Genomic DNA, 56,294 nt, shown 5'->3' with positions numbered 1-56,294 from the left:
GTGTTCGGCGCGCTGGCCCTGGTCGCCTGGTGCCTGGCCACGGGGCAGGGGCGCGAGCTGCTGCTGCGCGACCAGGCCAGGAGCCGCTGGGTGGCCTGCGCCACGGGCGTGTTCATGGTGCTCAACTGGGCGCTGTTCTTCGCGGCCATCCCGCGCACCTCCATTGCGGTGGCCACGGTGATCTTCCACGTGCAGCCCATCTGGGTCATCGTCTTCGGCGCCTTGTTCCTGCGCGAGACGATCTCGGGCACCCAATGGGCGGCCACGCTGGCGGCCCTGGCAGGGCTAGTGCTCACCACCGGCCTGCTCGATGGCATCCCGGCCGGCACGGCCGATGGCGGAGCCTATGTGGCCGGGGTGCTGATGTGTCTGGGCGGCTCGTTCTGCTATGCCGCCGTCACGCTGCTCGCCAGCCGCGCGCCCGCGCCCATCAGCCCGTTCGCCCTGTCGCTGTGGCAGTGCCTGGTGGGGGCCGTGCTGCTGGCCTGGGCGCCACTGGTTTTCGGCGGGCCGCACACCGCTGCCGCCTGGGCCTGGCTCACGGGCCTGGGCGTGCTGCACACGGGCCTGGCCTATGTGATCCTGTTCGCCGGCATGGCCCGGCTGGCGCTGGGCAAGGTCGCGGTGCTGCAGTTCGTCTATCCGCTTACCGCGGTGCTGGTGGACTGGGCGGTGTACGGGCGCACGCTGAGCCCGGTGCAATTGGGTGGCGTGGTGTTGATGGCGGCGGCGCTGTGGACCATACGGCGGCCGAAACGGGCCGGCCAGGCGATCCACAGCCGTGCCACCACCAGCCGGTGACTGCCGTTCGGCAGATGCACAATGGAGTCTGCCGTTTTGACGAGGCTGGACCCTGATGAGCAAGGAACCTTCCCTGGGCGTTTCTGAAGAAATGATCGCGACTGCGGAGTCCGAGCTGGGCTTGCGCTTCCCGGAGGAACTACGCAACGCCTGGAAGCAGTACAACTGCAATGAACTGCGGGGCGGCTGGCGCGTATTTCCGGTCTTTGACCCGGCCAACCCACGCAAGACCTGTGGCAGCGTGACCTACGAAAACCTCAAAGGCGCGTGGGGCCAGGAGGTGATGGCCCAGGACCTGGTGTCGATTGCCGACAACGGTACCGGCAACCAACTGGTGCTGAAAGTGACATCGGGCTTGGCCGAGGCCCAGGTCTACCACTGGAGTCACGAGACCCGCAAATTGACGCCCTGGAAGCCGGGCATTGCTTCCATCCACGCGGCCGCAGGCAGGTCGCGCGCTAATGTGCTTCGGCTGCAAAAGCGTTTCGCCAACGCCCCCTCCACCGGGGGCAACTGACTGCGCGACAGGTCGGGCCTCTGCGCCGTGTCGGATATGCCACGGGCGACAGTCGGCTGCGTTCCGAGGCGATGCCCTCACCCGTCCCCCGGGGTGTGAGTGTGGGATCTGCCTTGCCGAACGGCCGCATGCCCGCAGCCGATAAACTGGCACAGGGGCAGCAACTGCCCGCATCCAGGAGACGCCCGAAATGACAGGACCCACCAAGGCCGGTACCCGCAAGAGCAGCCAGACGCCGAAGTCAGCCCCACCCGAAGGGCAGGGCGAGCCCGCGGCGCCCCTAATCGACGCCAAGATCCGCGACCTGGCCGACTGGCGCGGTGAAACCCTGGCCCATCTGCGCAAGCTCATGCACGAGGCCGTGCCCGATGTGATCGAGGAAGTCAAATGGATGGGCGTGCCCGTCTGGTCCCACGCCGGCATCCTGTGCACGGGCGAGACCTACAAGCAGGCCGTGAAGATGACGTTTGCCAAGGGCGCCTCGCTGCCCGATCCCAAGGGCCTGTTCAACTCCAGCCTGGAGGGCAACACCCGGCGCGCCATCGACGTGCGCGAGGGCGAGGTGGTCAACGAGGCAGCCTTGAAGGCACTGTTCCGTGCGGCGGCAGACTTCAATGACCTGCAGGCCGCGCAGAAGAAGGCCAGTCCCAAGGCGCCGCCCGCCAAGAAAGTGCCCGCAGCCCGGAAAGCTGGCTAGGGCGCTGGGACCAGGCGCACCACCACTGGCCGGTGGTCCGACCCCAAATCGGGCCCGGTGCGCGAGTCCAGCACCTGCCAGCCGCTCGATGCCAGCACATGGTCGAGTGGCAGCACCGACAGCCAGCCAAAGGCATTGGGCCAGCTGGGTGCAGCCCCATTGGCGCGGCGCAGGGTGGCTTCCACCGTGAACAGGCTGCGTGCCCAGGGGGTGGTGTTCAGGTCGCCGGCCAGCAGGGCCAGCCCTCCGGTTTGCGCAAGGCGCCCGGCCTCTTGAACCAGGGCACGGTCGCGGGCCTGGGCGAAGCCTTCATCCAGCGGCGGCATGGGGTGCAACGCGCTCAGGTGCACCGCCTTGCCATTCCAGGCCACGGTAGCGCGCAGCTGCAGGGTGTCGCGCAGGTCCTGCGGCTGCAGCGTCTGCAGGTCCGACAGGGGATGGCGCGACAGCACGGCCAGGCCGAATGGATCGGGCTGGGGGACTGCCAGCCGGTGGGGGTAGCGCGCGGCCACCGCGGGGTTGCGCATGAGCGCCTGGTGGGCCAGTTCGGTGAACTCCTGCAGGAACACCACATCCGGTGCACCGGCCGATGCCAGCCAGGCAGTGAGCGGGTCGAAGTCGGTGGTCGACGCGTTGAGGTTGGCGCTGCCCACGGTCAGCACGGCGTCGGGGCTCGATGGCTCGGCGCCACGCGGCAGCATGGCCGGCTGCCACAGGAAGCTACTGCCCAGTGCCAGCACCGCCAGGGCCAACCACCCGCGGCCCATGCTGCCGGGGGGGCGCGCCAGTGCCAGCACACCCAGCGAGATCGCCCCCACCACCGCGCAGAGCCATTGCCAATGGGCTGCCAGTTCCACCAGCCATTGCAATGTGGGCACCTGGTCCGCCGGCAGCATGCGCGAAACCGGCGCCGTGAGGGCGCCCAGGACGCACAGCCAGGCCAGCCACCGGGCCCTGGCGGTGATGAAATTCGGAATCTGCGGACGGCGTTGTGGCATGCGGTCAAGGGGCAGAGCGACGGGGGAAGGTGCAGGACAATTTGCGGAATGTACTGATCGTGGAATAGTGCCTGGGTTGGACGGCCGGTGGGTACTGTCCAGCCTGCAGCACCACCATACCCGGATACTATCGCCCGAAATCCCATGCATCTCCATCGCCACCATCAGGACACCACAGACGCCAGGTTTGCAGACTTGCTGCGCATTGCCATGGACGGGTACCGGGTCAGGCAGGAGGCCTTCAGCCAGGCCATTGCCGGCTTTTCTGCATGGAACATCGACGAGGAAACGGCGACGCTGACACTCACCGGCGATGGTGGCCAGGCGACCTGCGTGTACCAGGCGACCCCCATCGTCACCTACCTCCCCGCGTCGGAAAGTCTCGCCTGGGTGTGGGCCAACTACGCCTTCCCCGCACTGTCCAGGAGCAGGGCCGGCCGGGTCAGGGAACTGGCGCTGGAGACCGGCTACCAGGTGTTCGAAACCCCGCAGCTGCGCGCCAGCCCTGGCGACATGGACGAGTTGTGCGCCCTGGCCCTGCACCATCTGCAAGGCGTTGCCGTGTTCAAGGCCAAGGGCCAGGAACCTTGGGTCTGCTATGTCCTGCATGCAGTCGCCTGAGCTGCGCGCCCAGCCGCTGCCCCGCGTTGTCGTTGTTCCCCGCCCCCCATGGGCGGGACCGGTGGACATGGAGCGGTGCGACCGCTTCGAGGATGTGGATCACGATGCCCTCCAGGATTTGCGCGCCGTGATCGAGGCCGAGGTGTGGCGCCGGGTGGTGCAGTACGCCAGCGGGTTTCCGGCTGGCAATGCATTCCCCGATCTGGAAAGGCTGACCGGAGAGTGCTACCTGTCTGCCGAGCGCTATTGGATTCAGGACGAGCCCTGGTTTGCGAAGGTCGGCAGACAAAGGGAGGTGTGCTTCAGCTATTTCGTGCGCTGCCTTGAGCGTCAGAACGCGCTCAATGCAGATGATCGCGACTATCTGGGCCTGGAGGTCCACTTCCGGTGGCGGCGCGAGTCGGGCAGTTTTCACTGGGTCGCCACGGACTCCAGCAGCATCTAGATTGCTTCAGGCCGTTGCCCAGCGCTCCTGGTTGCGGTCGTCGGCAATCCCCCTCAGTTCATCGCCCCGCCACACGCAGATCCAGTCCACGGGCAGCGCCATCGCTGCCAGCAGGTGGGGGCGCAACACCAGCAGTTGATGAAGCCGGATCGCTTCCAGGTCCTCGGCGCCCGCCGCCGCGGGCCCATCGGCCAGCCCGACATACCACCCGGAATCTCCCGGTGTGGGTTCGGACCGCTGGGCGTAGATGCCGGGTTCGGCCAGGCAGCCCTTTTGTACGACCACCTTGTCGTCGAAGCGCGCCGCCAGGCCTTCGCTCCCCACGCGGCGCAGCAGGTCGGTCTGGGCCGCCAGGATGCGCAAGGTGGTGGAGACCTCTGCCCGGGTGAGTGTCAGCGGGTCGGTGTCGAAGGCTGGCTCGCGGACTTCCAATACCCCGTTGGCCGTGGCCGCCAGGGTCAGGACCGACCAGCCCACCTGCACCGTCGTGCCGCTTGCCAGACCTGGCCCTGCGTGGTCCCGGCTGGCAATCAGGTCCAGAAGCCATTGGCCCTGGTGGTCCAGATCGCCGTGGCAGGCGAGGGTCAAGAGGCCGTGGGCAATGGATTTCTGAAGGGTGATCATGGGGCAGTGTGGCGTCGCTCGGGTGTGCTGCGAGATGGTAGCGGCTGCGCCGACCCGGGTTCCACCACGCAGCCAGCAGACGGGCCTGCAAAAGCGCAGGCCTTGCAGCTTGCCCGCCTCAGCGGGCGGCGATCACCTGCAGGGTGCTGCGCAGCGCTGCTTCGTACACCGCGTCGGGCCCCAGGCGGCCGCCGTCCCTGGACACAGGCAGCGCCACGCGCCCTGCGAATGCTTCGCGCAAACGGGTCGCGGCCACCAGCCTGACGCCGCCACCATCGGACAGCGCGACGCCTGCGAAGCGGCCAGCCTGGTCGAAGACGGGCCCGCCGGGCGCCATGCCCTGGTGCATGGACGGATCGAGGTCGCGGTCCCCCTGCGTATCCCTGGCGGCGCCGACGAAGCCCGTGCGCAGCAGGGGCCATGCAGCCCCCGCGCCACCGGCCTGCGCATACCCCACGGCGAACGCCACGGCACCGGGGAAGACATCGGCGGGAACCATGCCCAGGGACGGCGCGGGCAGCGGGCTGCCCAGGCGCAACAGGGCGATGCCGCCCGCGCCGCGCCCCTGTATGGGGGAGGCCGGGGCCAGATGTCCCAGCCCGTTGCGCACCCACAGCCGCCGGCCACCGGCGACGGCCCGCGCAGGCACCAGTGCCGTGCGGCCTTCATCCACCAGCGTGCCGGCTGCGACCAGGTGCGCGCCGCGTGGCAACCCGGTCGAATCGCCATAAGGCGCCAGCCGCGCGGGCGGCAGCAGCATGTCACCACTCGCGTGCGGCGCACCCGACGCCAGTTCACGGCCCACGCTGGCCACCAGCGGCTGCGACGGCGCGCGCGCCTGGGCATCGGCAAGCAGCTTGCGGGCGATCACATCCTGCCCGCCTGCGTGCAGCAGCCATGCGTACAGCGCCGCACCGCCCACCGCGTCGAGGTGCGCACCCGCCGTGTGCGCGCCAAACGCCAGCGCGCGCCGGTACTGGCCCGACTGCATGTAGCTGCGCACCAGGCCCATCTCGGTGTCGGCAGAGTGCAGGATCAGCGCGGCACGGTCGAAGCCCTGCTCGGCTTTCTCTGCATCGCCTTCCGCCAGCGCGGCCTCGGCTTCGCGCAGCAGGGCTTCGCGTTCGCGCAGGCGCTCGGCGTCGGGCGGGCGGGCGGCTGCCGCCTGCATGATCGCCTTGAGCTTTTCCTCGGACGCTGGGGAGGCCGCCAACGGGCCCGCTGCCAGCCCCAGCAGGCCGATCAGGACGTCACGGCGCCGGTCGGACATGCGGCGTTGCTGCCAGTGCCGGTGCGGTTGATGCGCACGCTGCCGGCATCGTTGGGGTTGTTGCCCAGCGTGTACGGTGCCTTGGGCGCCTTGAAGCCGGACAGGTAGGCCACCAGCGCATCGATGTCCTGCGCGCCGCCCAGGCGGTTGGTGCCCTTGAGGAAGGTGGAGTAACCGTCGCCGCCGTCGGCCATGAAGTTGTTCATCGTGACGCGGTAGGTCTTGGCCGGGCTGGCGACCGTGCCCGAGGCGTCGACGATGGTCTCCGTCGAAGCCCCGTTGCGCAGCGTGACATTGCTCACGCGCGCGCCGCAGGCCTTGGCGCCGTCCCAGGTGTACTTGAAGCCGTTGGACGGCAGCATCACGCGCGTGGCCGTGGTCGACTGGCCCTTGCACCCCGCGAACTGCTCTTCCAGCACGTCCTTCAGGTCCTGCGCCGTGAGCGACATGGTTACCAGGCTGTTGCCGAACGGCTGCGTGGTGAAGGCTTCGCCGTAGGTGACGTTGCCGGCCCCTTCGCCCACCGCGCTGCTTGCAAAGGTGAAGCCGGGGTTGCGCACGCCGCCGCCGTTCATCAGGGCGATGACCGCTGAGCCGAACGTGGGGCCCTGCGTGGCCGCCAGCATGGCGTCGGCGACCAGGTCGCCGGCCGGCATGTTGCAGGCGCCATCGGTGCGGCTGTTGGGCAGCTCGGCGGCGATGGCACCGATCACCGTGTTGGCAATCGGCGAGACCAGGCTGTTGTAGCCCGCGATGATCCTGGCGACGGCTGCGTCGGCCGACACGGTGGGGTCGTTGCGCACCACCAGGCGGTTGGTGGTGGCGATGGCCGTGATGTCGCGCGTGGACGGGTCGATGGTCAGGTCCATATCGGTCAGCACGCGGCCGAACGAGCTGGAGCTGGTCACCGGGATGGTGCGGCCCGTGGCGTTGGGCAGCTTGCAGTTGTAGGCGGCGTGGGTGTGGCCGCTGATCACGGCGTCCACCGCGTTGTCCAGGCCCTTGACCAGGGTGGCGATGCCCGAGCCGGCGAGCGCGCCCTCGCAGCCGTTGATGTCCGACACCGTGCCAGACTGAAAGCCGCCCTCGTGCACCAGCACGACGATGGCTTCGATGCCCTGGCCCTTGAGCTCGGGGATCAGGTTGTTCACCGTCTGGATTTCGTCGCGGAACTCCAGGCCGGCCACGCCCGTGGGCGTGACGACGGTGGGCGTGGCCTTGAAGGTCATGCCGATGAAGGCCACCTTGACGCCCTTGAACTCCTTGACGCCATAGGCCGGCAGCAGGGGCTTGCCGGTGGCGGTGGCGATGACGTTGGCCGACAGCCACTTGAATTTGGCGCCCTCAAAGGGCACCGGCGTGCCTGCCACCGCGCCCTTGCAGCTGTTGGGCTCGCCGGCCTTGCAGCCGCCGTTCTGCAGGCGCAGCAGCTCGGCCGAGCCCTTGTCGAACTCGTGGTTGCCCACCGAGTTGAACTCCAGCCCGATGCGGTTGAGCGTTTCCACGGAAGGCTCGTCCTGGAACAGCGCGGAGATCAGCGGCGAGGCGCCGATCGAGTCGCCCGCACCCACTACCACGTTGTTCGGGTTCTGGGCCTTGAGCTTGGCGACATGGGCCGCCATGAACTCGGCGCCGCCCACCGGTGGGCGCTCGGCCGCCGGAACGGCGGCACTGGCGCCGAAGGTGCCCGGGGATTCCAGGTTGCCGTGGTAGTCGTTGAAGCCGATCAGCTTGACGGTGAACGGTGGCTCGCTGCCGCCGCTGCTGCAGGCAACCGCGGTAACAGCCAGCGCGGCGCAGGCCGCGGCAATCATTCGCAAGGTCATGGATCCCTCTGTTGGTGGTGGTTTTTGGGCAGCTGGCAAGCAGCGTGAAGTGGGCGCACTCCAGCCTGCTGCCCAGTGGAGCCCGGCACCGTGACAAAGCCATGAAGAACTTTGGTCTAAATTAGGTCTAAGTTAAGTCTTGTGTGGCCTAAGTGGGCCGCATAGTATTTGCCCAACGCGTCCATTTGAGGCGCTGGTGACCCAGGCAAGGCCCACTACGGCCCCTGGGATCCCATGACAAGAACAGGAGACAAGCCTTGGCACGCTGGCACAACTGCGGCACTGAAGACCTGGACGTTCTGCAGACCATTTTCTGGTCGGCGGGTGCGTCGCGGCATGCGCTGGCGCAGCGGCTGGCCTATTCCAAGAGCAAGGCCAACGCCATGGTCGCGGCCTTGCTGGACGAAGGCCTGCTCGACGAGGTGGGCCTGCAGGAGTCCTCCGGCGGCCGCCGCGCCGAAACCCTGCGCCTGAGCGAGACCCTGGGCGTGGTGATCGGCGCCGACCTGGGCGCCACCAGCATGCAGGTGGCCATCATGCGGCCCGACATGACGGTGCTGGCGCGGCACCGCGAACCCATCGACGTGCGCCAGGGCCCGGGCGTGATCCTGGCGCGGCTGCGCGGCCTGATGCGCGAGCTGATGGCGCGCTGCGGGCTGCCGGCCTCGCAGGTCATCGCCATCGGCATGGGTGTGCCCGGACCGGTGGATTTTGAAAGCGGCCAGCTGGTCAACCCCCCGCTGATGCCCGACTGGGACGGCTTTTCCATCCGCGACTATCTGCGCGAGGCTTTTGCCGCGCCTGTCTTCGTGGACAACGATGTGAACCTGATGGCGCTGGGCGAGTTGTGGCGGCTGCAGCGCAACCTGCCCAACTTTTTGGTCATCAAGGTGGGCACGGGCATCGGCTGCGGCATCGTCTGCCACGGCCAGGTGTACCGGGGCGCCAACGGCTCGGCCGGCGACGTGGGCCACATCTGCGTGGACCAGGCCGGCCCGCGCTGCCACTGCGGCAACCAGGGCTGCGTGGAGGCCATGGCCGCCGCGCCCGCCATGGCGCGCATGGCGCTGGCGGCGGCCCAGGCAGGCGAAAGTGCCTTGCTGGCCGAGCGCCTGCAGGCCACCGGCACGCTGACCACCGAAGACGTGGCCCAGGCCAGCCGCGCGGGCGACGTGGCGGCCAACGCCATCATCCAGCGCGCGGGCAGCCTGGTGGGGCAGATGCTGGCCTCCATCGTCAACTTCTTCAACCCGTCGCACGTGTTCATCGCCGGGCGGGTGGCGGACATGGGGCCGCTGTTCCTGGCCTCGGTGCGCCAGAGCGTGTACCACCGCTCGCTGGCCCTGTCCACGCGCCACCTGGAGATCCAGTACGCCCCCCTGGCCGACGATGCCGGCGTGGTGGGCGCGGGGGTGCTGGCCATGCAGGAGAGCATGGCGCAGTCATCGCGTTCGGGAGGGACTGCACGATGAGCGTCGCTGTCGAGTTCCGCAACGTCACCAAGGAGTTCGGCCCCGTGCGCGTGCTGCACGGCGTGGGCTTCGCGCTGCAGCCGGGCCGCGTGTACGGCCTGCTGGGCGAAAACGGCGCGGGCAAGTCCACGCTGATGAAGATCCTGGCCGGCTACGAAAGCCCCACCACCGGCGAGGTGGTGGTGGACGGCGCCGTGCGCGCCCCCGGTGGCGGCTCGCGCGCGGCCGAGGCCCAGGGCATCGTGCTGATCCACCAGGAGTTCAACCTGGCGGACGACCTGACGATTGCGCAGAACGTCTTCCTGGGGCATGAAATCAAGAAGGGCTTGTTCCTGAATGACAAGGCCATGCGCGAGAAGACGCGTGCGGCGCTGGCCCAGGTCGGCCTGCCGCTGGACCCCGACACGCGCGTGAAGAAGCTCATCGTGGCCGAAAAGCAGCTGGTGGAGATCGCCCGCGCGCTGGCCCGCAATGCACGCCTGCTCATCATGGACGAGCCCACCGCCACGCTGACCCCCGGCGAGACGGAGCGCCTGTTCGCGCTGATGGCCGGGCTCAAGGCTGCGGGCGTGACCATCATCTACATCTCGCACAAGCTCGACGAGGTGGAGCGCACCACCGACGAGGTGGTGGTGATGCGCGACGGGCTGCTCGTGGCGCGCGAGCCCACGGCCAGCGTCACGCGCCGGCAGATGGCCAACCTGATGGTGGGCCGCGAACTGGCCGACCTGTTCCCCGCCAAGCTGCCTGCCCCGGCTGGCGCACCCGCGATCAAGGTGCGCGGCCTCACCGTGCCCGGCTGGGCGCAGGACATCGATTTCGAGGTGCGCCGCGGCGAGATCCTGGGTTTTGCCGGCCTGGTGGGCGCCGGGCGCACCGAACTGTTCGAAGGCCTGCTGGGCCTGCGCCCGCGCTCGGCCGGCACGGTGGAGCTGGCGGGCAAGACCGTGCAGCTCAAGAGCCCGCGCGATGCCGCGCGCCATGGCCTGACCTACCTGAGCGAAGACCGCAAGGGCAAGGGCCTGCACGTGCACTTCAGCCTGCGGCCCAACCTCACGCTGATGGCGCTGGAGCGCTATGCCAGCCCCTGGCTCGACCCGGCGGCCGAACAGACCGCGCTGCGCGATGCGGTGCAGGAGTTCGGCATCCGCACCGGCTCGCTCGACGTGCGCGCCTCGTCGCTGTCGGGCGGCAACCAGCAAAAACTCGCGCTGGCCAAGGTGCTGCACCCCGGCCCCAGCGTGGTCGTGCTCGACGAGCCCACGCGCGGCGTGGACGTGGGCGCCAAGCGCGAGATCTACCACCTGGTGCAGCGCCTGGCGGCGCAGGGCCTGGCGGTGATCGTGATTTCGTCCGAACTGATGGAGCTGATCGGCCTGTGCCACCGCGTGGCGGTGATGCGCGCCGGCCGCTTGCAGACCACGCTCCAGGAACCCCATTTGACCGAAGAGGAGTTGATCGTCCATGCCACAGGTACCCGCTGAAAACGCCCCCACCCCCCAGGTGGCCGGCAGCCGCCACGGTGCCGCAACCGCCTGGTGGGGCAAGCTGCACGGACTGGGCCCGGTCATCGGCCTGGTGCTGCTGTGCATTGCCGGCACGCTGCTCAACAGCAACTTCGCCACCTACGACAACGTGATGAACGTGCTCACGCGCACGGCCTTCATCGGCATCATCGCGGTGGGCATGTGCTTCGTCATCATCTCGGGCGGCATCGACCTGTCGGTGGGCTCTATGGCTGCGCTGATCGCAGGCTCGGTCATCCTGTTCATGAACGCCATGGCGCCCGTGCTGGGCTCGCCCATGGCCGCCGTGGTGGTGGGCATGGCGCTGGCCGTGGTGCTGGGTGCGGTGTTCGGGCTGGTGCATGGCCTCTTGATCACCAAGGGGCGCATCGAGCCCTTCATCGTGACGCTGGGCACGCTGGGCATCTTCCGCGCCTACCTCACGTACTTCTCCAACGGCGGTGCCATCACGCTGGAGAACGATCTGTCGGACCTCTACAGCCCCGTGTACTACGCCAACCTGCTGGGCGTGCCCATCCCCGTGTGGATCTTCCTGCTGGTGGCGCTGGTGGGCGGTGTCATTCTCAACCGCACGGCCTACGGTCGCTATGTGCAGGCCATCGGCTCCAACGAGCAGGTGGCGCAGTACGCCGCGGTGGACGTGCACAAGATCAAGATCCTGACCTACATGCTCCTCGGGGTGTGCGTGGGCATCGCCACGCTGCTCTACGTGCCGCGCCTGGGCTCGGCATCGCCCACCACGGGCCTGCTGTGGGAGCTGGAAGCCATTGCCGCGGTGATCGTGGGCGGCACGGTCCTCAAGGGCGGGTCGGGCAGCATCACCGGCACGGTGGTAGGCGCCATTCTGCTGTCGGTCATCAGCAACATTTTGAACCTCACCAGCATCATCAGCGTGTACCTGAACGCGGCGGTGCAGGGCTTCGTGATCATTGCAGTGGCCTTCATGCAAAGAGGCAAACGGTGATGGATTTTATGGATTGGTTTTCTCGGTAGGTCGTTTGACTTTCGTGTTCCCCAGCCGGCCAGCTTCCATGGCCTTTTTCATCAAAGCAACAGCAACAGGAGACAACGCATCATGAACAGCCAACTTTCTTTCACCCGCCGCCTGGCCCTCTCGGCCGTGGGCGCCGCAGCCGCGCTGGCCCTGGCCGGCTCTGCCATGGCGCAGGCCAACAAGGTCGTGGTGGGCGTGGCCATTCCGTCGGCCACACACGGCTTCACGGGCGGCATCGTGTACTGGGCCAACCAGGCCAAGAAGGACCTGGAAAAAGCCCACCCCGGCCTGCAGGTCATCGTCAAGACGGCCGGCGGCGCGCCCGAGCAGGCCAACCAGCTGCAGGACCTGGTCACGGTCAACAAGATCAACGCCCTGGTGATCTTCCCCTTCGAATCGGCCGCGCTGACCAAGCCCGTGGCCCAGGTCAAGGCCAAGGGCGTGTATGTGACGGTGGTAGACCGCGGCCTGACCGACACCAGCGCGCAGGACGCCTATGTGGCCGGTGACAACACCGCCTTCGGCAAGATCCCGGCCGAGTACATCGCCAAGGCGCTGAACGGCAAGGGCAATGTGGTGGCCATGCGCGGCATTGCCACCACGCTGGACAACGAGCGCATGGACGCGTTCAACGCGGTGCTCAAGAACCACCCCGACATCAAGCTGCTGGACGCCAAGTACGCCAACTGGAACCGCGACGACGCCTTCAAGGTCATGCAGGACTACCTGACCCGCTTCCCGCAGATCGACGCCGTGTGGGCGGCCGACGACGACATGGCCGTGGGCGTGCTCAAGGCCATCGAGCAGGCCAAGCGCAAGGACATCAAGCTGGTGTTTGGCGGCGCCGGTGCCAAGGGCATGATCAAGACGCTGGCCGACGGCAGCAACCCGCTGATCCAGGCCAACGTGTCGTACAGCCCCAAGTTCATCTACGACTCGATCAAGCTCACGGCCGAGGCGCGCATCAAGGGCGACAAGCTGCCGCCCACGACCATCATTCCTTCGGTGCTGATCACCAAAGAGAATGCCAAGAGCTTCTACTTCCCCGACTCTCCCTTCTGATCGGGACGCCTGATGGGGGCCTTGGGCCTCCATCGCAGCGGCCGTGCCATGGCCGGCCGCTGCGCCAAGGTCGATTGTTGCGATGGGCCGCCTGACCCAGCACGCGCTGCCCCCATTTCCTGGAGCCCTACCCATGCCAAGACCCGTCACCCTCTTCACCGGCCAGTGGGCCGACCTGCCGCTGGCCGAGCTGGCGCCGCTGGCACGCAGCATGGGCTACGACGGCCTGGAGCTGGCCTGCTGGGGCGACCACTTCAATGTGCAGCAGGCCCTGGCCTCCCCACAGTACGTGAAGGAGAAGCATGCCTTGCTGGCCCAGCATGGCCTCTCGTGCTTTGCCATCGGCAACCACCTGGTGGGCCAGGCCGTGTGCGACCGCATCGACGAGCGCCACCAGTCCATCCTGCCGCCCCATGTGTGGGGCGATGGCGACCCCGAGGGCGTGCGCCAGCGCGCGGCCAGCGAGCTGGCCGACACGGCGCGTGCGGCGGCGAAGTTCGGCGTGAAGACCGTCACGGGCTTCACCGGCTCGTCGGTATGGCATGCCATCTATGCCTTCCCGCCCACCAGCCAGGCCTACTGGGACAAGGGCTTTGCCGATTTTTCCCAGCGCTTCGGCCCGATCCTCGACGTGTTCGAGGAGCATGACATCAACTTCGCGCTCGAGGTGCATCCCACCGAGATCGCCTTCGACATCGCCTCGGCCGAGCGTGCCATTGCTGCCGTGAAGGGCCACCGGCGCTTCGGCTTCAACTACGACCCGAGCCACCTGGCCTACCAGGGCGTGGACTACGTGAAGTTCATCCGCCAGTTTGCCGACCGCATCTACAACGCCCACATGAAGGACGTGTGGTGGGGCAAGGGCGATGGCACGGTGGGCGTGTTCGGCGGGCACACCAGCTTTGGCGACGCACGCCGCCACTGGGACTTCCGCAGCGTGGGCCGCGGCATGATCGATTTTGAATCCATCATCGTCGCCCTCAACGACATCGGCTACCAGGGCCCCCTGTCGGTGGAGTGGGAGGACAGCCGCATGGACCGCGTGCATGGTGCCACCGAGAGCGCCGCCTTCTGCAAGCGGCTCGACTTCAAGCCCGCCGCAGGCGCCTTCGACGCAGTGTTCGCCCGCGACGAGCAACCAAAATAACCAACAAGGCATTCCATGTCCTCTGAACGCAAGCTGCGCTACGCCATGGTGGGCGGCGGCAACGGCGCCTTCATCGGTGCGGTGCACCGCAAGGCCATGGCGCTGGACGGGCAGTTCGAGCTGGTGGCCGGCGCTCTCTCGTCCTCGCCCGAGCGGGCCCGCGCCTCGGGCGCCGCCCTGGGCCTAGCCGACGACCGCAACCACGGCAGCTGGCAGGACCTGCTGGCCGACGAACTGCGCCGCCCGCTGGGCGAGCGCATCGACCTGGTGAGCATCGTCACCCCCAACCATGTGCACCACCCGGTGGCCCTGGCCTTCGTGCAGGCGGGCTTCCACGTGGTGTGCGACAAGCCGCTGGTGCACACCAGCGCCCAGGCCGATGAGCTGGTGGCCGCCGTGCGCAAGGCCGGCACCGTCTTCGGCGTGACCTACAACTACACCGGCTATCCCCTGGTGCGCGAGGCGCGCCACCTGGTGCAAAGTGGCGCCCTGGGCACGCTGCGCAAGGTCACGGTCGAGTACAACCAGGGCTGGCTGGCCACGGCGGTGGAAGAGGGCGGTGCCAACAAGCAGGCCGACTGGCGCCTGGACCCCGCGCGCAGCGGTGCCGCAGGCACCATGGGCGACATTGGCTCGCATGCCGAGAACCTGGCTGCCACCGTGACCGGCATGGAGCCCGAATGGCTGTGCGCCGACCTCACCGCCTTCGGCGCCGGCCGCCGGCTCGATGACGACACGCAGATGCTGCTGCGCTATGCCAATGGCGCGCGCGGCGTGATCGTGGCATCGCAGGTGGCTGCAGGGCTGGAGAACGACCTGCGCCTGCAGGTCTCGGGCACCCTGGGCACCATCACCTGGCGCCAGGAGGACCCCAACCATCTGGTGCACTCGCCGGTGGACGGGCCGCGCCGCATCCTCACGCGCGGCGCGCCCTGGCTCAGCCCGTCGGCGCTGCGCGCGGGCCGCATCCCCTCGGGCCACCCCGAGGCCTTCATCGAGGCCTTTGCCAATGTCTACCTGGGCGTGGCCGCCGACATCCGCGCCCATGCGGCCGGGCAGCCGGCCGACCCGCTGGCGGCCGACTACCCGCGGGTGGAAGACGGTGCCCGCGGTGTGCGCTTCATCGAGCGGGTGATCGAGTCTGCGCGCAGCGAACGCAAGTGGACAGCCCTGGCCGGCGCGAGGGCTTGAGCGCCGGGGCCAGAATGGCCCCATGACTTCTTCTGAAAAAAGCAAGATGATTGCCGGCGCCCTGTACCAGGCCGCCGACCCCGAACTGGTGGCCGATCGCCTGCGTGCCCGCCAGCTGTGCCATGCCATCAACCACGCCAGGCCCGAGGCGGCTGGCGAACTGCAGTCCCTGCAGGCGCAACTGCTGCCTGGCCAGCCTGCCAGTGTGCAGATCACGCCGCCTTTCCACTGCGACTACGGCTACAACATCACGCTGGGCGAGGGCGCGTACTTCAACTTCAACTGTGTGGTGCTCGACGGCGCGCCGGTGCGCATCGGCGCGCGCACGCTGTGCGCGCCCGGCGTGCAGATCTACACCGCATCGCACCCCCTGTCGCCCGCCGAGCGCGCCACCGGCATCGAACTGTGCCTGCCCGTGACCATTGGCGAGGACGTCTGGATCGGCGGCGGCGCCATCATCTGCCCCGGGGTGACCATCGGCGACGGTGCGGTGATCGGTGCGGGCAGCGTGGTCACGCGCGACGTGCCGCCCCGCGTGCTGGCGGCGGGCAACCCGTGCCGGGTGATTCGGGAGCTGCCGCAATAGGTCATTACAAAATGGCACATTTACCGCTTATGAACTATATTGATTTAAGCGCTGTTCCCTGAGCCCCTGTGCGCAGCGGGCTCTTCACGTCCACCTTTTCAGGAGACGAGCATGCCCCTGTCGAATCTGCGTGTCGGTTTGCGTCTGGGCCTGGGTTTTGGCCTGTTGCTGCTGCTGGTGCTGGCCATGGGCCTGTTCGCGGTGAACCGGGTCAACCGGGTGCAGGGCAGCGTGGTTGACCTGGCCACCAATTGGCTGCCGAGCACGCAGCAGCTCGCGGGCGAGCCGAGCTGCAGATGATGCTGGGCGGCGATGCCAAGACCATCCAGGACGAAAGCGCGCGCATCGACAAGCAGTGGACCCTGGTGCCCAAACTGCTCGAGGCCTATGCGGGCACGCTCTCGGATGGAGAGGAAAAGCAGCTCTTCGAGGCTTTCAAGACCACTGTGGGCCGCTACAAGGACACCCAGGGCAAGCTGCTGGCCCTGCTGCGGGAGGGAAAGACCGACGACGCCATGGCCTTCCTGCGGGGCGACTCGCGGGTTGCCTTCCGCTCCACCACCGATGCCATCGGCAAGCTGGGCACGGTGAACGACGCGGGCGTGGAGCAGGCCAATGTGGCCGGTGCGCAAAGCTACCGCACCGTGCTGTGGGGCATCTGGCTCATGATGGCGGCCGCGCTGGCCATGGGGGCGGCGGTGGGCTGGCTGCTGACGCGTTCGCTCACCGTGCCGCTGAGCTTTGCGGCCAGCACTGCCGACCGCATTGCCGATGGCGACCTGACCGGCGAGTTGCGCTCCACGCGTGGCGACGAGCTGGGCGACCTGCTGCGGGCGCTGGCGCGCATGCAGGGGGCGCTCAATGCGTCGGTGAGTGATGTGCGGCGCAGTGCCGACAGCATTGCCGTGGCCAGCCAGGAAGTGAGCAGCGGTGGCCACGACCTGTCGGTGCGCACCGAGGCTGCGGCGGCCAGCATCGAGCAGACCTCGGCCGCGCTGCAGCAGGTAACCGATACCGTGCGCCAGAGCTCGGCGTCGGCCCAGCAGGCGCACCAACTGGCCTCAGCTGCGTCGGAGGTGGCGGTGGCGGGCGGCGAGGTGGTGGCCCGCGTGGTGAGCACCATGGACGGCATCCAGACCTCCTCGCGCAAGATCGGCGACATCATCGGTGTCATCGATGGCATTGCGTTCCAGACCAACATCCTGGCGCTCAATGCGGCCGTGGAGGCTGCCCGCGCGGGCGAGCAGGGGCGCGGTTTCGCCGTGGTGGCCACGGAGGTGCGCACCTTGGCACAGCGCAGCGCACACGCTGCCCGTGAGATCAAGCAATTGATCGTGAGCTCGGTGGACCAGGTCGAGGGCGGTGCCAGGCTGGTGGGCGAGGCGGGCCAGACCATGGACAAGGTGGTGGGCTCGGTGCAGCGCGTGAGCAGCCTCATCGGTGAGATCGCCAGCGCCATCGAGGAGCAGAGCCAGAGCGTGGTCGAGGTGAACACCGCCATCTCGCAACTCGACAGCATGACGCAGCAAAACGCCGCACTGGTGGAGCAGTCGGCCGCGGCATCGGAGTCGCTGCGCGACCAGGCCGGGCGCCTGACCGAGGTGGTGGCGCGCTTTCGCCTCAAGGGCGCCTGACCGCGCAGGCGCGGGGACAGGTTCTTAGGGCCTTGCCACCAGAGCGCTGCGAACCTCTTCTGGCCAGGGAGTTCCTCCTTCGCCTGTTGTTCGGCGCCTTTGCACAGGCCTGTATCCCGGGCCGCTGACAAGAGGCTCTTTCCCTTTCGCATGGCCTGTGCAACAGGCTGCATGCGGTGTCGCGCATCCCCATTTTTGAATCGCGCAGGTGCTTACCAGATTTTTTGGCGGGACCAGGTCGATTCACTGTGCAAATGCGATAGATGAAATCTATCAAAAACAGTACTTATTTGTTTCTTTTGTGTTTCGTTGTCTCTCTAATACATAAGCACTATGGCCAATTGCCAGGCGATGGGGGATGCTTCGCTACCGCTTCGAGAGATCTGAAAAAAGCCTGTTCTTCCTTGGATTTGCCTATGAAAACAGCCTTTTTCAACAGTGCAGGCCAGTGCGATCGGGATTGAAAAAAACGGCCAGAAACCACCCAAACGATGGATTGTTTTTTTCTTGACTTCAGTTAGGCATTGTTTACAGTCGTTACATTCAGCAATCTTTTTTTTGTATGCCTTTTTTCAACGCCTGAGGACACCATGCGACCATTTTTTTCCGTCCTGCCTTCGCGGCGCAAACATGGCTCGGCCGGCCAAAAGGCTGCACAGGGGGGCTTCACCCTGGTGGAACTGGCGGTCGTTCTGGCCGTCATCGGCCTGATCATCGGTGCCGTCGCCATCGGCAAGGACGTGCAGCGCAACGCCGAGTACACCAAGATCAAGAACAAGTTCATCGATCAGTGGGAGCAGGCCTACAACCAGTACTACCAGCGCACGGGCGTGGTGGTGGGTGATAGCCAGGTGGCGCCACGGATCATGGTCAACGGCACTGCCTTTGGCACGGTGGCGGTGCCTGCCGTTGCACCTTTGTCTGGCGGCGACATGAGTCTTGCTGCTGTCAATGCACCGGCGCCTGTCTGCGAGCGTGCTCCCGTGGCGGACGTGCGTGCCGGTGCCGTTGCAGGCCAGCTTCGTACCCTGATGACCCAGGCCGGGGTGCGTTTGCCCCCAGGCCGTGCTGAGGGCCAGGAAGACCTGTACGTCTACACCGATACCAATGGCAACCCCCAGGAAATCCAGATCTGCTTCCAGTGGAACAAGCCATCGACGGCTGCCGGTTCGGGCAACGTGATGGTGATCTCTGGCCTGACGCCTGACCTGGCCCGCATGCTGGACCAGATGATCGACGGCAAGCCCGATGAGCAGGAAGGGCGCTTCCGCAGGCAGGGTATCGCCAACGGCACACCCAACCAGCCGGGCCTGCAATGGATTGTCAACAACACCTCCGGGCAGGGCGCCGTACCCGCCGCACCGGCGGACGGCAATTCGCGCGATGAAGAGCAGGTCATCACGCTGACCGCCATCTACAAGATGAACCAGTAAGCCGCGCCAGGGAACACCATCATGAAAAACTTCTTCAAGAAACCCCAACGTGGCCTGCGCTCGGCGCGCCAGCAAGGCTTCACCCTCGTCGAACTGGCGGTCGTTCTGGCCGTCATCGGCCTGATCATCGGTGCTGTCGCCATCGGCAAGGATGTGCAGCGCAATGCCGAGTACACCAAGATCAAGAACAAGTTCATCGACCAGTGGGAGCAGGCGTACAACCAGTACTACCAGCGCAACGGCGTGGTGCTGGGCGATAGCCAGACGGCTCCGCAAAACATGGTCAACGGCGCTGCATTCATCGCTGCCGCCGCCAAGCCTGGCGATGTCCGGTCCGGCCGCGATATGACTGGAGCGACGGCTCCATCGGCCATTTGCCGAGGTGCAAAGGGCCAGAACATGACCCGCGCTTTCGATACGGATGTGAACCGTGATCTGCGCACGCTGATGACACGTGCCGGTGTCCGGATGCCCCCAGGCCGTGCCGAAGGCCTCGAAGACCGTTATGTATACCTCGACAGCAACGGCAATCCCCAGGAAATCCAGGTGTGCTTCCAGTGGAACAAGCCGATGGCTACTGGTGCGGGCGTCGGTGATGTGGGGGATGGGGCGGGTAACGTCATGGTGATCACCGGCCTGACACCTGACCTGGCCCGTTCGCTGGACCAGATGATCGACGGCAAGCCCGATGAGCGCGAAGGCCGCTTCCGCCGGGAGGGTGTTCTGAACGGTACCCCCAATGTGCCTGGCCAGGAATGGAACCGCACCAACCGCGACAAGATCGGCACCAACAACAACGAGAGCCTGGACGAAGACCAGGTGGAAATCGTCACCGCCATCTACCGCATGAACCAGTAACTGGTAGCAGCCTTGCTACCGCTTTTCTCACAACCCATCACTCACACCTCGTCGGAGATTTCGATGAAACAGATGCAATCGTTTCGCAAGCTCGGCCGCAAGGTCCAGCAAGGTTTCACCCTGGTCGAGTTGGCCATCGTGCTGGCCGTCATCGGCCTGATCATCGGTGCCGTGGCCATCGCCAAGGATGTGCAGCGCAATGCCGAGTACCAGAAGGCGATCAACAAGTTCGCCTACCAGTGGAAGATGTCCTACGACCAGTACTACCAGCGCACCGGTGTGGTGGTGGGCGATTGCCAGCAGGCCCCCACGTACATGATCGATGGTTCCGAAACCTCGATCAACAACAGCAATGCCTGCGCCCGCGCGGGGTCCATGGCCGTGCCCGGCATTCCCGCCAGCTTCACCAACCGCGGTGCCAAGATCTGCGCTGGCCAGGGCTATGCGGCAGACACCGTCGGCCAAGGCGACAAGGCGCTGGCAGGCCTGAACCTGCGCGAGCTGATGACACGCGCCGGTGTGCGCATGCCCCCCGGCCGCGGTGAAGGGCACGAAGACCGATTCCTGTACATCGACTCCAACGGCAACCCTGCCGAGCTGCAGGTCTGCTTCCAGTTCAACGACGCTGGTGTTGCCAGTGGCGCCGGCAACGTGATGGTGATCCGCGGCCTCACGCCCGATCTGGCTCGCTACATGGACCAGGTGATCGACGGCAAGCCCGACTCCCGCGAAGGCCGCTTCCGTATCCAGGGCCGTCCGGCCCACCAGACAGCTGCGACCGAAGCCAATGCGCCCGGTACCCAGTGGGAGGCCAACAACACCCAGGGCGTGGCCATCAACGTGGCGGGCAACAGCACCCAGATGAACACCAGCGACACGCGCCAGGCGGTGATCAATACGTCCGGCAGCGCTGGCGGTACGACGGATGGCCGCAAGCTGGACGAGGACCAGGTCATCCTGCTGACCGCCCACTGGATCATGGAGCAGTAATTGAACGGCACCCGTACCGTCAAGCTCGGGGCCCTGGCCCTGGCCACCGCCTTGCTGGCGGGTGGCGCCTGGCTGGCGCAAAGTGGGCTCAAGCGTCTGGCGTTCGAGCGCCAGCAGGCGGCCCAACTGCGCCAGAGCCTGGACAGCGCCCGCAGCCTCATGCCCGAGGTGGAGCAGCGCGAGCGCCTCATGCAGTCGCTCAAGCAGGTGGCGCAGCAGGTAGACCGCCTGGGGTTCGACCCCGCGCAGTGGGGCGAGCGCAAGCTGCGTCGCACGACCGGGCCCGCCACCCGCGTGGAGGCTGCGCAGTTCCTGGGCGAGCTCGGCCGCGGCGGCGCGGGATCCATCTTCGTTGCCGATCTCTTCGAGGTCGCCACCCTGTCACCCGAAACGGGTCTTTTCCAGATGCCGCAACCGGGTGACAAGGGGCTGACGCTGGGTGCCAGCGGCACGCTGTACTTCCAGACGGTTTCCGTCGCCCCACCGCCCAGGACGATGCCATGAGCGCTGCCGCCGAACATGTTTACCGCGTCGCCAATGCCGGGTGGGTGCATTGCCATGGCCACCAGGCGCAGGATGTGCCTGCCTGGCCCCGGCTCACGCACACCGCGCTGGTGGTGCTGGACCTCGACGACGTCTTCACCGATGTCTGGCGTTTCGAGGGCAAGTCCGAATACGCCACGGCGCTGATCGAAAAGCGCGTGCGCACGCAGGGCCTGGTGGAGGGCTCGGCCCACATCATCATGCACCGCCTGCTCAAGGTGCCTGGCGGCTTCCAGGCCTTCTTCTCGGCGGTATCGCTGGACCTGTGGCAGCGCAGCTCGCAGTGGGCGCAGGAGCAGAACGACCACTGCCTGGTGATGACCACCGGTGGCCTGCTGTGCAATGGCGTGGACGTGGGCCAGGCGCGCCTGCTGCTCTCGCAGCGCCGCCTGATGTGCTTTGCCCAGAGCGAAGAGGGCATGGTGTTCGCGTCTACCCAGGCGCTGGGTTCGGGCGCGTCGGCCATGACCAGCTCTGCCCAGGTGCTGGTGGCCAACCAGAGCGCCTTGCTCAGCCGCCTGGGTCCCGATGCAGTCGAGTGGGGTGCCTTGTGGAGCACCCAGCCTGCCGATGGCGAGATCTGCGTTGCAGCCTTGCAAGGGGTGCTGGGTAGCGCACCGGTGGTGATGCAGGCGGCGGAGCTGTCGCTTGCCGGCGAACGGGTGCAGACGGTGATGCCCGTGCTGGCACGTGACGCGGCAGGCCGGCATGCCCTCAATCCCCTTTCGGAGCGGGTGGCCTGGCGTGCGGAACGCTGGGTGGCATCGATCACGGCGCTCACGGCGGTGGTGGGCGGGGCCCTGGTCGCCCTGGGGGCGTTCACCAGCCAGCAGGCCGACGCCCAGCGCGACGAAGGTCAGAGCCAGCGCGCGCAGCTCGCGGCAATGCAGCAACGCATCCAGGCGGTGAGCACCATTCAGGCCCCGCAGCAATTGCTGCCGGTGGCGGACTTTTCACGCACGCTGGACGAGGGCGCCCGCTACGACCCCATGGCCTTCCTGGCCGTGCTCAAGGCCTCCACGGGCAGTGACATCCGCATCGTGCGTGTGAAGCTGGAGGCGACCCAGCAGAACCAGAACCCGAACCGCGCGCGGGCCTTCCGCGTGGATGGCGTGGTCGCACCCGGCGCCTCGGCATCGGTGACCCGCTGGGTGAGCCTGATGTCCGCCGCCGGCTGGACGCTCAAGGCCATGGATCCCGCCGAGCCGTCCCAAGGCGCTTTCTCCTATGAACTGGTTGCCAAGGCTGCCGCACCCGGGAACATGAAACCATGAAATACGCAGCACTGCTCTTGAATGTGGTTGCCGTCGCGTTGCTCGGATGGGCGATGTACGGCGTGGTGCAATTGGTCCAGGCCCGCACGCCCAATGTGCGTCCGCCCGAGATGTCGCTGGCCGCCCTGCCCGAAGCGCTGCGCACCGACCAAACGCGCGTGGCCGAGGCTTTCGACGCCATGGCCCGCATCCAGAAACAGACCGCTAGCCGGGGTGTGGATCCGCAAACCCTGATCGCGCTGCCCGCGCCGGGACGCGAAATCGTCGGCAGCGTGCAGATGCCCGCGCGCTCGATGTCGCTGCACCTGGACAACCTGGCCGCGGAAACCCAGTCCGTCGTGATCGACGACCGCCTGGCCCGCCAGGGTGCGCGCTTGCCCGAAGGCGGCCGTATCACCAAGGTGGAGCCCAACCGGGTCGTGATCTCCGAACGCCTGGGCCGCCAGACGCTGACCTTGCCCGAGGTCGGGCTGCGGGTGGGAACGCTGCGCTGGCCCGATGGTTCGCTGGCGAGCATCAGCAGCCAGCAGTTCAAGGCCGGTGTGCCCGGGACAGCCCCGGACAACGTCCAGGGCCCCATCAGGAGCTTGCCGTGATGAACGCAGGCAAGGCCGTGTCCCTGTTCTGCTGTGGCTTGTGGATTTACCCGGCCGCCTGAATTTCGCGCGCAGAAGAACGAACCCATTTTCAAGAAATCCATGACTCACCCAAGCGGTGCCAAGGACAGCGATATGACCCATCCTCCGATCTTCAAGCCCCTGGCCCTGGTGTGTGCCGCGCTCATTCTCAGTGGGTGCGCCAACAATCCGCCGCGCAGTGCCTCCAGCCTGCCCGCGCCGGACACCGAAGCCGCTGACCGGATGCGTGAAAACGCCGTGCAGGAGGCCAAGCGTCTGCTGGAACACCAGCAACTGCTGCTGGCGGAGCTGAACAGGCCCGCCCCAGCACCGGTGATCGCACCGATGGCACCCGTGTTCGATCCCCTCGAAGGCAAGTTGATCAACGTGGCCATGTCCAAGGCCAGCATCAGTCAGATCCTGGGGGCGTTTGCCGATGCCGGCAACCTCAACCTGATCGTGGACCCCAACGTGCTGCGCGGCGGTCAACTGGCCGACATGTACCTGCGCCAGGTGACCCTGCGCGAAGGCTTCAACGAAGTCATGCGCACCTACGATGTGGCGGGCGAGTTCCGCGGTAACACGCTGCGGGTGAGCCTGACCGAGGAAAAGTTCTTCTCGCTCAACTTCCTGAACACCAAGTCCAGCATCCAGATGGGGTCGGGCGGCAATGTGTTCGGCAGCAGCAATGGCGGCGGCGGTGGGAGCAGCGGCGGAGGCGGTGGTGGCTCCAGCGGCGGCTCGGGCGCCCAGCAGGGCAGCCTCACCATGTCGGGTTCCGGCGGCAGCTCTGCCGATCCCTACGCCGACGTGGCCAGCGCGCTCAAGGCCCTTCTGGAAGACGATGTCAAGGACCGGCTGGAACAGCAGCAGCAAGGCGCAAACGTCCAGGCGCCGGGCTATACCCCTACCACGCCCTCTGCCTGGACAGGGACGCCACCCCCCAACGGAACCGGCGCGTCGAACGTGGCCCGGGGTCCCGGGGCACAAGGCCCGTCGGTGACCACAATCAAGGAAGAGGGCGGTTTCACACTGAACCCGCAGACCGGCACGCTCTACGTCAAGGCGCGCCCGTCCAAGATGCGTACGGTGGAAAAGATGCTGGCCCAGATCCACAAGGTGCTGGGCAAGCAGGTCTATGTCGAGGCACAGCTGATCGACGTGCAACTGGGTGACAACTTCGAGTTCGGCGTGGACTGGACTTCGCTGCGCAGCCGCCTGGCCACGGGCTTCGGCTCCTCGCCTATGCAACTGGGCGGCAGCAACGGCACGCTGCCCAACGCGGGCAACGGCTACCCTGCACGCGCCATCTCCATCCCTGCCGCGCTTATCGGCAGCCTGACCGGTCCTGCCTTCGGCGCGTCCTACCAGGGCAGCAACTACGGCATCGTGATCAACGCGCTGCGCGCCTTCGGCAACCTCAAGGTGCTGTCCAATCCCAACGTGCAGGTGCGCAATGGCACGCCGGCACTGCTGTCGGTGGGCACCAGTTCGCGCTACGTATCGCAATCGGCCTCCACCCAGACGGTACCCGGTGGCGGCGCATCCACCACATCGTCGAGCGTGCAGACCGATACGGTGTTTTCGGGCGTGATGGTCGGCGTGCTGCCCATGGTGCGCGAAGACGGCCGCATCGAGCTGCTGCTCAACCCGATGCAGAGCGATGTGGATCCGGCCAGTCTGCAGCTGGTGGCGGTGGGGGGCGAGAACCTCATTTCGCTGCCCAAGGTCAGCTACAAGGGCCTGACAACCACGCTCAATGTCGGTGATGGCGACGTGGTCGTGGTGGGCGGGCTGATCGACCAGCGCAACTCCAACAACGACCGTGGTGCCCCAGGTGTTTCCGACGTGCCGCTGCTGGGCAAGTTGTTCGGCAACGAGAACAAGGTACACAACAGCCGTGAGCTGGTGATCGTTCTGCGGGTGCGTGTGCTATGAGCCTCATCCACGACGCACTGAAATCCATGGACGCGCCTGCCGCGCCGGCCCCTGCTGCGCCCGCAGTGGCGGTGGCACGGCCATGCGCAGCCACCGCTCCGCGCGGCGGTCGCCCTGCATGGCTCGACGGTGCACTGGCCTTCGCCATCGTGGTGGCGGCCGGTGGGCTGGGCTGGGTGTACTGGCAAAGCCAGAGGCAACCCGCGCCCCTGCCACCACCCGTGGCAGCGGCTGCCGCACCGACCCCGCAGATGGCACCGCTGCCCCAGGCCGAAGTGCCTGCCGCAGCTGCGGCCACCGCGGTGGTGGATGCGCCTGTGGCGACCGCACAATCCTTGGCAGCCACGGCGGTCGCCACGCCGGCCCCGGCGCCCCAGGCCATTGCAACGGCACCTTCCGTGCCCGCACCCGCGGTGCAAGCGGCGGCAGTCGTTGCTGCCCCTGCGCCTGCCGTCGTGGCACAGGCCGCCGCCGGCCAGGCCGATGTCCGTCCGGCAACGCCTCGTCCCGCTGCAGCGCCGCGCCCCGCCCGCACACCCCGTGCCGAGGTCCAGCCGGCGCAGGTGCAAGCGCCCGCGCCCGTGGTGGACGATACGCCTGTGGAGTTGCGCTTTGCGCGCTTCGTGGCTGCCATGAGGAACAATCAGCCTGCCGACGCCGAGCGAGAGCTGTCGGCCCTCAAGGCGCGCCTGCCCGCAGGCTCCCTGGGATTGATCCGTGCGCAGGCCTGGTTCGATCTGCGCGCCGGCAACGATGCGGCCGCAGCCGAGCAGTACCGCGCCATCCTGGACCGCATGCCCGGCGATGAAGAAGCCGCCATCAACCTGGCCAGCATCCACAGCCGTAGGGGCAAGCCCGAGGAGGCGCGTGCGACGCTGGACGCGGCACTGCGCCTGTCCCCCGACTCTGCTGCACTGCGCTCGGCCCTGGCCCAGTTCACACCCAATGCCCGCCAATGAGCACCAGCCCTGTCTACGCGACGCTGGGTTTGTCGCGCAATCCCTTCCCTCCCACGCCGGACGCGGGGTCGTACTTCTTTACGCCCCGATTGGAAGAGGATTTCGCGGAGGTCGCGCACTGTATTGAGGCACGCAAGGGTTTCGTGCTGCTGACCGGCGAGGTGGGGCTGGGCAAGAGCACCATGGTGCGGCGCCTGCTCGATACCCTCAAGGACAAGAACTGCCGTTCGGCCCTGATCCTGAACACCTTCCTGCAGGACAGCGCACTGCTCTCGGCCATCCAGAGTGACTTCGGCCTGCCTCCCAGTGACTCGGTGGAGCAGGGCCTTGCCCGGCTGACGGAGTTCCTGATCGAGCGCCACCAGGCCGATGAAACCAGCCTGCTGGTGATCGACGATGCGCAGAACCTGAGTGTGCAGTCGCTTGAACTCGTGCGTCTGCTGTGCAACCTCGAGACAGGGCAGGAAAAGCTGCTGCAGATCCTGCTGGTGGGCCAGCCCGAGCTCGAAGAGACCCTGGCCACGCCCGAGCTGCGCCAGCTCAAGAGCCGCATCGTCAAGCACGCCCGCCTGTCGGGTCTGCAAAAGGACGAGATGCCCCGGTATTTTGATTTCCGCGTCAATGCGGCGGGGGCCGAAGGGCGCCTGTCCATCGAGCCCACTGCCGTGGACCTCGTGCACCGCGTGACGCAGGGCAACCTGCGCCAGATCCATCTGGTGCTGGACCGCTGCCTGTACGGTCTGGCCAGCACGCGCGGCTCGGTGATCACCGAGGCGCTGGTGCAGCGGGCCGTATCGGACATGCCCGCCCTGGGCGATGACGCCGCCACGATCGCTGCCGCCGTCGCCGTGGTGCGCCCGCGCCGCCGCTGGGCCTGGATCGCTGCCGGCCTGGCGGCTGGAACCACGGCCACCGTGGCCCTGGCCAGCTGGGGGCTGTCGTCGTCCGGCGGCGGTGCTTCACCGGCGGCCGATAGCGCGGCAAGGGCACCCCAGGCTGTTGCACCCAAGGCCGAGTCCGATGCACCTGCTCCCATGGCAGCGCCCGCGGCGCAGGCCCCTGCAGTCGCGCAGCCTGTGACAGCCGTGGCCGCATCTGCTGCCGCCGAGCCTCCTTTCGCGGCTGCGGCCTCCGCACCCGTGCCTGTGGCCGAGGTCACTCCCCGCATGGCCTGCGAAGCCCAGCTCAAGGCCGCCGCCACCGCCGACGATGTGCTGCAGGTGCAGCGCCTGCTGCAGCCCCATGCCGCCAACGCGCTCAAGGCCAGCCCCCGTGTCTGCCGGTTCACCGAAGGCAAGGATGCCTGGGTGGCCTGGCTCGGTCGCAGCGAGGCGCGCCACATCCTGGCCGCCCAGCAGGCCACGCGCAACGTGCAGGTCAAGCTTAAAGGCCTGGGCCTGCTGGATGCGCGCGAGCTGGACGATGGCTTCTTCGGCTCCAAGACTGGGGAGGCGCTCGCCCGCTTTCAGCAGCAAAACGGTCTGGCCCCTACAGGCAAGCCAGACGACCTGACCTTCTTTATTTTGGAGCAGCATCCGCATGTATCCGCCCGCTGAAACCGTGATGGACAACGCCAGTCTTGATTTGCCGCCCGGCGCTTCCGCGGTGGAGCGTCTGGCTGCCCTGCAGGAGAAAAGCCCCTCCCTGGGCTCCGCCCTGGTGAGCGCCGGTGTCGTCTCGCCCGTGGCGATCGACTACGTGCTGCAAAAACAGAAGATCGAGAAGGTGCCCATGGGCAACCTGCTCGTGGAACTGGGCTTTGCCAGCGCCAACGAAGTGGCACGCCAGCTGGCCGGCCAGCGCGGGCTGATGTTCATCAACGCGGCCGAGATGCCCGAGCCCGACCCGGCCGTGGCCGCGGTCTTCAACCGCTCGCTGTGCCTGACCTACGGCTTCTTGCCCGTGCGTGAGCACGAAGGCCAGATCGAGGTGGTGCTGGGCGATGCCCAGCCCGACGCCGTGCGCGAACTGGTGCTGCGCAAGCTGGGCAAGTCCTGCCATTTCTTCCAAGGCGAGTTCGACAGCGTGGCCCAGGCCATCCAGCAGCACTACTACTTTGCCGACAACCCGCCGACCCGTCTGGTCGAGAGCGAGGTGCGCAAGCTCGAAGCCGACATCGACCGCGCCTACAGCCCCGCCCGCCTGCTCGAGCACATGCTGCACCTGGCCGTGCGCGAGCGCGCCACCGACATCCACCTGGCGCCCACCGCGCGCAGCCGCTCGGTGCTGCTGCGCGTGGACGGCGTGCTGCGCCCCGTGTTCGCGCTGTCGCCCGCACTCGACCGCCTGGTGGTCTACGTCAAGCTGCAGGCCGACATGGACGCCAGCGAGCAGCGCCTGCCGCAGGACGGCAGCTTCACCGCGCAGGTGATGGAGCACAACTACACCATCCGCGTCTCCACGCTGATCTCCGAGTTCGGCGAACGCATGGTGCTGCGCCTGCTGCCCGAACGCAGCAGCCTGGACAAGCTGGCCGACCTGGGCTTTCTGCAGGAGGACGTAGCCGTGATGGCCAAGGCGTTTTCCAAGCCGCACGGGCTGATCCTGATCACCGGCCCCACCGGCTCGGGCAAGAGCACCACGCTGCACGCCGCGCTGCGCATGCAGCCGCTGATCGAGCGCAACGTGCTCACCGTGGAAGATCCGGTCGAGTACCGCGTGCCCGTGGCCTGCCAGACTGAGGTGAACCGCCGCGCAGGCTATGAGTTCGCCAACGCCATGCGCCACTTCCTGCGGCACGACCCCGACATCATCCTGGTGGGCGAAATCCGCGATTCCGAGACCGCGCGTGCGGCCCTGGATGCATCGTCCACCGGCCACCTGGTGCTCTCCACCCTGCACGTGGGCAGCATCTTCGGTGTGATGCCGCGCCTGAAGCTGCTGGGCGTGGACACCGAGACCATCGCCGAAAACCTGGTCGCCGTGATCAACCAGCGCCTGGTGCGCCGCATCTGCCCGCACTGCGCCAAGCCCCGCCTGGCGACGGAGGACGAGCGCCGCTGGCTGGGCCTGACCAACCCCGACTCGGCGCCGCAGGTGTTCCACGGCGTGGGCTGCCACCACTGCCGTGACTCGGGCTACCTGGGCCGGCTGCCGGTGTACGAAATGCTGGTCGTCAACCGCGACCTGGCCGACGCCATTGCATCGGACGCCACGCGTGCCGAGATTCGGCAGCGTGCCATGGGGGCGGGCATGCGCCCCATCCTGACCCTGGCGCGCAACCGCGTGCTGGCAGGGGAGACCACCATGGACGAGATCCTGCGCACGGTAGGCGAGGACTGAACCGTTTCGGCGGACACGACCCATGGCCTCATCCCTCAATACCTACTACTACCGCGTGCTGCTGCCGCATGGCGGCGTGCGCTCGGGCCTGCTGCGCCTGGCGGTCAAGCGCGAGGTGTCGGTGCGCATGCGCATCGAGTCGGACACCGACGGTACGGTGCTCAGCCTGTTCCGCTTCCCGGGCTGGATGGCATTCTTCTCCGAGATGCTCATGCACCTGTTTCGCCGCCAGGTGCGCGGCGAAGACCTGGCGGGCTTCCTGCGCGACATGGGTCTCATGATGCGTGCCGGGGTGCCTGCTTTGGATGCGCTGCAGACCCTGGTGGACGAAAGCGACACCAGCGAGAACCGCGCCATGGCCTACGTGGCGCGCAACATGCTCGACGACCTGAACGCCGGCGTGGGCATGACCGAGGCCTTCAACCGCCACCCCGACGTGTTCCCCGAGACCGTGCGCAACCTGGTCTCCATCGGCGACCAGACGGGTACGCTCGACCGCATGCTGGGCGAGGCCGCCGAGCATGTGGAGCGCATGATCAACATCAAGCGCGACATCAAGACCGCGCTGATCTACCCGGCCTTCGTGTTCAGCACCATCATCGGCGTGGCGATCTTCTGGATCTACTACGTGGTGCCCAACATGGCCCGGCTGTTCAAGCAGATGCAGGCCAAGCTGCCGCCCATCACCGAAGGCCTCGTCTCGTTCGCGAACATGCTCTCGACCCACCTGCCCTGGGTGTTGCTCGTCGTCGCCGTGGTCGCCATCACGGGCACCGTGCTGTTCAAGCGCTCGGAAAGCTTCCAGCTGGCCACCTACAACCTGCTGCACCGCCTGCCGATCTCGCGCACGCTGCTGGTGTCTTCGGGCATGGCGCACATGACGGAGCACCTCTCCATCCTGGTGCGGGCCGGGGTGGACCTGGTGTCCAGCCTGCGCATCCTGGGGCGTGCCACCAAGAACCGCTACTACCGCACCCGCCTGATCCAGGTGGCCGAATCGGTGTCGCGCGGCGAATCGGTGTCGTCGTCGATGCGGCGCGTGGGCGGCTTCCCGGCCATGGCGGTGCGCATGATCTCCGTGGGCGAGGAGTCGGGAAGCCTGGACCAGCAACTGGCCCATCTGGCCGAGGATTACCGCAAGCGCCTGGAAGTGGTGGTCAAGTCGCTGGCCGAAATCCTGAAACCCGTGATCATCCTGATTGCCGGTGCGTTGTTCCTGTTCCTGATCGTCGCGCTGCTGCTGCCGGTGTATGACCTGGTGCGGCAGTCGGTGGGGCACACCCTCGGGGGTGGGCAATGATGCGGTCGGCCGATTTTTCGATCCTGGCGCGAGAAACTGCGCCTGGATGCTCTGGAAACTGTTCTTTTGACGAGGTCTGCCCGTTATGCCGGGCAGGGCACTGAATGCGCAAGGAAGTACTGATCGGCACGGGCCTGGGCCTGTTGTTGCTGGCCGTTTTGGCTGGTGGCATGTGGATCTCTGGACGCTTGCCCGAAAACACGGAGCCCCCGGTGGTGGTGGCCCCGCGTGCGGTAATCACCCCAGTCGCCTCGGCACCTGCCGTCCTCAAGGCGGCTGACGCCGCTTCGCAGGCGCAGGTCCAGGAGCGTCGCCGGCGTCTGGCCGAAGTCCGCGCGGAATTCAATGCACTGCGCGCGCAGGGGATGCAGGCATCACCCGAAAAGATGAGGGCCTTGGTGGACGAGCTGGAGGCGGCGTCTCCTCCGGGATTCGATCCGCGTTATTTCCAGGCGCTGCGCAGCATGCTGGACAGCAGCGCCAAGGTGCAGGCCCTGAACGCCGAGCTGCAACGCATGGGCCAAGGTACCTCCCCCAAGGACATGGCGCGAAAGGAAGCCATCCTGGCCGAACTGCGGGTCATCGGAGAGCGCGTCAGCACCGATGCGCGCAACCTGCAGAGTTACGTCCCAGCGGGCGTAGCCGCGCCGGCTGCGGCCTCGTCGTCCTTGCCAGGAGGGAAGGCGCAATGACCTCCCGGGCATCCTGTCGGCACACCGGTCGGTGGCACCAAGCAGCGCAGGGCGGCTTTTCCATGGTGGAAATGGCCATTGCGCTGGTGGTGGCCGGACTGATGTCGTGGGCTGCCTTCAGCGGTTATGAAACCGTCACTGCCCAGCAGGAGATCGAGCGCGGCCGGGCCGAGGCTGAGCAACTTCAGTCCATCGTGCGGGCCTTTGCGCTGCGCCATGGCCGGCTGCCATGTCCTGACTCGGATGCGGTGGCCGATGGCTATGAGAACCCGCCGAACGGCAACTGTGCCGCCGGCAACCAGGTGGGTTGGTTCCCCTACGTGAGTATGGGCCTGCCGATGCCTACGGACAAGTTTCTCGCTCGCTATTCAGTGTTCCGGGCTGCTAACCTCGCCGACCCTGGGAGGGATGCCGATCTTGCCGTGGTCACGGAGCGTACGAGGGATCCAGATCCTGCAGTGCCCGGTAACAGTTCGGTCCCGACTTACCGTGACGTCACTGACCTCATTGCGGGCCTGAACAATGCGTCCAACACGGCCATAGTGCCGTTCTCAGCGGCCAGAACATACCTCACGGGCGATGCCGGCGTGGCCGGCGCCATCGACTGCGCCGCCAACCAGGTCATGGCCGCCGCCTACTGGCTCATCGTGCCGCTGCAGGACAGGAGCGGCGACGGCGATCGCTTCGACGCCCCTCACACACCCGGCAGTGCCTGCGCCGCCAGCCCTTCGGCACCGCTGCGCTTTGGCTCCGACGACGTGGTCGTGGCCGAATCCCCCGGCCAACTGGCCGGCTGGCTCCGCAGAAGCCTGCCCTGAGTGGCACTTGCCTTGATTGATTCCATGACTACCCATTCCACAGTCCACCGTCCACGCCGAGCACCCGTGCGCTCGCGTGGCTTCGGTCTGGTGCAGGTGCTGCTGCTGATTTCGGTGATGGCGGGCCTGTCGGCCATTGGCTACATGCAATGGCGTGAGCGCACTGCTGTGGACACCTCCCGCCAGGAGCGCCAGGCACTGTCGCAGGCCGACAAGGCCATCGTTACCTATGCCACGGTGACCGGAAGGTTGCCATGCCCCGACATCGACCGCGATGGCGTGGCGGATTGCGGGGCAGGCAACCAGAGCGGCTGGCTGCCAACGGTCACCCTCGCCCTGGCGGGTGTCGATGCAGGCGTTGACGTGGGCCAACTGCGCTACATGGTGCAGCGCCAGGGGGGCGACTACGATCTGACGCTGCTGACTGACTCTTGGAGGCCCCTGGAGTACCCCGATGCGGCGCCCTGGACATTCTTCAACATGCGTGAAACAGGCGCGGGCGCGTACCCTGCCGACATCCTGACCCTGACCGATCTGTGCCAGCGCCTGGAAGTGGGGCGGACGACGACCCTGACCGCCACCATGGCCCGGCTCAATGCGACGCCGCTGCGTACCACCGCCTACGCCATCGCCCATCCCGGCAATGGCGATGCCAATGGCGACGGCAACCTGTTCGATGGCGCCAACGCCGGTGCCGATCCCAACCTCATGGAAGACCCGGGCCGTCGGCCCCTGCTTGCCACGTACAACGACCTAGTGCTGGAGCGCTCCTACGCCAGCCTGCAGAGCGCCTTTCACTGCAACCCGCTGATCGACTCCATCAACACAGTGGCCCTGGGGCATGATGTGTCCGTAGCGGTGTGGGAAATGCGCGCCGACAATATCGAGTCTGCCACGCGCGCGCTGATCTTCTCCACCCTGGCTGCCGTCATGACCGGTCTGGAGATCACGCTGGCCATTGCCGAAGGCATATCCGATGCCGGCAACGCGGCTGCGGAGTGGGTCGGGTGCGTCGCTTCTCTGGGTCTTGCCGTCAACCTGTGTGCGGCCGCCGGCATGCACACAGCGTCAGCTGCGTTGACGGCCGGGGTCATCGCTGCCAACGGGCTGGCCGTTGCTGCCAATGCGGTCGCCGCAGGTATTGCCGGGCAGGCGCTGAGGCTTGCCGACGGCGGGGTGCCGCAGGCCCAACTGTGCCCCGTGATGGACCAGGCTTTCTATGATCGCCAGAAAGAGGCCAGGGACCGTGCCGTCGCGGAAGTGGCTGCTGCGCAAGCCGCGCTGGCGACTGTCGATGCAGAAATTGTGGCCAAGCAAAACGAGCTGGCTACGGCCATAGTCAACAGGGACATTGCCAAAGCCACCCTCTTTACCGTAATCCACGCAGGGCAAAGGACTCCGACGCTGGACGGGTACATCAACGCATTGTTCGCGGCCACGGAAGAGTGGGGCAATGCCTCGTATGCCTATGAACTGGCGCAGTCCAATATGGACCAGGCGACCCTCCTGGTGAACCACTGGAATGCCGAAGTCGCCAAGTACAATAACGCGCTGGCCAACAACGCAGCAACCATTGCCCAACTGAACGCCGATATCTTGGCGCTGGATGTGCAGATTGCAGCCCTTGACCCGACGAGCGTGGACCCGCTAGTCGTGAAGGCCCTGAAAGACCTGAGGGACAAGCGCTCCGGAAAAGCCGCTGAACTCGCTCTGGCCCAGAACACCACCAACCTGACTGCCGTGCGCGACAAAGCCGTCGCCGAACAACTCAAGGCCCAGACGGCGCTGAACACCGCGACAGGCATTCGCAACACTGCCAACACGACGTTCAACACGGAAAAGACGGAGTATGCCGCTGCCTATGCGACGCTGGTCAATGGCGCGGCACGGTACAACCTTCTCGATGCCAGCAATGCCGTGGTTGGCTCACGGTGCACGACAGGGTGCCTGGTGGGGGATCCTGCCGGCAACAATATTTCCACCGCGTTCAACAACGCCATGACGGACCTGTTCGGCGCGGGGGCTACGGTCAGCCCCAGCACGGATGCCAAGATGCTCAAGCCGGTGAAGCTCCAGAAGGAACTCGACGTGCTCAACCGCAAGCGCGACGCTGTCTTGCAGCGATTGGCGGATGCCAACAACATGGTCGCAAAACTACCGACAGGCACGGGCAACGCGCCCTGCAACATCACCGGGCCATCGGTGGAGCCCATGACACCCGAGCAGGCCGCAGCCATCCTTGAGCAGGTGGATCGCAAGGGAGGCACGCGATGACCGCGCGCATGCAACGCCCCGGGCGCCTGCGCCAGGCGGGTTTTTCGCTGGTCGAACTGGCCGTGTCGCTGGCCATCGTCGGTCTTCTGGGCGTCATCGCATGGCGCTGGGTGGCCTCCACGCGCGAACCCCTGCAGCGGCCGGCCATCATGGGCCAGCTGGCCGAGGCCCAGGCTGCGGTGGAAGGCTTCGTGCTGGCCCGGGGCCGGCTGCCCTGTGCGGCAGCCACCACCGGCGGCGCCGAGGCCTGCGGCAATGCCGCTGCGGTTCTGCTACCGTGGCGTGACCTGGGGTTGAGCAGCCGGTTCAGCCAGCTTCGCTATGGTGTCAATCAAGCCGGTGCGTACAACCTGGCCGTCGCGCCTGCCAACACGGTCTCGCCCACGCTGGGCTTCGACTACACGCAAGGTATTCTGGCCGTACCGCAGAACACGGAGATGGATGCTGCGCTCGGCCGACTGCGCGGTACCTCGGGCGCCATTCCCGCAGCGGTCCTGCAAAACGGGGCGACCAATGGCCTCGACTGGTGCCGTGTGCTGCGCCGCTATGCGGCCGATGCTGCACCACCCGCTGGGGTACTGAGGGCCACGAACCCGGTGGACGCTACCTCCATCACGCTGGCTTTCATCATTGCGCATCCGGGCATGAACGGTGTCTTCGAGGGCAACAACACCGGGGTGACCTTCGACTTCCCGGGGCGGGCCCAGACCAATACCTTCGACGACCTTGCCGTGGGCGTCGGGCCCAGCGACCTGTCTGCGCGCATCGGGTGCGTGGCCCGCCTGAGCGCCATGCAGGCCGCCGCGCAAGGGGCCTACACCGCGTACGACAATGCCCGCGTGGTGCAGCGGTACTGGGCACTGCGGGTGTTTGACATCGCCCAGGCCAAGGCGGCCAAGGAAAGCGCCGAGACCGGTGTCATCCTGGCCGCCATGAATGTGGCACTGGCCGCGGGCAGCGCGGCGCTGGCTGTCGCGTCGGCGGCCAATACCGAAGCGCTCACCATCGCCGGTGTCGCACTGTCCATTGCCAACGCCGCGTCTGCTGCGGTGGAGGTCGGTCTGGCGGCTACGGATCTGACGGAAGCCATCCAGGCGGAACAGGACTCCATCGCCAAGGAGCTGGCTTCAAGGGCTTATCTGGCACATGTGTATGACACGTTCACCCAGGCGCTGAATTCCGCCACGCTGCTGGACGCGAAGGGGCTCAATCCATGAAACACCGCATGATGGGTTTCACCCTGGTGGAGCTTTCGGTGGTCTTGCTGGCGCTGGGCCTGATCCTGCCGGCGGCCATCATCTTCTGGCAGCTGTCCGAGCGGCACCGGGTGACTTCAGTGCAGATGGATGTGCAGCAACAGTCGCGTGACGCGCTGGTGGGCTTCCTGCATGCCAACTACCGCCTGCCGTGCCCTGCCAACAACCTCCAGGGGGTGGAGAACTGCGTGGGTGGCGGCCAGGTGGGTTTTCTGCCCTGGCGTACGCTGGGCCTTCCAAGGCCGGAGGCGGGCATGCTGCGCTATGGCGTGTACCGCCAGCCGTCGGGTGCAGCCACGGCGAATGCTCCTGCAGACCGTGACCTGGCCGCGCCGCGCGACCGCATGAACACGCTGCGCGTGCGCACGCCCAACCCCAAGCCGCAAAACCATACCGAGGCGCCCAACCCCAATGCGCCTCCGGTACCGGAGGTCACGACCAGCCTGACCAGCCTGCTTGGCAAGACCTACGTGGACGGACCCACGGGGCCTCTGAACCCTGATTGCAGGGCGTCGAACGTGCCTCCGGGCGCGGTAGGCCCGCCCACCCAACCGTGCCCTCTGGCGGGGGCGGACGGTGCGGGGGCGGTCAATCTGATCGATATCTGCCTGGCGCTGAACACGGCCAGTACGCCGGTGGTGGCGCCAGCCGGTTTCCTGGCCACCCAGGTGGGCGCGCAAAGGCGCCCCGCGGCCTTCGTGATCGCTGCCCCTGGCATGTTGGATGCCAACGGGAACGGTCAGGCGTTTGACGGGGCGAATGACACCGCGACCAACGCGGACCCGACCTTCGAGGCGCCGGGCAACGCCGTGACCAACCTCTACGATGACATCGTGATCGCAGCCAGCCCTACGGAGCTGTTCGATGAACTGCATTGCGGTGCCTCGCTGTCGGCGGTGTCGCATGCGCACTTCAACGTGGCCACGGGCGCCTTCGTGCTCGAACGCGCCTTGTACGATTACCGTGACCAGCTCTACATCGCTGTCGTGCTGGCCAGGGCCGACGTGGCCATGGCCGCTGCGGGTCTTCTGTCTGCCGCTGCGGGCACCCTGGACGCTGCAAAGGAAATGTTGTCTGCCGTCGCCGACACCACGGCGAGCGTTGGCGCGCGCTCGTTCCAGATCGCGCTGGCAGCCGTGGGCATTGGTCTGGCCGTGGCCAGCGATGTCGCCGCGATCGCCGCCCAGGTCGATGCCGCCTTGTCCCTGGCCGAGGCCGAGAAGGTGTTCAGCGATTTTGCAGCACACACCACGGCGATCACCGACCTGTCCATCGACGTCAACCTGAATGCGCTGAAGGCCGATGCCATTGGCCACTGATGACCCCTTGACCACCGAGTTACGCACCATGACTTCCTCCTGCATTCACCAACCTTCCCGCGACAAGGCCCCGCGCCGCCAGCGCGGCTTCTCGCTGCTGGAGCTGAGCGTCGTGCTGGTCGTCATCGGCCTGTTGATCGGCGCCGTGGCCGTAGGGCGCGACCTGCAGCGCTCGGCCGCCAACCAGCGCCTGTCTACCGACTTCATTCAGGGCTGGCAGTTGGCTTATGAGGCGTATTTCAATGGCGTAGGCCGGCCACCGGGTGATGATCCCCTGGCTCCTTCGGGGCGCGTCAACGGGAACGGTGCCAATGCCGGAGTTGCGTTGTGCGGTGCCCCCATGATCAACGCCTTTCTGGCCGCCGGCATTCGCGTTCCTACTGGGCGCACCGAAGGCCAGCAAGATCGCTATGTCTATCTGGACAGCAATGGCAATCCGCAGGAGGTGCAGGTCTGCTTCCGGAGTATCGACTGGGCAGAACCCGCCGCTTCGGTAGGCAACTATGTGGCGCTGCCGCGCAATGTGATGGAGATCCGGAGCGTTACCTTTTCACTGGCGGGTGCACTGGACCAGCAGATCGATGGCCGCAGCGACGCACGTTTCGGAAGCCTGCGCGCAGCCGCCCTAGCGGCTGACGTGACGGCGAACAACCCTGGCGTGATCTGGCCCATCAACGACAGCATGGCGTTTGGCGCGTTGGTGGAGACCCGTTTGGATGAATCGCAGGTCGCTGTCGTGAATGCCGCCTTCAAGATGACACGCTGAAGGGCGCCGGTGCGGTGTGAAGACCCTGGGCGATTGCCTCTCACACCCCCGCCAGCTGAAACCTCTGGTCAAAGTTCATCTTCCCCAGTACCTGCAGCGCCGCAGCGAGCAGGTTGCCGTCCACCTTGCTGATATCCAGGCTGTAGCGGCGTTCGGTGGACACCACGTCCACGCTCTTGCTGCCCCATTGCACGGCGACCAGCGGGGCAGGGCGTCCGCCCATGCCAACGCCGACGAACACGCCGCGCTGCTCGGGCCGGAGCATGAACTCCAGCCGGGGCGTGCGCTTGAGCGTCAGGCGGTCGGTGCCCTGGGGGCCGAACGCAAACGAGACGATCCAGTCGTCTTCGTCTTCCACGGTCAGGATCGGAGCACGCTGGGGTGGTGGCATGGTGGGCGGAGTTGGATGGCTGCTGTGCGGCCGGCCCTGGCGGGGCCCGCAAGCCGGACGGCGGCCAGTATGCCGTGCAATAGCCATGCCAGAAGAGGGGCGAACCCGAAGTTGGGCGTATCCAACGCTGGGCGGCGGTTTGTCAGCAAAATGCAAGGACTTGTCGTACAAGTTTTTCCATTGGATACACCGGGGTGTGCTGCATTGCACCCCAAAAAGCGCTGCGGACAACTCAACCCTGCGCCAATTGCCCCGCAAGCTGCCCTACGGTGGCCAGCGCCTCTTCGAAACGCTCCTGCGCCGGGTGCCCGTAGTTGATGCGCACGCAGTGCGCAAACCGCTGGTCGGCCGAGAAAATCTGCCCCGGTGCCAGGCTGATGCCCTGGGCCAGGGCCTGGCGGTGCAGGGTGAGGGCATCGACCGTGGGCGGCAGCTCCACCCACAGGAAGTAGCCGCCCTCGGGCCGTGACACCCGCGTGCCGGCCGGAAAATGCCGCGCAATGCCGGCCAGCGCGCGCTCCTGCTGCCGCGCCAGGCTGCGCCGCAGCTGGCGCAGGTGCCGGTCGTAGCCCCCTTGGGCCAGGTACTCGGAGAGCGCCTGCTGCGATGGCACGGCCGCCGCCAGCGTGGTCATGAGTTTCAGGCGCTGTACGCCGGTGGCAAAGCGGCCCGCTGCCACCCAGCCCACGCGGTAGCCAGGCGCCAGGCACTTGCTGAACGAGCTGCAGTGCATCACCAGGCCCTCGGTGTCAAAGGCCTTGGCCGGGGGCGGGCGGTCGGGGGCAAAGTGCAGCTCGCCATACACGTCGTCCTCGATCAGCGGCACCTGGTGGCGCGCGAGCAGGGCCACCAGGGCGCGTTTGTTCTCCTCGGGCATCAGGCTGCCCAGCGGGTTTTGAAAGCTCGGCATCAGCCAGCAGGCCTTGACCGGGTGGCGCGCCAGGGCCTCGGCCAGTGCGGCCAGGTCGATGCCCTCGCGTGGGTGGGTCGCCACCTCCACGGCCTGCAGGTTCAGCCGTTCCAGCGCCTGCAGCGCGGCGTAGAAGGTGGGGGATTCGACCACCACGATGTCGCCCGGCCGGGTCACGGCCTCCAGGCACAGGTTGAGCGCCTCCATGGCGCCATTGGTGACGATGAGCTCGCCGGTGTCCACCGCCGTGCCGTGCAGGCCGTAGCGCAGCGCGATCTGTTGGCGCAGGCGCTCGTCGCCGGGCGGCAGGCTCTGCACGATGCTCCAGGGGTCGAGCTTGCGCATGCCGCCCGACAGGCAGCGCGCCAGCCGCTCGAAGGGGAACAGCTCCAGCCCCGGAAAGGCCGAGCCCAGCGGCACCAGGTCGCGGTCGCGGGCCGAGCCCAGCACCTCGAAGACCAAGTCGCTGATGGCCACGCCGGTGGACCCGGCCGCCGGCTGCGAGGGTAGGGGCTCCGCCGGGGGCGTCTGCCCGGCTGCCATGGGCAGATGGGCGCTCACGTAGTAGCCCGAGCGCGGGCGCGCATGGATCAGCCCCTGTGCCTCCAGCAGGTAATACGCCTCGAACACCGTGGACGGGCTGATGCCCCGGGTGCGGCTGGACTCGCGCACCGAAGGCACGCGGTCGCCGGGGCGCAGCGCACCGCTGTGGATCAGCTGGGCGATGGCATCGGCGTGGCGCTCATAACGTTTCATGCAAAGACGATTTTGATCTAGTACAAACTGATCCGTATTTTTAACCTGAAACTGAATCTGTACTGTTTTTGAGGGGAGGCGTAGAGTCCGTTGCAATCCCAAAAAGAAGCCACCGCCCCATGATCGATCGTTTGTGCAGCCTGCTGCGTCCCGTTGTTGTCCCGCTGTGGATGGCCGCCAGCCTGGGCGGTGCGGCTGCGCAACCGGCGATCCCAGCGGCCCCTGTGGCCGCCACTTCCGTCGCCAGCGGCATGGCGCCGCGCGTGCTGGCCTGCGTCACCTGCCATGGCAAGGAAGGCCGGGCCACCCAGGAGGGCTACTTCCCGCGCATCGCGGGCAAGCCGGCCGGCTACCTGGCCAACCAGCTGCTCAACTTCCGCGAGGGGCGGCGCAGCTACCCGCAGATGACCAGTCTCATCGAGCACCTGACCGATGACTACCTGCGCGAGATGGCCGCGCACTTCGCGGCGCTGGAGGTGCCGTACCCGCCGCCACCGGCACCCCAGGCGCCGCCTGCCGCATTGGAGCGTGGCCGCCTGCTGGTGCTGCAAGGCGATGCGGCGCGCAGCATTCCGGCCTGCGTGCAGTGCCATGGCCCGGCCATGACCGGGGTCAACCCCTTCATCCCCGGCCTGCTGGGCCTGCCGCGTGACTACCTCAACAGCCAGCTCGGTGCCTGGAAGACCGGCCAGCGCCGCGCCCACGCGCCCGACTGCATGGCCGACATCGCGCGCCAGCTCACGCCGGACGACGTGAGCGCCGTCTCGGCCTGGCTGGCCGCCCAGTCCGTGCCCGGTGGTGGCAAGCCAGCGGCGCGCCTGACGGGTGCCATGCCCATGCGCTGCGGCGGGGTGGATGGCGTACCCGTGGCCGGACGTTGAAGAGGGCACGGCTATGAACGCACGAACCATCCTCAGGACGATCTCTTCCACCCTGGCGGCCCTGGGCATCGGCGCTGCTGCGGTGATTACCTTGAACCTGCGCGGGGAGGAGCCGCTGCCCTCCAGCCCGGAGGCCTTTGTCTCCACCCCCGAACAGGTGGTGCGCGGCGAGTACCTGGCGCGCGTGGGCAACTGCATGGCTTGCCACACCACGCAGGGCGGGGCGGCCTTTGCCGGCGGGCGCGGCATCGAGACGCCGTTCGGCGTGGTACACAGCTCCAATCTCACGCCCGACAAGGCCCACGGCATCGGCCAGTGGTCGTCTGCCGAGTTCTGGCGCGCCATGCACCATGGCCGCTCGCGCGACGGGCGCCTGCTGTACCCGGCGTTTCCCTACCCCAACTACACCCAGGTCACACGCGAGGATTCGGACGCCATCTACGCCTACCTGCAAAGCCTGCCCTCCGTGGGCGAAGCCAACCGGCCGCACGCGCTGCGCTTTCCGTACAGCACGCAGGCAGCGCTGGCCGTGTGGCGGGCGCTGTTCTTCGCACCGGGCACGGCGCTGGTCGCCCCCACCCAGACGGCCGAGTACAACCGCGGTGCCTACCTGGTCAACGGCCTGGGCCATTGCACGGCCTGCCACACCCCGCGCAATGCGCTGGGCGCGACCAGCGACGCCATGGCCTTCAACGGCGGCCTGATCCCGGTGCAGAACTGGTATGCCCCGGCGCTCAATGCCGCGGCCGAGGCTGGCGTGAAGGAATGGCCGGTACAGGACGTGGTGGCCCTGCTCAAGACCGGTGTGGCACCCGACGGCTCGGTGATGGGCCCCATGGCCGAGGTGGTGTTCCGCAGCACCCAGTACCTGACCGATGCCGATGCCCGCGCCATGGCGGTCTACCTGCAGGACCTGCAGCAGCACACCGTGTCACCACCTCCCGCTGCGCCGCCCGCCGCATCGGCCATGGCGCGCGGCGCCAAGGTGTACGAGCAGCAGTGCGCGCAATGCCATGGCGACCAGGGCCAGGGGCAGGGCGGTCCCGGAGCCTTCCCGGCGCTGGCCGGCAACCGCGCCGTGGTGCTGGCCGACACCACCAACCTGGTGCGCGTGGTGCTGCAGGGCGGCTACCTGCCGGCCACGGCCGGCAACCCGCGCCCCCATGGCATGCCCCCGTTCCGCCATGTGCTGAGCGACGAGGATGTGGCCGCCGTTGCCACCTTCGTGCGCAACAGCTGGGGCAACCAGGCAAGCTCCGTCGGCGCCATCGAGGTCTACCGCGCCAAGGAGCGGCGCGGCATGTAGGCTCAGGCCCCGAGCGGGTGCGCCTTCATCTGCGCCATGTACGACTCGGGCTTGATGTCGGTGTAGTTGGGCACGTCCGCAGTGAGCACCGGCGCGGTCTTTTGCGCCGCCACCTGGGCCTGCTCCGCCGTCTCGAAGAAGGCATTGGTCAGCGCCACCACCTGGCCCGGGCGCGGCGGGCCCGGGTACATCACGCGGTCGCTCTCCAGCCGCACCAGGCCCAGCGGGCCCAGGGCCTCGCGCGCAATGCGCATGTGCTCGCCGTGGTAGTAGTCGTGGTCGAAGCGGGCGCCTTCGTGCCAGCGGTACAGGGCCGTGATCTTGATCATGCAAGGGTTCTCCGATGAGGGGCGGCCGGTATGGCCGCGGTGCCCTGCACGTTAGGGCGCACGGCCTGGGCAGGCAGCCGCCTGCGCGACACGTTAGGGCCTGTCAACACCAATTTCGGGGTCGCGAAGGCCCTGGCCTGTCACCCAGGCATCAGCGCGCTCTGGTCTTCCTCATCGGTCTCACCGAGGAAGCCGCCGCTCTGGTGGCCCCACAGCCGCGCATACACACCGCCCTGCGCCAGCAGCTGCGCGTGCGTGCCTTCTTCAACGATGCGCCCGGCATCCAGCACGATTAGCCGGTCCATGGCCGCGATGGTGGACAGGCGGTGGGCAATGGCGATCACGGTCTTGCCTTGCATCAGGCCGTCCAGGCTTTGCTGGATGGCGGCCTCCACCTCGGAGTCGAGGGCGCTGGTGGCCTCGTCGAGCAGCAGGATGGGCGCGTCCTTGAGCATCACGCGCGCGATGGCCACACGCTGGCGCTGCCCGCCCGAGAGCTTCACGCCGCGCTCGCCCACATGCGCCTCATAGCCCGTGCGGCCCTGCAGGTCGCTCAGCGTGGCGATGAATTCGGCAGCCTCGGCCCGCTGGGCGGCGGCCTGCAGGTCCTCTTCGCTGGCATCGGGGCGGCCGTAGAGGATGTTGTCGCGCATCGAGCGGTGCAGCAGCGAGGTGTCCTGCGTGACCATGCCGATGGAGCGGCGCAGGCTGTCCTGCGTGACATGGGCGATGTCCTGCCCGTCGATCAGCACCCGGCCCGAGCGCACATCGTGAAAGCGCAGCAGCAGGTTCACCAGCGTGGACTTGCCGGCCCCGGAGCGGCCGATCAGGCCGATCTTCTCACCGGGGCGGATGGTCAGGTTCAGGTCGTCGATGACCGGCCGGCCGTTGCCGTAGGCAAAGGTCGCGTTCTCGAATTTCACCTCTCCCTGGGTCACCTGCAGCGGCCTGGCGTCGGGCGCGTCCACCACGGCGCGCGGGCGCGTCAGCGTGTTGATGCCGTCCTGGATGGTGCCCACGCTCTCGAACAGCGTGGTCATCTCCCACATCACCCAGTGGGCGTGGCCCGAGACGCGCAAGGTCATCGCCGTCACGGCGGCCACGGCACCGGCGCCCACCTGGCCCAGCGACCACAGCCAAAGGGCGGTGCCGCAGGCGCCCAGGATCATGCCCACCACCAGGATGTGGTTGACGATCTCGAACTGGCTCACCAGGCGCATCTGCGCATAGCCGGTGAGCTTGAAGGCGTCCATCGCCGCGCGCGCGAACTCCGACTCGCGCCGGGTGTGCGAGAACAGCTTCACCGTGGCGATGTTGGTGTAGGCATCGGTGATGCGCCCGGTCATGGCCGAGCGCGCATCGGCCTGCGCCTTGCCCACCTTGCCCAGGCGCGGCACGAAGTACCAGCAGGCCAGGCCGTAGGCCACCATCCAGAGTACGAAGGGCGCCAGCAGTCGCGCATCGAACCCCGCCAGCAGCGCCAGGATGGTCACCAGGTACACGCCCATGCCGATCACCACGTCGGTGGTGGTGAAGATCATGTCGCGAACCGCCAGCGCGGTCTGCATGATCTTGGTGGTGATGCGGCCCGCAAATTCATCGGCATAGAAGGCCATGCTCTGGCCCAGCATCAGTCGGTGGAAGTTCCAGCGCAGGCGCAGCGGGAAGTTGATGGCCAGCACCTGGTGCTTGACGCTGGTCTGCACGGCCACCAGCGCGATGGAGGCGAGCAGCAGCACCGTGATGCCCACGATCTCGGTCTTGCGTGTGGCCCACAGGGCCGCGGGCGGCACGCTCGAGAGCCAGTCCACCACATGGCCGAGCACGGCGAACAGCAGGGCTTCATAGATGGCGATGGCTGCCGACAGCGCGGCCATGGCCACCACGTAGCCGCGCAGGCCGCGCGTGCCGTCCCACACGAAGGCCATGAAGTCCTTGGGCGGCAGATGGGGTTCTTCGGCAGGGTAGGGCGCTACGCGTTTCTCAAAAAATCCGAACAATGGGAGGGCTCCTATGGAACGCATCGCAGGCGCGTTCTTTTGACCACATGGTAAGGGGCCTTGTGACCCGGCGCACCGGCAAGGGCATTGCGGCAGGCCGCCATGGGCAGGCAGTGCATAGAATCCGCCCCCATGCAACCCTGTCCCGCCACTGCCGTGCCTTTGTTCCATCTCCCGGGCCACGCCGCCTGCCGCCAAGGGGCCGCCGCATGATGGCCGCCGCCCCCTGGACCTGGGCCATCATCGGCGTGGCCACGGCCGCCGTGATCGTGCGGCCTTTCCGGTTGCCCGAGGCCGTCTGGGCCGTGGCCGGCGCGCTGATCCTGCTGGCGTGCGGCCTGCTCAGCCCGGCCCTGGCCTTCGAGGGCGTGATGCGCGGGCACGACGTCTACCTGTTCCTGGCCGGCATGATGCTGCTGTCCGAACTGGCACGGCGCGAGGGCGTCTTCGACTGGCTGGCCACGCTCGCGGCCCAGCAGGCCCGGGGTTCGGGCCGGCGCCTGTTCGTCAGTGTGTATGCCGTGGGCACGCTGGTCACGGTGTTCCTGTCCAACGATGCCACCGCCGTGGTGCTGACCCCAGCGGTGTTCGCGGTGGCGCGCGCCGTGGGTGCCTCGCCCTTGCCCTACCTGTTCATCTGCGCCTTCATCGCCAATGCGGCAAGTTTCGTGTTGCCCATCTCCAACCCCGCCAACCTGGTGCTCTGGGGCAGCGGCATGCCGTCGCTGGCACACTGGATGGCGCTGTTTGCGCTGCCCTCGCTGGCCTCCATCGGCGTGACCTATGTGGCCCTGCGCTGGGTTTTGAGAAGCAGCATCCCCGAGACCATCGCCACCACGGTGCCCGAACACCCGCTGGGCCTGGGTGGGCGCGTGGCGGCCGGCGGGCTGGCCGTGTCGGTGCTGGTGCTGGTGGGCTGTGCCTGGCTGCGCATTCCGCTGGGCTGGCCCACGCTGGGTGCCGCGCTGGGCACGCTGGCGCTGCTGGCCTTTGCCTGCGGGCGTGCGCCCTGGCAGGCGCTGCGCTCCGTCTCGTGGGACGTGCTGCCGCTGGTGGCAGGGCTGTTCGTCTTCGTGCAGGCGCTGGAGCACACAGGCGTGGTGGGCCTGATGGCGGGTGCATTGCGCAACGCCGCCGCTGCCTGGCCGCAAGGGGCGGGCACGGTGCTGGGCGCGCTGCTGGGCGTGGCGACCAACCTGGTCAACAATTTGCCGGCGGGCCTGCTGGCGGGGGCCTCGCTCGACGCGGCGTCCGCGTCAGGCACCGTGCGCGCGGCCGCGCTGATCGGCATCGACCTGGGGCCCAACCTCTCGGTCACCGGCTCGCTGGCCACCATCCTGTGGCTGGCCGCGCTGCGGCGCGAGGGCCTGCACGTGGGGGCATGGCAGTTCCTCAAGATCGGCCTGGTGGTGATGCCGCCCGCGCTGCTGTCAGCCCTGCTGGTGCTGCAGGCCGCGCACTCGATGCACCTGCTCGTTCCCTGAGCTGCGCCTACTGCCTACTGTGCGGTGGAGGCCGCCTTGGGCGGCTGGCGGTAGACCACCGTGATGCGCGGCACGCTTTTCACGCCGGGTTGCTTTTCGAGAAAGGCGTAGAGAAACGCCGTGAGGCTCTTCTCGCACAGTGCCACCACCGCCGGCTCGGAGGCCATGGCCTGGCCCTGCTGCCGGGCGCGCCTGGCGGCTTCTTCCTGCAGGCGGATGATGGCCGCCTTTTCGTCGGTGAGCAGGCCGCCCGAGACCACGCGGTGGCGCAGGTTGGTGACGGCCGGGGTGGCCACCAGCCGGGGCGGGTTCACGTGCACCTCGATGCCCTTGTCCGTGGCCTTGAGGTCGTACTGGTCGGGCCCGAGGTCGAAGCCGAAGGCGTACTCGGCCGTGTAGGTCACCGCCACCACGCCCGTGGAGGCCAGGCCCAGCAGCGACTTCTCGATGATCTGCGTGCTGCCTTCCTCGCGCACCACGGTGGCCGAGAGCAGCTTCATCTGCTCGGCCAGCGACTGCTTGCCCACCGTGAGGTAGCTGGTGTAGCGCGTGTAGCCCAACAGCTCCTGGCTTTGCGCGCGCACCTCACTTTGCAGCAGGGCCACCCGCTCGCGTGCGGCCCACCACACGGCACCGGCCGCCAGCAGGCCGCCCGCGATGAACGCAAGGGCGACGCGCAGCAGCAGGGTCCGGGTGAGGTGCATGGATACGGATTACAGCAGGAACACGAGCGCCACGGTGAGCACTCCCAGTGCCAGGTTCACGCCCACCAGGGTGCGGATGGAAGCCAGCGCCTTGCCGCCCGCCGCCCAGTCCGCAGCCGCCACGGCCACGCGCAGCCGCTTGAACAGCGCAAAGCGGACATGGCCGAAGATGGCCATCATCACCAAGCCGATGGTGGCCATGAGGGTCCACGACAGCGGCATGGCAAAGCGCCCGCCCGACTGGGCCGCGGCCCGGGCCACGTTGCCGATCATCCACAGGCCCGAGCCCAGCACCAGCACCACGGCCACCGACACGGCAGTGAAGAAGCGCTGCAGCACGTCGTGCATCAGCCGAACGCGCTGCGGTGGCTCCAGCGAGAGGGTGGCGGGGCGCAGGAAGAAATGGGCGAAGACCATGCCGCCGATCCAGACGATGAGGGACAGGACGTGGACGAACTTCAGTGCGGCGTAGAGCATGGCAGGCGGGGCAGGGCGCCCTCGTGGGATGGTTGTAGTGCGCCGATTGTGCGGTGTGTGGCCCTCGGCCCCCGCGGAGGCCGCTTGCGGCGAGGGGATTACGCAGGCTTTCCTGGGCCGGGCAGGGCCAGTACCTCGGCGATGAACGGCCCCTTGGCCTCGGTGTAGCCCTCGCGGTCGTGCCGGTACTGCAGCGCCAGTTGGCGCTTGAGCGCCGCATAGCGTGCGGTCAGCCCGGCACTGCCGCGCAGCGCATCCCTGAATGCCAGGCGTTGCTGCCACAGGGCGCTGCCCATGGGCACCAGGTGCAGGTGGTGGGTGCGGTGGGCCGGGCTGGGCTTGCAGAACCAGTGCATCTGCTGCGGCTTGTAGGGGTAGTGCAGATAGTCCAGCGTGCCGAGTGCGGCGATGGCCTCGGTCGACCCTGCCAGCGAGTGCACCGGCGCCATGATGTCGATGATGGGCTTGGCGGGCAGGCCCGGCACGGCGGTGCTGCCGATATGCTCCACCGGCCCTGCCAGCCAGGGCGCCAGCACCTCCTGCAGCCGTTGGCGCTCGGCCTCGAACAGGGCCGGCCAGCCGGGCTGGTAGTCGACCACCTCGATCGGTGCGTCGCCGGTGCTGGATGCTGCTGGCGGGGCCATGGTGGGTGGGGTGCCTCAGGCCGCTTTGGCCGCGGCGGGCGGTGCCGCGGTGTGCACCTGGTTGCCGCCGTTCTTCTTGGAGACATACATGGCCTCGTCCGCATGCACCAGCAGGTGGTGCTCCTCACGGCCATGGTCGGGGTAGATGGCGACGCCGATGCTGGGCTGTATGTGCGCCGCCCGGCCCTCCAGATCGAAAGGGAGGCCGAACGCCGCCAGGATCTTCTCGGCCACGGCGTGGGCGTGCTCGCGCGCGTGGCCGCCTTCGAGCAGCACCACGAACTCATCGCCGCCGATGCGCGCCACGGTGTCCGAGCCGCGCACGCATTCGAGCAGGCGCTGCGCTACGCGCTGCAGCAGCAGGTCGCCCATGGCGTGGCCCAGGGTGTCGTTCACCTCCTTGAAGCGGTCCAGGTCGATGAACATCAGCGACAGCAGGCTCTGGTCGCGCCGCGCGCGGGCCAGGGCGGTCTTGAGCCGGTCCAGGAACAGCTGGCGGTTGGGCAGGTGCGTGAGCTGGTCGTACTGCGCCATGTGCGCCAGCCGTTCGTGCATCTGCTTGCGTTCGATGGCCGCCGCGACCTGGGTGGAGACGAACTGCAGCAGCTCCTTGTCCTTCTCGGTGTAGGGTGCGTGCTCGGTGTAGCCCTGCAGCACCAGCGCGCCGATGGCACCCTTGTGCGTGTGCAGCGGTGCGCCCAGCCAGTACAGGGGCGCCCCTTCGCCGGTGGCTGGCTGCAGGTGGGCAGGCAGTGCGGCGCGGGTGGCGGGGGTGAGCAGCAGCGACTGCCCGCTGCGGATGACCTCGGCGCACAGGGCATCGCCCGCCAGCGCCAGCGTGCCGGGGGTGGGGTGGCGCTCGTTGACATGGTAGGGGTAGCTCAGCAGGTCCTGGTTCGCGTCGTACAGCACTACCGAGAAGTTCACGGCCGCCAGCAGTTGCCCGATGACCTGGTGGATGTGTTCGAACAGCGCGATCAGGTCCTTGGCGGTGTGGGCCGCCTCCGAGATGGCGTAGATGGCAGCGTGCATCACCTCGATGTTCTTGCGCTCGGTGATGTCGTGGGCCACGGCCAGGCGCACCTGCCGTTCCTCGAGCCAGCGCGCGGTCCAGCGGATGTGCGCGATGCCGCCGTCCTTGCGCACATAGCGGTTCTCGAAATGCAGCTGCAGCTCACCCTGCATGATGGACTGGGCCTGGCGTTCGGTGGTGCCACGGTCCTCGGGGTGCACCAGGTCCAGCATGCGCAGGCCCACGACTTCGTCGGGCCGGTAGCCGAAGATGCGCTCGAATGCCGGGCTCACGAACAGCACGCGGCTGTCGGGGTCCACGATGCAGACGGCGTCGAGCAGCAGGTCGACGACGTTCTCTGAGGAAATGCTGTGCATGGAAGCGGGGCGGCCTTCAGAGGCAAGGCCACAGGTGCTGCGTTGCGACCATTGTGCCGCGTATTGGTGTATGTGTGACGAAATGTTAGTGCCAGGGTGTTACGGACATGGCGCGGCAAGAAGCGCGGCAGCCCCTACGCACCAAGGGGTTACCCGGAGGTGCACTGCATAATCGCGAATCACTCGCATTCCTTGATTAGCCCTCCAGCACCCCATGGCCACCAGCACCGCTTCCCGTCTGCACCTCGTCTCGCGCATCGCTGCGGGCACCTTGGGCAGCTACGCGTTCACCTGGGGCTTCATCGCGCTGGTGGTGGGCACGATGTTCGCGGCGGGCATGCCGTTCCATGATGCCGAGGCGCTGAGCTACATCCTGGGCTTCGTGGTGCTGCTGGTGGCTTTTCTGTGGGCCTTTTGCTCCGCCAGCCTGTTGCGCGTGTGGCTGGTGCTGGCCGGTGGCGGTGCCCTGATGGCGGGGGCTGCATCCCTGGTCCAGAAAGCCCTGCTCTGATCCTTTTTTGCGGCGCGGTTCCGAAGAGAGGGATCGCGCGCCAGGAGATTTTTCGATGTTCCCCAATTTCCGGCTGACCATGGCCTGGCTGCACACCTGGTTCGGCCTGGTGATGGGCTTCGTGCTCATGGTGGTGTTCTTCTTCGGTTCGCTGTCGGTGTTCGACCGCGAGATCGACCGCTGGGCCATCCCCAGCACGCGCTTTGCGCCGCAGCCCATGCCCTCGTTCGACAAGATCCTGCTGCCCGTGTTCCAGGACATGAAGCCCACGCCCGAGGCCATCGAGCAGGCGCGCAGCCGTGTCAACGGCGCCATGGCCGAGACCTTCCCGGTCAAGCGCTGGGGCGCCTACACCACCCACCGCGACCCGGTGCTGGGCATCTTCTCGGGCCACGAGCTGCCCCATGCCAAGAACAAGGACGATGAGGTCTTCGGCATCCGCACCATCGACCCGCGCACGGGCGCGGCGCTGCCCGATGACCACCTGAAGATCGGCAGCCAGTTCTTCTACCCGCTGCACTACAGCCTGCACCTGGAGTGGAAGAACCTGGGCTATTGGATCGTCGGTTTTGCCGCCCTCATCATGATGGTGGCCCTGGTCAGCGGCGTGGTGATGCACCGCAAGATCTTCCGTGAGCTGTTCACCTTCCGCCCGAAGAAGCACACCCAGCGCAGCGCGCTTGATCTGCACAACCTCACGGGCGTGGTGGCGCTGCCGTTCCACTTCATCTTCGCGCTGTCGGGGCTGGTCATCTTCGGGGGCATCTACTTCCCCGTCACCCACACCCAGCTCGACCCCCTGCACGAGCTGCACGAAAAGCACGAAGCCAAGGAAACTGGCTTGCCGCATGAGAAGGCCGGCGTACCTGCCACCCTCGCGTCGGTGGACGCCATGGTGGCCGAGGCCCAGCGCCGCTGGGCCGCCAAGGGCATGGCCGGCGACGTGGGCTTTCTGTCCGTGCAGCATGTGGGCGATGCCAATGCCTATGTCAGCGTGTACCGCGCCGGCACCGACCGCGTGACGCTCACGGGCGAGGGCATCCACTTCAAGGGATCGACGGGCGAGCTGATCCGTGAAGACCCGCCCGTCACCGTGGTGGCGGGCATCAACAACTTCCTCACGGGCCTGCACCTGCAGCACTTCCGCCACTGGCTTCTGCGCTGGCTCTACGTGCTGGGCGGGCTGTCGGGCTGCGTGTGCATTGCCACGGGCTTCATCTTCTTCGTGGAAAAGCGCAAGCGCCAGCACGCCAAGCAGGGTGTGAGCGGGGCGCGCTGGGTGGATGCCTTTGCCGTCACCACCGTCACTGGCATGTTGATCGCCGCCTTCTCGATGCTGATCGGCAACCGCCTGCTGCCCACCGACCTGCCCGCGCGCGGCAGTGTCGAGCAGACCATCTTCTGGGGCGCCTGGGTGCTGGCCTGCGCGCACGCCCTCTGGCGCACCGCGCCCATGGCCCAGGGGCGCATGTCCCCGGCCTGGGCCGAACAGTGCTGGGCCGCGGCCGCGCTGGCCGTGGCGGCCGTGCTGCTCAACTGGGTGACCACCGGCGACCACCTGCTGCGCACCATCGGCAATGGCTACTGGCCCGTGGCGGGGGTGGACCTGTCGCTGCTGGCGGCCGCCGCGCTGGCCGTGGTCGCGGCCCGCAGGCTGCGGCGCCGCGAGGCGGGCGCCCCGGTGGCGGCCGCGGGGGGCTCGTCGCCGGAGGTGGCCAATGCCTGATGCGCTGCTCTATGTGGTGGCCCTGCTGGCCAATGTGACCGGCCTGGCCTGGCTGGCGCTGTCGATGGACGTGCACTGGGAGCAGGTGCGCGGCCCTGTGCCTGCGGGCCGTGGCACGGTGGTGCTGCTGCGCTGGCTGGGCGCCGCCGTGGTGGCGGCGTCTCTGGCCGTGTGCCTGTCCGTGGACCACGGCTCCATGGCTTCGCTGGTGTGGTTCATGGTGCTGGCCGGCTCGGCGCTGACCATTGCCTTCACCCTGTCCTGGAAGCCGCGCCTGCTGGCCCCCCTGGTGGCCTGGGTGCGTTCGGCACCGGCGCCTGCCGGTCCGCGCTGAACTTCCTTCTGTGAAAAACCGCCCGGGGCCTGTGTGGCGCGGGCGGTTTTTTTGCGGGCGATGCAGGGCGACCGCCGCCCCGCATGCGGCTCTGTCAATCCAGCTTGAGCTTCTGCTTGGCGACTACGCCCTTGTAGAGCTCGAACTCGGCCTTGGTCTGGGCCGTGAACTCCTGCGGGGTGTTGCCCACCACCAGCGAGCCGGTTTCCTCGATGCGCTTCTTCACGGCCGGGTCTTCCAGCGTTTTGCGCACGGCCTGCGAGATGCGCTCCACCACCGCAGGCGGCAGGTTCTTGGGGCCGTGGATGCCGTAGAAGGCCATGCGGTTCACGGGCTCGAAGCCCACTTCCTTGAAGGTCGGCACGTCGGGCAGCGAGGGCAGGCGCTGCGGCGCGGCCACGGCAATCGCGACCAGGCGCTTTTCCTTGATGAAGGGCAGGGCGGAGGGCAGGTTGTCGAAGATCATCGGCACCTGTCCGGCCACCGCGTCGTTCAGGGCCGGGCCTGCACCCTTGTAGCCGATGTGCTCGAGCTCCAGGCCCGAGAGCGACTTGAACAGCTCCATCTGCAGGTGTCCGATGCCGCCCGTGCCCGAGGTGGCGAACGAGTACTTGTTGGGATGCGCCTTCACTTCGGCCATGAAGGCCTTGAAGTCCTTGGCCACGAAGCTCGGGTGCACGGCCAGCACATTCGGCGTGGCGGCCATGTTGACGATGGAGGTGAAGTCCGTGAGCGGGTTGTACTTAACAGCGGGGTTGATGGCCGGGGCCGAGGCCACGCTGGACACGGTGGCCACGCCCAGGGTGTAGCCATCGGCCGGGGCGCGCGCGATCTCGGTCGCGCCCACCACGCCGCCGGCGCCGGCCTTGTTGTCCACCACCACGGGCTGGCCCAGTGCCGTGCCCAGCGACTGGCTGACCACACGCGCCACGATGTCGGTGGTGCCGCCGGGGGCGAAGGGCACGATCAGGCGCACGGGCTTGTTCGGGTAGTCCTGGGCCAGGGCGGGCGCGGCGCCGGCCAGCAGGCTGGCGGCAATGGCCACGGCGCTGCCGAGCTTGAAGGAGGGGGATTTCGTCATAGGGTGTCTCCGGACGGGTTGTGGTGTTGAAAAGGCCGGGCGGCGTTGGCTGTGCCGCCCGCCCTGGCGTTTTGCAGCTTGTGTGCCAGGCGCCGCGACCCAGGTGCTTGCGGCCATCCAGGCCGCGCCAGGCTTGGGTTTGCGGTGGCGTTGGGGCTGCGCCAGCCATCGCCTATGTGCCGCAAAAGCGGCGGATTTCCACACGCGAATCAGCGTTTTGTGCGGATTTCCAGACGGCGGGCCCTGTCAAGCGAAATAGCCCCGCTGCCGGCGGGCCAGCGGCCGCGCACAATGCGCCCTGGCCGCCCGGGATGGTGGCTGCGCTGTTGAATCTTTTTTGCCCCTCGCTTGAAACCCACCCGTTCCCTCCTGAGCTCCGGCATCGCACTGCTGGCCTGCGTGTTCGCAGGCGCGCTGGCCTACCGCTGGTCGCTCGATGCCCAGCTGGCCGCGCAGCAGCGCGCTGCCACGCAACGCCTGGCGTTTGCGGCCCAGAGCCTGGAGTCGCTGTTGCAGCGCAACGAGGCGCTGCCCGCGCTGCTGGCGCTCAACAGCCGCACCAACCTGGCCCTGCAGCAACCCACGGCGCAGAACCTGCAGGCCGCCAACGCCTACCTGGCCTCGGCCGTGGCGCTTGCCGGGGTGGACACGGCCTATGTGATGAACACCGAAGGCCTCACCCTGGCGGCCAGCAACTGGAACCTGCCGAGCAGCTTCGTCGGCGAGAACTACCGTTTTCGCCCGTATTTCGAGGCGGCCATGCAGGGGCAGATCGGCCGCTTCTTCGGCGTAGGCGTGACGACCGGCCGCGCGGGCTATTTCATGGCCTCGGCGCTGCCGCCCGAGGCGCCGGCGCCTGGCGTGGTGGCGGTCAAGATCTCGCTCGATGCCTTCGAGGCGGCGCTGGCCGAGGGTGGCGACACCGTGCTGCTGGCGGATGCGGAGGGCGTGGTCTTCGTGAGCACCGAGCCCGCCTGGCGCTACCGCACGCTGGCCCCGATCCCGGCGCAGGTGCGCACCCGCCTGCAGGGGGTGCAGCAGTATGGCAACCACCCGCTGCTCCCCTTGCAGGGCCGCGGCCCCCGCCCTGTCGATGGCGATACCCTGCGCCTGCAGCAGACGGGCCCGCAGCGCGATTTCAGCGTGGCGGCGCGCAGTGTGGGCCCCTTGGGTTGGCAGATGCTGCTGCTGGCCGACCAGCGCCCGGCCCGGCAGGAGGCGCTGGTCGCCGGCCTGGCCGGCGGCCTGTGCGCCGCGCTGGTGCTCGGGCTGGCCCTGCTGCGCCGGCTCGACCGGCAGGGCCGCGCCGAGCGTGCCGCCAGCGCCGAGCGCCTGCGCGAAGCGCATGGCATGCTGGAGGAGCAGATCGCCCAGCGCACACGCGAGATCACTGCCGCCAATACCGCCCTGGAAGACCGCGTGCGCGACCTGCAACAGGCCGAGCAGATCGTGCGCGGCACGCGCGACACGGCGGTGCAGGCCGGCAAGCTGGCCGTGCTGGGCCAGATGGCGGCCGGCATGAGCCATGAGCTCAACCAGCCCCTGGCCGCCCTGCAGACCCTGTCGGACAACGCCATCGCCCTGCACCAGCGCCAGCGCGGGGACGACGTGGCCGAGAACCTGCGCCTCATCAGCCAGCTGGCCGAGCGCATGGGCCGCATCGTGCGCCAGCTCAAGAGCTTTGCGCGCAAGGAGCCGCCGGCCCTGCACCCCTGCAGCGTGCGCGAGGCCCTGGACCATGCCCTGCTGCTGCTGGCCCCGCGTTGCCAGGCGGTGGATGGGCAGATCGCGGTCGATGCCTTCGACGGGTCGCTGTGCGTGCTGGCCGATGCCACGCGGCTCGAGCAGGTGCTGGTGAACCTGCTGCGCAACGGGCTCGACGCCGTGCAGCACCAGGCCGTGCGCCAGGTGCGCTTTGCCGCCGAGGTGCAGGCCGATGGACGCGTGCAGCTGCGCGTGGCCGATACCGGCCGCGGCATGGCACCCGAGGTGCAGACCCATCTGTTCGAGCCGTTCTACACCACCAAGGCCGGCGAAGGGCTGGGCCTGGGGCTGGCCGTTTCGCGCATCATCGTCGAAGGCATGGGCGGCACCCTGGTCGCCGCCAACCTGCCGCAAGGCGGCGCCGAATTCACCGTGGGCCTGCCAGGCGTGCCTGGCGTGGCCGCCACCCCCGCTGTACAGGACATTCCATGACCCCCTCACCCGACGCCAGCCCGTGCGTCTACCTCGTCGAAGACGACGCCATGGTGCGCCGCGCCTACGCGCAGTCCCTGTCGCTGGCCGACATCGGGGTGCGCGCCTTCGCCAACGCCCGGGCCGCGCTCGACGCTTTCGACCAGGGCCGGCCTGCCGTGGTCGTCACCGACATCCAGATGCCCGGCATGAGCGGCATGGACCTGCTGCGCACCCTGCGCGCGCTGGACGCCGACCTGCCCGTGGTGCTGGTCACCGGCCATGGCGACGTGGCCCTGGCCGTGGACGCGATGCGCGACGGAGCCTACGACTTCATCGAAAAGCCTTTCTCCTCCGAGCACCTGGTGGCCACCGTGCGGCGCGCGCTGGAGCGCAGGGCCCTGTCCGAAGAGTTGCGCCAGTTGCGCGAGCGCAATCCCCGCGATGCCCTGGCCACGCTGGTCGGCCCGTCGCCCGGCATGGCCGAGGTGCGCCGGCTGGTGGCGGCCCTGGGACCGCTCAGCGTGGATGTGCTGCTGCACGGCGAGACCGGTGCCGGCAAGGAGGTGGTGGCCCGGGCACTGCATGCGGCCAGCGGGCGCAGCGGCCCCTTCGTGGCCATCAACTGCGGCGCATTGCCCGAAAGCATCATCGAAAGCGAGCTCTTCGGCCATGAGCCTGGCGCCTTCACCGGTGCCACGCGCCGGCGCATCGGCAAGATCGAGCATGCCAACCAGGGCACGCTGCTGCTCGACGAGATCGAGTCCATGCCGCAGGCCCTGCAGATGCGCCTGCTGCGCGTGCTGCAGGAGCGCGAGCTCGAACGCCTGGGCAGCAATCTGAGCGTGCCCATCACCTGCCGCGTGGTGGCGGCGTCCAAGGTAGACCTCAAGGCGCTGGCCGCACAGGGCCAGTTCCGCGCCGATCTGTACTACCGCCTGCATGTGGCCAGCATCGCCCTGCCGCCACTGCGCGATCGCCCGCAGGACATCCCCGTCCTAATGGCCCACTTCATCGCCCAGGCCGCGTCGCGCCATGGCCGCCCCGCCCCCGCGTGGACCGACCGCGATCTGGCCGCCTGGATGGCCCACGACTGGCCCGGCAACGTGCGCGAGCTGCGCAACGCCGCGGAGCGCCTGTGCCTGGGCCTGCCCATGGAGCCGCTGGGGGAGGGCGATGACTCGGCCCCGTCGCTCGCGGCGCGGGTCGATGCCTTCGAGCGCAAGCTGCTGCGCGACACGCTGCGCCTGACCCAGGGCAATGTGGCCCGCGCGGCCGAAATGCTGCAGATGCCGCGCAAGACGGTGTACGACAAGCTGCAACGCCACGGGCTCACGCCCGGGGATTTTTCGGCGCGCCCTGGGGCGGCGGCGTAGCTCTATATAGAGAGGGCGGAACGGTCCCTGGGGCGGGGAGCTTTCAGTACAGAGAGGTGGGCCAAATTCTTCGGGTTTTCCCTGCAGCCC

General features: G+C 67.6%; 52 protein-coding genes (1 of these 52 running past the window's edge). 39 read left to right on the top strand and 13 right to left on the bottom strand.

Annotated elements, in window-relative coordinates; genetic code table 11:
- From PMI14_RS02905 to PMI14_RS02895, 3 genes are all read left to right on the top strand, one after another.
- Positions 1–801, top strand: the 3' portion of a protein-coding gene (locus PMI14_RS02905) for a DMT family transporter (RefSeq protein WP_007849302.1). It extends 189 nt beyond the left edge of the window; 801 of the gene's 990 nt are visible here — the last part of the coding sequence; its start codon lies beyond the left edge, outside the window; its stop codon occupies positions 799–801.
- Positions 802–856: 55 nt separating this feature from the next.
- A complete protein-coding gene (locus PMI14_RS33325; RefSeq protein WP_007849297.1) occupies positions 857–1,318 on the top strand; it encodes an SMI1/KNR4 family protein in 462 nt (153 codons plus the stop codon).
- A gap of 190 nt (positions 1,319–1,508) precedes the next feature.
- Positions 1,509–2,015 carry a DUF1801 domain-containing protein gene (locus PMI14_RS02895; RefSeq protein ID WP_007849294.1) on the top strand — a complete coding sequence of 169 codons (507 nt, stop codon included), beginning with the start codon at positions 1,509–1,511 and terminating at the stop codon, positions 2,013–2,015.
- Here the strand turns inward: PMI14_RS02895 and PMI14_RS02890 are convergent.
- Positions 2,012–3,013: an endonuclease/exonuclease/phosphatase family protein gene (locus PMI14_RS02890; protein WP_007849292.1), complete on the bottom strand. Its 1,002-nt coding sequence runs from the start codon at positions 3,011–3,013 to the stop codon at positions 2,012–2,014. The genes PMI14_RS02895 and PMI14_RS02890 overlap by 4 nt on opposite strands.
- 195 nt (positions 3,014–3,208) lie before the next feature.
- On the opposite strand from PMI14_RS02890, the gene PMI14_RS02885 reads away from it, so the two are divergent.
- Together PMI14_RS02885 and PMI14_RS02880 are read left to right on the top strand one after the other, a co-directional pair.
- Positions 3,209–3,634, top strand: coding sequence for a DUF6882 domain-containing protein (locus PMI14_RS02885; RefSeq protein WP_035202118.1), 426 nt, complete (start codon positions 3,209–3,211; stop codon positions 3,632–3,634).
- Positions 3,612–4,079, top strand: coding sequence for a hypothetical protein (locus tag PMI14_RS02880; protein WP_146187971.1), 468 nt, complete (start codon positions 3,612–3,614; stop codon positions 4,077–4,079). Before PMI14_RS02885 ends, PMI14_RS02880 begins: the two co-directional genes overlap by 23 nt.
- Positions 4,080–4,085: 6 nt before the next feature.
- Here the strand turns inward: PMI14_RS02880 and PMI14_RS02875 are convergent, their stop codons facing one another.
- The 3 genes from PMI14_RS02875 to PMI14_RS02865 all read right to left on the bottom strand — a co-directional run bounded on the left by PMI14_RS02875 (position 4,086) and on the right by PMI14_RS02865 (position 7,799).
- Positions 4,086–4,703, bottom strand: coding sequence for a hypothetical protein (locus tag PMI14_RS02875; RefSeq protein WP_007849288.1), 618 nt, complete (start codon positions 4,701–4,703; stop codon positions 4,086–4,088).
- A 118-nt stretch (positions 4,704–4,821) separates the two neighbouring features.
- Positions 4,822–5,973, bottom strand: coding sequence for a hypothetical protein (locus PMI14_RS02870; protein ID WP_007849287.1), 1,152 nt, complete (start codon positions 5,971–5,973; stop codon positions 4,822–4,824).
- The gene (locus PMI14_RS02865; protein WP_007849286.1) at positions 5,946–7,799 is read right to left on the bottom strand and encodes a bifunctional UDP-sugar hydrolase/5'-nucleotidase; all 1,854 of its coding nucleotides are present in this window, start codon (positions 7,797–7,799) and stop codon (positions 5,946–5,948) included. The genes PMI14_RS02870 and PMI14_RS02865 overlap by 28 nt, the downstream gene beginning before the upstream one ends.
- A 257-nt stretch (positions 7,800–8,056) precedes the next feature.
- Here PMI14_RS02865 and PMI14_RS02860 point away from each other — a divergent pair, with 257 nt between their 5' ends.
- The 26 genes from PMI14_RS02860 to PMI14_RS02740 all read left to right on the top strand — a co-directional run bounded on the left by PMI14_RS02860 (position 8,057) and on the right by PMI14_RS02740 (position 37,730).
- Positions 8,057–9,271 (top strand): ROK family protein, encoded by a 1,215-nt coding sequence (locus PMI14_RS02860; protein WP_007849284.1) that lies wholly within the window; start codon positions 8,057–8,059, stop codon positions 9,269–9,271.
- A complete protein-coding gene (locus PMI14_RS02855; RefSeq protein WP_007849278.1) occupies positions 9,268–10,755 on the top strand; it encodes a sugar ABC transporter ATP-binding protein in 1,488 nt (495 codons plus the stop codon). The genes PMI14_RS02860 and PMI14_RS02855 overlap by 4 nt, the downstream gene beginning before the upstream one ends.
- On the top strand, positions 10,736–11,761 hold the full coding sequence (locus PMI14_RS02850; RefSeq protein WP_007849265.1) for an ABC transporter permease: 1,026 nt from the start codon (positions 10,736–10,738) through the stop codon (positions 11,759–11,761). The genes PMI14_RS02855 and PMI14_RS02850 overlap by 20 nt, the downstream gene beginning before the upstream one ends.
- Before the next feature lie 111 nt (positions 11,762–11,872).
- On the top strand, positions 11,873–12,853 hold the full coding sequence (locus PMI14_RS02845) for a substrate-binding domain-containing protein (protein ID WP_007849263.1): 981 nt from the start codon (positions 11,873–11,875) through the stop codon (positions 12,851–12,853).
- Positions 12,854–12,986: 133 nt separating this feature from the next.
- The gene (locus PMI14_RS02840) at positions 12,987–14,000 is read left to right on the top strand and encodes a sugar phosphate isomerase/epimerase (protein WP_007849262.1); all 1,014 of its coding nucleotides are present in this window, start codon (positions 12,987–12,989) and stop codon (positions 13,998–14,000) included.
- Positions 14,001–14,015: 15 nt separating this feature from the next.
- Positions 14,016–15,191, top strand: a complete 1,176-nt coding sequence (locus PMI14_RS02835; protein WP_007849260.1) for a Gfo/Idh/MocA family protein — start codon at positions 14,016–14,018, stop codon at positions 15,189–15,191.
- A gap of 22 nt (positions 15,192–15,213) precedes the next feature.
- Positions 15,214–15,777 carry a sugar O-acetyltransferase gene (locus PMI14_RS02830; RefSeq protein ID WP_035202112.1) on the top strand — a complete coding sequence of 188 codons (564 nt, stop codon included), beginning with the start codon at positions 15,214–15,216 and terminating at the stop codon, positions 15,775–15,777.
- Positions 15,778–15,888: 111 nt separating this feature from the next.
- A complete protein-coding gene (locus PMI14_RS33320) occupies positions 15,889–16,077 on the top strand; it encodes a hypothetical protein (RefSeq protein WP_007849255.1) in 189 nt (62 codons plus the stop codon).
- Positions 16,077–17,411 (top strand): methyl-accepting chemotaxis protein, encoded by a 1,335-nt coding sequence (locus PMI14_RS02825; protein WP_158279170.1) that lies wholly within the window; start codon positions 16,077–16,079, stop codon positions 17,409–17,411. The genes PMI14_RS33320 and PMI14_RS02825 overlap by 1 nt, the downstream gene beginning before the upstream one ends.
- Positions 17,412–18,001: 590 nt before the next feature.
- Entirely contained in the window at positions 18,002–18,844 is an 843-nt protein-coding gene (locus PMI14_RS02820; protein ID WP_007849251.1) for a prepilin-type N-terminal cleavage/methylation domain-containing protein, read from the top strand.
- Between the two features lie 21 nt (positions 18,845–18,865).
- Positions 18,866–19,702, top strand: a complete 837-nt coding sequence (locus tag PMI14_RS02815) for a type II secretion system protein (RefSeq protein WP_007849248.1) — start codon at positions 18,866–18,868, stop codon at positions 19,700–19,702.
- Between the two features lie 63 nt (positions 19,703–19,765).
- Positions 19,766–20,692: a type II secretion system protein gene (locus tag PMI14_RS02810; protein ID WP_007849247.1), complete on the top strand. Its 927-nt coding sequence runs from the start codon at positions 19,766–19,768 to the stop codon at positions 20,690–20,692.
- Complete coding sequence (locus tag PMI14_RS02805; protein WP_007849244.1) at positions 20,693–21,196, top strand: hypothetical protein; 504 nt, start codon at positions 20,693–20,695, stop codon at positions 21,194–21,196.
- On the top strand, positions 21,193–22,509 hold the full coding sequence (locus tag PMI14_RS02800) for a hypothetical protein (protein ID WP_007849240.1): 1,317 nt from the start codon (positions 21,193–21,195) through the stop codon (positions 22,507–22,509). Before PMI14_RS02805 ends, PMI14_RS02800 begins: the two co-directional genes overlap by 4 nt.
- Positions 22,506–23,105 carry a hypothetical protein gene (locus tag PMI14_RS02795; protein ID WP_007849237.1) on the top strand — a complete coding sequence of 200 codons (600 nt, stop codon included), beginning with the start codon at positions 22,506–22,508 and terminating at the stop codon, positions 23,103–23,105. The genes PMI14_RS02800 and PMI14_RS02795 overlap by 4 nt, the downstream gene beginning before the upstream one ends.
- 135 nt (positions 23,106–23,240) lie before the next feature.
- Positions 23,241–25,064, top strand: a complete 1,824-nt coding sequence (gene mshL / locus PMI14_RS02790; RefSeq protein WP_007849235.1) for a pilus (MSHA type) biogenesis protein MshL — start codon at positions 23,241–23,243, stop codon at positions 25,062–25,064.
- Positions 25,061–26,023 carry a tetratricopeptide repeat protein gene (locus tag PMI14_RS02785; protein WP_007849230.1) on the top strand — a complete coding sequence of 321 codons (963 nt, stop codon included), beginning with the start codon at positions 25,061–25,063 and terminating at the stop codon, positions 26,021–26,023. Before mshL ends, PMI14_RS02785 begins: the two co-directional genes overlap by 4 nt.
- On the top strand, positions 26,020–27,579 hold the full coding sequence (locus PMI14_RS02780; protein ID WP_007849218.1) for an ExeA family protein: 1,560 nt from the start codon (positions 26,020–26,022) through the stop codon (positions 27,577–27,579). Before PMI14_RS02785 ends, PMI14_RS02780 begins: the two co-directional genes overlap by 4 nt.
- Complete coding sequence (locus tag PMI14_RS02775; RefSeq protein ID WP_007849214.1) at positions 27,563–29,305, top strand: GspE/PulE family protein; 1,743 nt, start codon at positions 27,563–27,565, stop codon at positions 29,303–29,305. The genes PMI14_RS02780 and PMI14_RS02775 overlap by 17 nt, the downstream gene beginning before the upstream one ends.
- Before the next feature lie 22 nt (positions 29,306–29,327).
- Entirely contained in the window at positions 29,328–30,605 is a 1,278-nt protein-coding gene (locus PMI14_RS02770) for a type II secretion system F family protein (protein ID WP_007849213.1), read from the top strand.
- A gap of 104 nt (positions 30,606–30,709) precedes the next feature.
- Positions 30,710–31,297 carry a hypothetical protein gene (locus tag PMI14_RS02765; RefSeq protein WP_007849211.1) on the top strand — a complete coding sequence of 196 codons (588 nt, stop codon included), beginning with the start codon at positions 30,710–30,712 and terminating at the stop codon, positions 31,295–31,297.
- On the top strand, positions 31,294–32,115 hold the full coding sequence (locus PMI14_RS02760) for a type II secretion system protein (protein ID WP_007849202.1): 822 nt from the start codon (positions 31,294–31,296) through the stop codon (positions 32,113–32,115). Before PMI14_RS02765 ends, PMI14_RS02760 begins: the two co-directional genes overlap by 4 nt.
- 24 nt (positions 32,116–32,139) lie before the next feature.
- Positions 32,140–34,389, top strand: coding sequence for a Tfp pilus assembly protein FimT/FimU (locus PMI14_RS02755; protein ID WP_108016745.1), 2,250 nt, complete (start codon positions 32,140–32,142; stop codon positions 34,387–34,389).
- Complete coding sequence (locus PMI14_RS02750) at positions 34,386–35,606, top strand: type II secretion system protein (protein WP_007849195.1); 1,221 nt, start codon at positions 34,386–34,388, stop codon at positions 35,604–35,606. The genes PMI14_RS02755 and PMI14_RS02750 overlap by 4 nt, the downstream gene beginning before the upstream one ends.
- Positions 35,603–36,964, top strand: a complete 1,362-nt coding sequence (locus PMI14_RS02745) for a type II secretion system protein (RefSeq protein WP_007849193.1) — start codon at positions 35,603–35,605, stop codon at positions 36,962–36,964. The genes PMI14_RS02750 and PMI14_RS02745 overlap by 4 nt, the downstream gene beginning before the upstream one ends.
- Positions 36,965–36,992: 28 nt before the next feature.
- Positions 36,993–37,730, top strand: a complete 738-nt coding sequence (locus tag PMI14_RS02740) for a prepilin-type N-terminal cleavage/methylation domain-containing protein (RefSeq protein WP_007849190.1) — start codon at positions 36,993–36,995, stop codon at positions 37,728–37,730.
- Between the two features lie 40 nt (positions 37,731–37,770).
- Here PMI14_RS02740 and PMI14_RS02735 read toward each other — a convergent pair whose 3' ends face one another.
- Together PMI14_RS02735 and PMI14_RS02730 are read right to left on the bottom strand one after the other, a co-directional pair.
- Entirely contained in the window at positions 37,771–38,121 is a 351-nt protein-coding gene (locus tag PMI14_RS02735) for a hypothetical protein (protein WP_007849188.1), read from the bottom strand.
- A 232-nt stretch (positions 38,122–38,353) separates the two neighbouring features.
- The gene (locus PMI14_RS02730; RefSeq protein WP_007849186.1) at positions 38,354–39,787 is read right to left on the bottom strand and encodes a PLP-dependent aminotransferase family protein; all 1,434 of its coding nucleotides are present in this window, start codon (positions 39,785–39,787) and stop codon (positions 38,354–38,356) included.
- Positions 39,788–39,906: 119 nt separating this feature from the next.
- Between PMI14_RS02730 and PMI14_RS02725 the strand changes: the two genes are divergently transcribed.
- Together PMI14_RS02725 and PMI14_RS02720 are read left to right on the top strand one after the other, a co-directional pair.
- Positions 39,907–40,668, top strand: a complete 762-nt coding sequence (locus tag PMI14_RS02725) for a c-type cytochrome (RefSeq protein ID WP_007849184.1) — start codon at positions 39,907–39,909, stop codon at positions 40,666–40,668.
- Between the two features lie 13 nt (positions 40,669–40,681).
- Positions 40,682–41,974 carry a cytochrome c gene (locus PMI14_RS02720; RefSeq protein WP_007849183.1) on the top strand — a complete coding sequence of 431 codons (1,293 nt, stop codon included), beginning with the start codon at positions 40,682–40,684 and terminating at the stop codon, positions 41,972–41,974.
- Between the two features lie 2 nt (positions 41,975–41,976).
- Here the strand turns inward: PMI14_RS02720 and PMI14_RS02715 are convergent, their stop codons facing one another.
- Positions 41,977–42,303 carry an EthD family reductase gene (locus tag PMI14_RS02715; RefSeq protein WP_007849182.1) on the bottom strand — a complete coding sequence of 109 codons (327 nt, stop codon included), beginning with the start codon at positions 42,301–42,303 and terminating at the stop codon, positions 41,977–41,979.
- Between the two features lie 140 nt (positions 42,304–42,443).
- Positions 42,444–44,303, bottom strand: coding sequence for an ABC transporter ATP-binding protein (locus PMI14_RS02710; protein WP_007849180.1), 1,860 nt, complete (start codon positions 44,301–44,303; stop codon positions 42,444–42,446).
- Between the two features lie 209 nt (positions 44,304–44,512).
- Between PMI14_RS02710 and PMI14_RS02705 the strand changes: the two genes are divergently transcribed.
- A complete protein-coding gene (locus PMI14_RS02705) occupies positions 44,513–45,787 on the top strand; it encodes an arsenic transporter (protein ID WP_007849178.1) in 1,275 nt (424 codons plus the stop codon).
- Positions 45,788–45,801: 14 nt separating this feature from the next.
- On the opposite strand, the gene PMI14_RS02700 is transcribed toward PMI14_RS02705, so the two are convergent.
- The 4 genes from PMI14_RS02700 to PMI14_RS02685 all read right to left on the bottom strand — a co-directional run bounded on the left by PMI14_RS02700 (position 45,802) and on the right by PMI14_RS02685 (position 49,001).
- Positions 45,802–46,491: a hypothetical protein gene (locus tag PMI14_RS02700; RefSeq protein WP_007849177.1), complete on the bottom strand. Its 690-nt coding sequence runs from the start codon at positions 46,489–46,491 to the stop codon at positions 45,802–45,804.
- 9 nt (positions 46,492–46,500) lie between these two features.
- Positions 46,501–46,968, bottom strand: coding sequence for a CopD family protein (locus PMI14_RS02695; protein ID WP_007849176.1), 468 nt, complete (start codon positions 46,966–46,968; stop codon positions 46,501–46,503).
- Between the two features lie 98 nt (positions 46,969–47,066).
- Positions 47,067–47,612 (bottom strand): GrpB family protein, encoded by a 546-nt coding sequence (locus tag PMI14_RS02690; protein ID WP_007849175.1) that lies wholly within the window; start codon positions 47,610–47,612, stop codon positions 47,067–47,069.
- 15 nt (positions 47,613–47,627) lie between these two features.
- Positions 47,628–49,001, bottom strand: a complete 1,374-nt coding sequence (locus PMI14_RS02685; protein WP_007849174.1) for a GGDEF domain-containing protein — start codon at positions 48,999–49,001, stop codon at positions 47,628–47,630.
- A gap of 214 nt (positions 49,002–49,215) precedes the next feature.
- Here PMI14_RS02685 and PMI14_RS02680 point away from each other — a divergent pair, with 214 nt between their 5' ends.
- The 3 genes from PMI14_RS02680 to PMI14_RS02670 are packed head-to-tail and all read left to right on the top strand — an operon-like array spanning position 49,216 to position 51,572.
- Positions 49,216–49,512, top strand: coding sequence for a hypothetical protein (locus PMI14_RS02680; RefSeq protein ID WP_007849173.1), 297 nt, complete (start codon positions 49,216–49,218; stop codon positions 49,510–49,512).
- 55 nt (positions 49,513–49,567) lie between these two features.
- A complete protein-coding gene (locus PMI14_RS02675; RefSeq protein WP_007849172.1) occupies positions 49,568–51,238 on the top strand; it encodes a PepSY domain-containing protein in 1,671 nt (556 codons plus the stop codon).
- Entirely contained in the window at positions 51,231–51,572 is a 342-nt protein-coding gene (locus tag PMI14_RS02670) for a DUF3325 domain-containing protein (protein WP_007849171.1), read from the top strand. The genes PMI14_RS02675 and PMI14_RS02670 overlap by 8 nt, the downstream gene beginning before the upstream one ends.
- A 94-nt stretch (positions 51,573–51,666) precedes the next feature.
- On the opposite strand, the gene PMI14_RS02665 is transcribed toward PMI14_RS02670, so the two are convergent.
- The gene (locus tag PMI14_RS02665) at positions 51,667–52,653 is read right to left on the bottom strand and encodes a tripartite tricarboxylate transporter substrate binding protein BugE (protein ID WP_007849170.1); all 987 of its coding nucleotides are present in this window, start codon (positions 52,651–52,653) and stop codon (positions 51,667–51,669) included.
- Between the two features lie 348 nt (positions 52,654–53,001).
- Between PMI14_RS02665 and PMI14_RS02660 the strand changes: the two genes are divergently transcribed.
- Together PMI14_RS02660 and PMI14_RS02655 are read left to right on the top strand one after the other, a co-directional pair.
- Entirely contained in the window at positions 53,002–54,849 is a 1,848-nt protein-coding gene (locus PMI14_RS02660) for an ATP-binding protein (RefSeq protein ID WP_007849169.1), read from the top strand.
- A complete protein-coding gene (locus PMI14_RS02655; RefSeq protein ID WP_007849168.1) occupies positions 54,846–56,204 on the top strand; it encodes a sigma-54 dependent transcriptional regulator in 1,359 nt (452 codons plus the stop codon). Before PMI14_RS02660 ends, PMI14_RS02655 begins: the two co-directional genes overlap by 4 nt.
- The last annotated feature ends 90 nt before the right edge of the window (positions 56,205–56,294 follow it).

Origin of the sequence: Acidovorax sp. CF316 (genome assembly GCF_000276605.1) — a bacterium.
GTDB lineage: Bacteria > Pseudomonadota > Gammaproteobacteria > Burkholderiales > Burkholderiaceae_C > Acidovorax.
Note: the sequence above shows the minus strand (reverse complement) of the source record. Positions and strands in the feature narration are given on the sequence as shown.

Coding starts and splice junctions, on each gene's coding strand:
- PMI14_RS02865 (WP_007849286.1), bottom strand. CDS start 7,799: ATGACCTTGCGAATGATTGCCGCGGCCTGCGCCGCGCTGGCTGTTACC.
- PMI14_RS02830 (WP_035202112.1), top strand. CDS start 15,214: ATGACTTCTTCTGAAAAAAGCAAGATGATTGCCGGCGCCCTGTACCAG.
- PMI14_RS02875 (WP_007849288.1), bottom strand. CDS start 4,703: ATGATCACCCTTCAGAAATCCATTGCCCACGGCCTCTTGACCCTCGCC.
- PMI14_RS02890 (WP_007849292.1), bottom strand. CDS start 3,013: ATGCCACAACGCCGTCCGCAGATTCCGAATTTCATCACCGCCAGGGCC.
- PMI14_RS02770 (WP_007849213.1), top strand. CDS start 29,328: ATGGCCTCATCCCTCAATACCTACTACTACCGCGTGCTGCTGCCGCAT.
- PMI14_RS02720 (WP_007849183.1), top strand. CDS start 40,682: ATGAACGCACGAACCATCCTCAGGACGATCTCTTCCACCCTGGCGGCC.
- PMI14_RS02795 (WP_007849237.1), top strand. CDS start 22,506: ATGAAATACGCAGCACTGCTCTTGAATGTGGTTGCCGTCGCGTTGCTC.
- PMI14_RS02695 (WP_007849176.1), bottom strand. CDS start 46,968: ATGCTCTACGCCGCACTGAAGTTCGTCCACGTCCTGTCCCTCATCGTC.
- PMI14_RS02665 (WP_007849170.1), bottom strand. CDS start 52,653: ATGACGAAATCCCCCTCCTTCAAGCTCGGCAGCGCCGTGGCCATTGCC.
- PMI14_RS02715 (WP_007849182.1), bottom strand. CDS start 42,303: ATGATCAAGATCACGGCCCTGTACCGCTGGCACGAAGGCGCCCGCTTC.
- PMI14_RS02685 (WP_007849174.1), bottom strand. CDS start 49,001: ATGCACAGCATTTCCTCAGAGAACGTCGTCGACCTGCTGCTCGACGCC.
- PMI14_RS02675 (WP_007849172.1), top strand. CDS start 49,568: ATGTTCCCCAATTTCCGGCTGACCATGGCCTGGCTGCACACCTGGTTC.
- PMI14_RS02700 (WP_007849177.1), bottom strand. CDS start 46,491: ATGCACCTCACCCGGACCCTGCTGCTGCGCGTCGCCCTTGCGTTCATC.
- PMI14_RS02815 (WP_007849248.1), top strand. CDS start 18,866: ATGAAAAACTTCTTCAAGAAACCCCAACGTGGCCTGCGCTCGGCGCGC.
- PMI14_RS33325 (WP_007849297.1), top strand. CDS start 857: ATGAGCAAGGAACCTTCCCTGGGCGTTTCTGAAGAAATGATCGCGACT.
- PMI14_RS02840 (WP_007849262.1), top strand. CDS start 12,987: ATGCCAAGACCCGTCACCCTCTTCACCGGCCAGTGGGCCGACCTGCCG.
- PMI14_RS02785 (WP_007849230.1), top strand. CDS start 25,061: ATGAGCCTCATCCACGACGCACTGAAATCCATGGACGCGCCTGCCGCG.
- PMI14_RS02740 (WP_007849190.1), top strand. CDS start 36,993: ATGACTTCCTCCTGCATTCACCAACCTTCCCGCGACAAGGCCCCGCGC.
- PMI14_RS02855 (WP_007849278.1), top strand. CDS start 9,268: ATGAGCGTCGCTGTCGAGTTCCGCAACGTCACCAAGGAGTTCGGCCCC.
- PMI14_RS02800 (WP_007849240.1), top strand. CDS start 21,193: ATGAGCGCTGCCGCCGAACATGTTTACCGCGTCGCCAATGCCGGGTGG.
- PMI14_RS02760 (WP_007849202.1), top strand. CDS start 31,294: ATGACCTCCCGGGCATCCTGTCGGCACACCGGTCGGTGGCACCAAGCA.
- PMI14_RS02735 (WP_007849188.1), bottom strand. CDS start 38,121: ATGCCACCACCCCAGCGTGCTCCGATCCTGACCGTGGAAGACGAAGAC.
- PMI14_RS02845 (WP_007849263.1), top strand. CDS start 11,873: ATGAACAGCCAACTTTCTTTCACCCGCCGCCTGGCCCTCTCGGCCGTG.
- PMI14_RS02670 (WP_007849171.1), top strand. CDS start 51,231: ATGCCTGATGCGCTGCTCTATGTGGTGGCCCTGCTGGCCAATGTGACC.
- PMI14_RS02775 (WP_007849214.1), top strand. CDS start 27,563: ATGTATCCGCCCGCTGAAACCGTGATGGACAACGCCAGTCTTGATTTG.
- PMI14_RS02895 (WP_007849294.1), top strand. CDS start 1,509: ATGACAGGACCCACCAAGGCCGGTACCCGCAAGAGCAGCCAGACGCCG.
- PMI14_RS02810 (WP_007849247.1), top strand. CDS start 19,766: ATGAAACAGATGCAATCGTTTCGCAAGCTCGGCCGCAAGGTCCAGCAA.
- PMI14_RS02850 (WP_007849265.1), top strand. CDS start 10,736: ATGCCACAGGTACCCGCTGAAAACGCCCCCACCCCCCAGGTGGCCGGC.
- PMI14_RS33320 (WP_007849255.1), top strand. CDS start 15,889: ATGCCCCTGTCGAATCTGCGTGTCGGTTTGCGTCTGGGCCTGGGTTTT.
- PMI14_RS02755 (WP_108016745.1), top strand. CDS start 32,140: ATGACTACCCATTCCACAGTCCACCGTCCACGCCGAGCACCCGTGCGC.
- PMI14_RS02825 (WP_158279170.1), top strand. CDS start 16,077: ATGCTGGGCGGCGATGCCAAGACCATCCAGGACGAAAGCGCGCGCATC.
- PMI14_RS02655 (WP_007849168.1), top strand. CDS start 54,846: ATGACCCCCTCACCCGACGCCAGCCCGTGCGTCTACCTCGTCGAAGAC.
- PMI14_RS02780 (WP_007849218.1), top strand. CDS start 26,020: ATGAGCACCAGCCCTGTCTACGCGACGCTGGGTTTGTCGCGCAATCCC.
- PMI14_RS02705 (WP_007849178.1), top strand. CDS start 44,513: ATGATGGCCGCCGCCCCCTGGACCTGGGCCATCATCGGCGTGGCCACG.
- PMI14_RS02820 (WP_007849251.1), top strand. CDS start 18,002: ATGCGACCATTTTTTTCCGTCCTGCCTTCGCGGCGCAAACATGGCTCG.
- PMI14_RS02725 (WP_007849184.1), top strand. CDS start 39,907: ATGATCGATCGTTTGTGCAGCCTGCTGCGTCCCGTTGTTGTCCCGCTG.
- PMI14_RS02765 (WP_007849211.1), top strand. CDS start 30,710: ATGCGCAAGGAAGTACTGATCGGCACGGGCCTGGGCCTGTTGTTGCTG.
- PMI14_RS02730 (WP_007849186.1), bottom strand. CDS start 39,787: ATGAAACGTTATGAGCGCCACGCCGATGCCATCGCCCAGCTGATCCAC.
- PMI14_RS02880 (WP_146187971.1), top strand. CDS start 3,612: ATGTCCTGCATGCAGTCGCCTGAGCTGCGCGCCCAGCCGCTGCCCCGC.
- PMI14_RS02680 (WP_007849173.1), top strand. CDS start 49,216: ATGGCCACCAGCACCGCTTCCCGTCTGCACCTCGTCTCGCGCATCGCT.
- mshL (WP_007849235.1), top strand. CDS start 23,241: ATGACCCATCCTCCGATCTTCAAGCCCCTGGCCCTGGTGTGTGCCGCG.
- PMI14_RS02870 (WP_007849287.1), bottom strand. CDS start 5,973: ATGTCCGACCGGCGCCGTGACGTCCTGATCGGCCTGCTGGGGCTGGCA.
- PMI14_RS02690 (WP_007849175.1), bottom strand. CDS start 47,612: ATGGCCCCGCCAGCAGCATCCAGCACCGGCGACGCACCGATCGAGGTG.
- PMI14_RS02750 (WP_007849195.1), top strand. CDS start 34,386: ATGACCGCGCGCATGCAACGCCCCGGGCGCCTGCGCCAGGCGGGTTTT.
- PMI14_RS02835 (WP_007849260.1), top strand. CDS start 14,016: ATGTCCTCTGAACGCAAGCTGCGCTACGCCATGGTGGGCGGCGGCAAC.
- PMI14_RS02745 (WP_007849193.1), top strand. CDS start 35,603: ATGAAACACCGCATGATGGGTTTCACCCTGGTGGAGCTTTCGGTGGTC.